General features: G+C 70.9%; 52 protein-coding genes and 1 tRNA gene (2 of these 53 only partly in view). 25 read left to right on the top strand and 28 right to left on the bottom strand.

The window, feature by feature from the left end; genetic code table 11:
* Positions 1-493, bottom strand: partial view of an FhaA domain-containing protein gene (locus tag AMK10_RS26915; protein ID WP_073750628.1) — the 5' portion only. Its footprint begins 368 nt before the window's first position; only the first 493 of its 861 coding nucleotides appear in the window; it begins with the start codon at positions 491-493; its stop codon lies beyond the left edge, outside the window.
* A gap of 315 nt (positions 494-808) precedes the next feature.
* Between AMK10_RS26915 and AMK10_RS26910 the strand changes: the two genes are divergently transcribed.
* Positions 809-891, top strand: a tRNA-Leu gene (locus AMK10_RS26910).
* Between the two features lie 257 nt (positions 892-1,148).
* On the opposite strand, the gene AMK10_RS26905 is transcribed toward AMK10_RS26910, so the two are convergent.
* Positions 1,149-1,760, bottom strand: coding sequence for an FMN-dependent NADH-azoreductase (locus AMK10_RS26905; RefSeq protein WP_073750626.1), 612 nt, complete (start codon positions 1,758-1,760; stop codon positions 1,149-1,151).
* Between the two features lie 157 nt (positions 1,761-1,917).
* On the opposite strand from AMK10_RS26905, the gene AMK10_RS26900 reads away from it, so the two are divergent.
* The gene (locus AMK10_RS26900; protein ID WP_073750624.1) at positions 1,918-2,262 is read left to right on the top strand and encodes a winged helix-turn-helix transcriptional regulator; all 345 of its coding nucleotides are present in this window, start codon (positions 1,918-1,920) and stop codon (positions 2,260-2,262) included.
* A gap of 33 nt (positions 2,263-2,295) precedes the next feature.
* Here AMK10_RS26900 and AMK10_RS26895 read toward each other — a convergent pair whose 3' ends face one another.
* Positions 2,296-2,748, bottom strand: a complete 453-nt coding sequence (locus tag AMK10_RS26895) for a MarR family winged helix-turn-helix transcriptional regulator (protein ID WP_073750622.1) — start codon at positions 2,746-2,748, stop codon at positions 2,296-2,298.
* 82 nt (positions 2,749-2,830) lie between these two features.
* Here AMK10_RS26895 and AMK10_RS26890 point away from each other — a divergent pair, with 82 nt between their 5' ends.
* The 4 genes from AMK10_RS26890 to AMK10_RS26875 all read left to right on the top strand — a co-directional run bounded on the left by AMK10_RS26890 (position 2,831) and on the right by AMK10_RS26875 (position 7,069).
* Positions 2,831-3,907: a hypothetical protein gene (locus AMK10_RS26890; protein ID WP_073750620.1), complete on the top strand. Its 1,077-nt coding sequence runs from the start codon at positions 2,831-2,833 to the stop codon at positions 3,905-3,907.
* Between the two features lie 224 nt (positions 3,908-4,131).
* Positions 4,132-5,589 carry a DUF2252 domain-containing protein gene (locus AMK10_RS26885; protein ID WP_073750619.1) on the top strand — a complete coding sequence of 486 codons (1,458 nt, stop codon included), beginning with the start codon at positions 4,132-4,134 and terminating at the stop codon, positions 5,587-5,589.
* 59 nt (positions 5,590-5,648) lie between these two features.
* Positions 5,649-6,677, top strand: a complete 1,029-nt coding sequence (locus tag AMK10_RS26880; protein WP_073750617.1) for a J domain-containing protein — start codon at positions 5,649-5,651, stop codon at positions 6,675-6,677.
* Positions 6,678-6,724: 47 nt separating this feature from the next.
* Positions 6,725-7,069 (top strand): rhodanese-like domain-containing protein, encoded by a 345-nt coding sequence (locus AMK10_RS26875; protein ID WP_073750615.1) that lies wholly within the window; start codon positions 6,725-6,727, stop codon positions 7,067-7,069.
* Positions 7,070-7,495: 426 nt separating this feature from the next.
* Here AMK10_RS26875 and AMK10_RS26870 read toward each other — a convergent pair whose 3' ends face one another.
* From AMK10_RS26870 to paaA, 5 genes are read right to left on the bottom strand one after another with little or no spacing between them, the layout of a single operon-like run.
* Entirely contained in the window at positions 7,496-8,557 is a 1,062-nt protein-coding gene (locus tag AMK10_RS26870) for a 2Fe-2S iron-sulfur cluster-binding protein (protein ID WP_073750613.1), read from the bottom strand.
* Positions 8,558-9,055, bottom strand: a complete 498-nt coding sequence (paaD, locus tag AMK10_RS26865; protein WP_073750611.1) for a 1,2-phenylacetyl-CoA epoxidase subunit PaaD — start codon at positions 9,053-9,055, stop codon at positions 8,558-8,560.
* Positions 9,049-9,750 (bottom strand): 1,2-phenylacetyl-CoA epoxidase subunit PaaC, encoded by a 702-nt coding sequence (gene paaC, locus AMK10_RS26860; RefSeq protein ID WP_073750609.1) that lies wholly within the window; start codon positions 9,748-9,750, stop codon positions 9,049-9,051. The genes paaD and paaC overlap by 7 nt, the downstream gene beginning before the upstream one ends.
* Positions 9,747-10,037 (bottom strand): 1,2-phenylacetyl-CoA epoxidase subunit PaaB, encoded by a 291-nt coding sequence (gene paaB / locus AMK10_RS26855; protein WP_030972485.1) that lies wholly within the window; start codon positions 10,035-10,037, stop codon positions 9,747-9,749. Before paaB ends, paaC begins: the two co-directional genes overlap by 4 nt.
* Positions 10,034-11,062, bottom strand: a complete 1,029-nt coding sequence (gene paaA, locus AMK10_RS26850; protein ID WP_073750607.1) for a 1,2-phenylacetyl-CoA epoxidase subunit PaaA — start codon at positions 11,060-11,062, stop codon at positions 10,034-10,036. The genes paaB and paaA overlap by 4 nt, the downstream gene beginning before the upstream one ends.
* A 115-nt stretch (positions 11,063-11,177) precedes the next feature.
* Here paaA and AMK10_RS26845 point away from each other — a divergent pair, with 115 nt between their 5' ends.
* The 3 genes from AMK10_RS26845 to AMK10_RS26835 are packed head-to-tail and all read left to right on the top strand — an operon-like array spanning position 11,178 to position 14,028.
* Positions 11,178-12,056, top strand: coding sequence for a DUF5819 family protein (locus AMK10_RS26845; RefSeq protein ID WP_073751041.1), 879 nt, complete (start codon positions 11,178-11,180; stop codon positions 12,054-12,056).
* Positions 12,053-13,321, top strand: coding sequence for an HTTM domain-containing protein (locus AMK10_RS26840; RefSeq protein WP_073750605.1), 1,269 nt, complete (start codon positions 12,053-12,055; stop codon positions 13,319-13,321). Before AMK10_RS26845 ends, AMK10_RS26840 begins: the two co-directional genes overlap by 4 nt.
* Positions 13,318-14,028 (top strand): TrmH family RNA methyltransferase, encoded by a 711-nt coding sequence (locus tag AMK10_RS26835; RefSeq protein ID WP_073750603.1) that lies wholly within the window; start codon positions 13,318-13,320, stop codon positions 14,026-14,028. Before AMK10_RS26840 ends, AMK10_RS26835 begins: the two co-directional genes overlap by 4 nt.
* A gap of 73 nt (positions 14,029-14,101) precedes the next feature.
* Here the strand turns inward: AMK10_RS26835 and paaN are convergent, their stop codons facing one another.
* Positions 14,102-15,802 carry a phenylacetic acid degradation protein PaaN gene (gene paaN / locus AMK10_RS26830; RefSeq protein WP_073750601.1) on the bottom strand — a complete coding sequence of 567 codons (1,701 nt, stop codon included), beginning with the start codon at positions 15,800-15,802 and terminating at the stop codon, positions 14,102-14,104.
* 123 nt (positions 15,803-15,925) lie between these two features.
* Between paaN and AMK10_RS26825 the strand changes: the two genes are divergently transcribed.
* Positions 15,926-16,516, top strand: coding sequence for a TetR/AcrR family transcriptional regulator (locus AMK10_RS26825; protein WP_073750599.1), 591 nt, complete (start codon positions 15,926-15,928; stop codon positions 16,514-16,516).
* A 10-nt stretch (positions 16,517-16,526) separates the two neighbouring features.
* Here AMK10_RS26825 and AMK10_RS26820 read toward each other — a convergent pair whose 3' ends face one another.
* Positions 16,527-17,048 carry an Lrp/AsnC family transcriptional regulator gene (locus AMK10_RS26820; protein ID WP_107428509.1) on the bottom strand — a complete coding sequence of 174 codons (522 nt, stop codon included), beginning with the start codon at positions 17,046-17,048 and terminating at the stop codon, positions 16,527-16,529.
* Between the two features lie 210 nt (positions 17,049-17,258).
* Here AMK10_RS26820 and pdhA (AMK10_RS26815) point away from each other — a divergent pair, with 210 nt between their 5' ends.
* From pdhA (AMK10_RS26815) to AMK10_RS26785, 7 genes are all read left to right on the top strand, one after another.
* Positions 17,259-18,422 carry a pyruvate dehydrogenase (acetyl-transferring) E1 component subunit alpha gene (gene pdhA / locus AMK10_RS26815; RefSeq protein WP_073750595.1) on the top strand — a complete coding sequence of 388 codons (1,164 nt, stop codon included), beginning with the start codon at positions 17,259-17,261 and terminating at the stop codon, positions 18,420-18,422.
* Positions 18,419-19,450 carry an alpha-ketoacid dehydrogenase subunit beta gene (locus AMK10_RS26810; protein ID WP_073750593.1) on the top strand — a complete coding sequence of 344 codons (1,032 nt, stop codon included), beginning with the start codon at positions 18,419-18,421 and terminating at the stop codon, positions 19,448-19,450. The genes pdhA (AMK10_RS26815) and AMK10_RS26810 overlap by 4 nt, the downstream gene beginning before the upstream one ends.
* A complete protein-coding gene (locus AMK10_RS26805) occupies positions 19,450-20,898 on the top strand; it encodes a dihydrolipoamide acetyltransferase family protein (protein WP_073750591.1) in 1,449 nt (482 codons plus the stop codon). Before AMK10_RS26810 ends, AMK10_RS26805 begins: the two co-directional genes overlap by 1 nt.
* A gap of 144 nt (positions 20,899-21,042) precedes the next feature.
* Positions 21,043-21,918 (top strand): NTP transferase domain-containing protein, encoded by an 876-nt coding sequence (locus tag AMK10_RS26800; protein ID WP_073750589.1) that lies wholly within the window; start codon positions 21,043-21,045, stop codon positions 21,916-21,918.
* A 263-nt stretch (positions 21,919-22,181) separates the two neighbouring features.
* Positions 22,182-23,804: a molybdopterin molybdotransferase MoeA gene (locus tag AMK10_RS26795; RefSeq protein ID WP_158070907.1), complete on the top strand. Its 1,623-nt coding sequence runs from the start codon at positions 22,182-22,184 to the stop codon at positions 23,802-23,804.
* Positions 23,762-24,904 (top strand): potassium channel family protein, encoded by a 1,143-nt coding sequence (locus tag AMK10_RS26790; RefSeq protein ID WP_073750587.1) that lies wholly within the window; start codon positions 23,762-23,764, stop codon positions 24,902-24,904. Before AMK10_RS26795 ends, AMK10_RS26790 begins: the two co-directional genes overlap by 43 nt.
* A gap of 69 nt (positions 24,905-24,973) precedes the next feature.
* Positions 24,974-25,960, top strand: a complete 987-nt coding sequence (locus AMK10_RS26785) for an NAD(P)H-quinone oxidoreductase (RefSeq protein WP_073750585.1) — start codon at positions 24,974-24,976, stop codon at positions 25,958-25,960.
* Positions 25,961-26,159: 199 nt separating this feature from the next.
* Here AMK10_RS26785 and AMK10_RS26780 read toward each other — a convergent pair whose 3' ends face one another.
* The 6 genes from AMK10_RS26780 to AMK10_RS26755 all read right to left on the bottom strand — a co-directional run bounded on the left by AMK10_RS26780 (position 26,160) and on the right by AMK10_RS26755 (position 33,602).
* Positions 26,160-26,708 carry a bacterial proteasome activator family protein gene (locus AMK10_RS26780; protein ID WP_073750583.1) on the bottom strand — a complete coding sequence of 183 codons (549 nt, stop codon included), beginning with the start codon at positions 26,706-26,708 and terminating at the stop codon, positions 26,160-26,162.
* 161 nt (positions 26,709-26,869) lie between these two features.
* Positions 26,870-29,728, bottom strand: a complete 2,859-nt coding sequence (locus AMK10_RS26775) for an FtsX-like permease family protein (protein ID WP_073750580.1) — start codon at positions 29,726-29,728, stop codon at positions 26,870-26,872.
* Positions 29,725-30,492, bottom strand: coding sequence for an ABC transporter ATP-binding protein (locus AMK10_RS26770; protein ID WP_073750578.1), 768 nt, complete (start codon positions 30,490-30,492; stop codon positions 29,725-29,727). The genes AMK10_RS26775 and AMK10_RS26770 overlap by 4 nt, the downstream gene beginning before the upstream one ends.
* 73 nt (positions 30,493-30,565) lie before the next feature.
* Positions 30,566-31,189, bottom strand: coding sequence for a PadR family transcriptional regulator (locus tag AMK10_RS26765; protein ID WP_073750576.1), 624 nt, complete (start codon positions 31,187-31,189; stop codon positions 30,566-30,568).
* A gap of 82 nt (positions 31,190-31,271) precedes the next feature.
* Positions 31,272-31,775 carry a hypothetical protein gene (locus tag AMK10_RS38265; protein WP_241839689.1) on the bottom strand — a complete coding sequence of 168 codons (504 nt, stop codon included), beginning with the start codon at positions 31,773-31,775 and terminating at the stop codon, positions 31,272-31,274.
* Between the two features lie 213 nt (positions 31,776-31,988).
* On the bottom strand, positions 31,989-33,602 hold the full coding sequence (locus AMK10_RS26755; protein ID WP_073750573.1) for a protein kinase domain-containing protein: 1,614 nt from the start codon (positions 33,600-33,602) through the stop codon (positions 31,989-31,991).
* A gap of 294 nt (positions 33,603-33,896) precedes the next feature.
* Between AMK10_RS26755 and AMK10_RS26750 the strand changes: the two genes are divergently transcribed.
* Positions 33,897-35,474 (top strand): protein kinase domain-containing protein, encoded by a 1,578-nt coding sequence (locus tag AMK10_RS26750; RefSeq protein ID WP_073750571.1) that lies wholly within the window; start codon positions 33,897-33,899, stop codon positions 35,472-35,474.
* 44 nt (positions 35,475-35,518) lie between these two features.
* On the opposite strand, the gene AMK10_RS26745 is transcribed toward AMK10_RS26750, so the two are convergent.
* The 3 genes from AMK10_RS26745 to AMK10_RS26735 form a co-directional block, all read right to left on the bottom strand.
* On the bottom strand, positions 35,519-36,580 hold the full coding sequence (locus AMK10_RS26745) for a phosphotransferase (protein ID WP_073750569.1): 1,062 nt from the start codon (positions 36,578-36,580) through the stop codon (positions 35,519-35,521).
* 25 nt (positions 36,581-36,605) lie between these two features.
* On the bottom strand, positions 36,606-37,115 hold the full coding sequence (locus tag AMK10_RS26740) for a pyridoxamine 5'-phosphate oxidase family protein (RefSeq protein WP_079180882.1): 510 nt from the start codon (positions 37,113-37,115) through the stop codon (positions 36,606-36,608).
* 171 nt (positions 37,116-37,286) lie between these two features.
* Entirely contained in the window at positions 37,287-37,946 is a 660-nt protein-coding gene (locus tag AMK10_RS26735; RefSeq protein WP_073750567.1) for a response regulator, read from the bottom strand.
* Positions 37,947-38,292: 346 nt separating this feature from the next.
* Here AMK10_RS26735 and pdhA (AMK10_RS26730) point away from each other — a divergent pair, with 346 nt between their 5' ends.
* Genes pdhA (AMK10_RS26730) through AMK10_RS26720 form a run of 3 tightly spaced genes read left to right on the top strand, consistent with a single transcriptional unit; the run spans position 38,293 to position 41,850 of the window.
* Positions 38,293-39,450, top strand: a complete 1,158-nt coding sequence (gene pdhA / locus AMK10_RS26730) for a pyruvate dehydrogenase (acetyl-transferring) E1 component subunit alpha (protein ID WP_073750565.1) — start codon at positions 38,293-38,295, stop codon at positions 39,448-39,450.
* 2 nt (positions 39,451-39,452) lie between these two features.
* Positions 39,453-40,433: an alpha-ketoacid dehydrogenase subunit beta gene (locus tag AMK10_RS26725; RefSeq protein ID WP_073750563.1), complete on the top strand. Its 981-nt coding sequence runs from the start codon at positions 39,453-39,455 to the stop codon at positions 40,431-40,433.
* A 10-nt stretch (positions 40,434-40,443) separates the two neighbouring features.
* On the top strand, positions 40,444-41,850 hold the full coding sequence (locus AMK10_RS26720) for a dihydrolipoamide acetyltransferase family protein (protein ID WP_073750561.1): 1,407 nt from the start codon (positions 40,444-40,446) through the stop codon (positions 41,848-41,850).
* A 162-nt stretch (positions 41,851-42,012) separates the two neighbouring features.
* Here AMK10_RS26720 and AMK10_RS26715 read toward each other — a convergent pair whose 3' ends face one another.
* The 3 genes from AMK10_RS26715 to AMK10_RS26705 form a co-directional block, all read right to left on the bottom strand.
* The gene (locus tag AMK10_RS26715; protein WP_073750559.1) at positions 42,013-42,747 is read right to left on the bottom strand and encodes a hypothetical protein; all 735 of its coding nucleotides are present in this window, start codon (positions 42,745-42,747) and stop codon (positions 42,013-42,015) included.
* Positions 42,748-42,927: 180 nt separating this feature from the next.
* Positions 42,928-43,803 carry a D-alanyl-D-alanine carboxypeptidase family protein gene (locus tag AMK10_RS26710; RefSeq protein ID WP_073751033.1) on the bottom strand — a complete coding sequence of 292 codons (876 nt, stop codon included), beginning with the start codon at positions 43,801-43,803 and terminating at the stop codon, positions 42,928-42,930.
* A gap of 284 nt (positions 43,804-44,087) precedes the next feature.
* Positions 44,088-44,987 (bottom strand): D-alanyl-D-alanine carboxypeptidase family protein, encoded by a 900-nt coding sequence (locus AMK10_RS26705; RefSeq protein ID WP_073750557.1) that lies wholly within the window; start codon positions 44,985-44,987, stop codon positions 44,088-44,090.
* A gap of 189 nt (positions 44,988-45,176) precedes the next feature.
* Between AMK10_RS26705 and AMK10_RS26700 the strand changes: the two genes are divergently transcribed.
* Together AMK10_RS26700 and AMK10_RS26695 are read left to right on the top strand one after the other, a co-directional pair.
* On the top strand, positions 45,177-45,860 hold the full coding sequence (locus AMK10_RS26700) for a GntR family transcriptional regulator (RefSeq protein ID WP_073751031.1): 684 nt from the start codon (positions 45,177-45,179) through the stop codon (positions 45,858-45,860).
* Entirely contained in the window at positions 45,857-47,164 is a 1,308-nt protein-coding gene (locus AMK10_RS26695) for an MFS transporter (protein WP_073750555.1), read from the top strand. The genes AMK10_RS26700 and AMK10_RS26695 overlap by 4 nt, the downstream gene beginning before the upstream one ends.
* Before the next feature lie 69 nt (positions 47,165-47,233).
* Here the strand turns inward: AMK10_RS26695 and AMK10_RS26690 are convergent, their stop codons facing one another.
* Positions 47,234-48,058 (bottom strand): maleylpyruvate isomerase family mycothiol-dependent enzyme, encoded by an 825-nt coding sequence (locus AMK10_RS26690; protein WP_073750553.1) that lies wholly within the window; start codon positions 48,056-48,058, stop codon positions 47,234-47,236.
* Between the two features lie 198 nt (positions 48,059-48,256).
* Here AMK10_RS26690 and AMK10_RS26685 point away from each other — a divergent pair, with 198 nt between their 5' ends.
* Positions 48,257-49,048: a carbon-nitrogen family hydrolase gene (locus tag AMK10_RS26685; RefSeq protein WP_073750551.1), complete on the top strand. Its 792-nt coding sequence runs from the start codon at positions 48,257-48,259 to the stop codon at positions 49,046-49,048.
* A gap of 84 nt (positions 49,049-49,132) precedes the next feature.
* Here AMK10_RS26685 and AMK10_RS26680 read toward each other — a convergent pair whose 3' ends face one another.
* Positions 49,133-49,639: an LURP-one-related/scramblase family protein gene (locus AMK10_RS26680; protein ID WP_073750549.1), complete on the bottom strand. Its 507-nt coding sequence runs from the start codon at positions 49,637-49,639 to the stop codon at positions 49,133-49,135.
* 64 nt (positions 49,640-49,703) lie between these two features.
* Between AMK10_RS26680 and AMK10_RS26675 the strand changes: the two genes are divergently transcribed.
* Positions 49,704-51,515 (top strand): NHL domain-containing thioredoxin family protein, encoded by a 1,812-nt coding sequence (locus AMK10_RS26675; protein ID WP_073750547.1) that lies wholly within the window; start codon positions 49,704-49,706, stop codon positions 51,513-51,515.
* Between the two features lie 44 nt (positions 51,516-51,559).
* Here the strand turns inward: AMK10_RS26675 and AMK10_RS26670 are convergent, their stop codons facing one another.
* The 4 genes from AMK10_RS26670 to AMK10_RS26655 form a co-directional block, all read right to left on the bottom strand.
* On the bottom strand, positions 51,560-51,781 hold the full coding sequence (locus AMK10_RS26670; RefSeq protein ID WP_073750545.1) for a DUF6458 family protein: 222 nt from the start codon (positions 51,779-51,781) through the stop codon (positions 51,560-51,562).
* A 103-nt stretch (positions 51,782-51,884) separates the two neighbouring features.
* A complete protein-coding gene (locus tag AMK10_RS26665; RefSeq protein ID WP_073751029.1) occupies positions 51,885-53,183 on the bottom strand; it encodes a M18 family aminopeptidase in 1,299 nt (432 codons plus the stop codon).
* A 106-nt stretch (positions 53,184-53,289) separates the two neighbouring features.
* On the bottom strand, positions 53,290-53,931 hold the full coding sequence (locus tag AMK10_RS26660; protein ID WP_073750543.1) for a hypothetical protein: 642 nt from the start codon (positions 53,929-53,931) through the stop codon (positions 53,290-53,292).
* Between the two features lie 100 nt (positions 53,932-54,031).
* Positions 54,032-55,125, bottom strand: partial view of an acyl-CoA dehydrogenase gene (locus AMK10_RS26655; RefSeq protein WP_073750541.1) — the 3' portion only. 733 nt of this gene lie beyond the right edge of the window; the window shows 1,094 of its 1,827 coding nt (coding positions 734-1,827); its start codon lies off the right edge, out of view — the gene reads right to left on this strand; it ends in the stop codon at positions 54,032-54,034.

Here is a 55,125-nt window from a genome sequence, read left to right as displayed (position 1 = left end):
CGGGCATGGGCGGAGCGGAGGACGGCGGGTAGCCGTAACCGCCCTGTCCCTGCGGGGCGGGCCGGTTCGGCTGGGCGTGGGGAGCAGGGCCGCCCTGCGGGCCCTGCTGCTGTGACGAACTCGACGCCAAGGTCCGGCTGCGTACGCGGTAGAGACCCGTGTCGAGGTCGTCGGCCTTCTCCAGGTGGACCTTGATCGGCCCCATGAAGGTGTACCGCTGCTGCTTGGCGTAGTCGCGCACGAGACCGGCCAGCTCGTCACCGAGCTGTCCGGAGTACGGGCTGAGGCGCTCGTAGTCGGGGGTGCTGAGTTCGACGATGAAGTCGTTCGGCACCACGGTCCGCTCGCGGTTCCAGATCGTCGCGTTGTTGTCGCACTCGCGCTGGAGGGCGCCCGCGATCTCGACCGGCTGCACCTCGGACTTGAAGACTTTGGCGAAGGTGCCGTTGACCAGACCTTCGAGACGCTGCTCGAAACGCTTCATGACTCCCATGGGGCACCTCCTCCGGTGTCGTCATCCCTGTACTGCTTACTGATCGTATCCACGCGTCGGGAAATCGGCTGGTTCCCCTTGTCTGCACTGTGGATGAGTGTCACCCCTCACACGGATCGTAGAGGTGGCCTCCTGACAGTGTCCCGCACTCCGGGTGCACTCAGGAGGAGTGGGGCCGGGCTTCCCGCGTTCCCGGTTCCCCTCGTGGGTCCCGCGAAACAACGGATGTGAATCCACCCTGTCCAGCGTGCTAATCTTCCGGATGTCGCCAGGCGCTCGCACCACACGGTGAGAGAGTCTGAAAACACCACTCATGCGCGAGTGGCGGAACGGCAGACGCGCTGGCTTCAGGTGCCAGTGTCCTTAGGGACGTGGGGGTTCAAATCCCCCCTCGCGCACAACAGGCAGTCGCTTGCGATTGTCGGGTTGGTTCGACAGAACCCCCGCACCGGAGAGATCCGGTGCGGGGGTTCTTCGTTGTGCGGGCCCGATGGTCCTGTGAGTGGCTGTGAATCTCGGGAGGCCGTCCCGCCGCTGCTGGGCGAGGGTGGCTTCTGTTTCACGTGAAACGTCGGATGCGTACCAATCAGGGTGTTTGGTGACCGGGCGCCTTGTGGGGCGCCCGGCGGGACATCCGGGTGCGTGTCTCCGGCCTTCAGGCCGCGAAGCGGGCCGCCAGGGCCTTGGCCTTCTCTGTGGCGTCGGTGAACGCCTGGGCGCGGGACGCGTCGGCGAGCGGGATGAGTTCGGCCATCGAGGGCTGTGAATGGGCCAGCGTCAGCTCCGGGACGATGAAATCGACCTCCGCGCCCAGCATGCCCGTGAGCACCTTCTCCAGGTAGTTCTGGACGAACTCGAAGTCCTCCCGGGGGGTTCCGGGGGCGTACGAACCGCCTCGGCTCGCCACGATCGTGACGGGCTTGCCGGCGACAGGGCCGTCGGGGCCGGAGTTGTGGCCGACGATGATCACCTGGTCCAGCCAGGCCTTGAGGGTGGACGGGATCGAGAAGTTGTACATCGGTGCGCCGATGAGCACGGCGTCCGCGTCGGCCAGCTCGGCGGCCAGCTCCCCGCGCAGTGCGTCCTCGGCGCCGGCGGCCGCGGATGAGGCGTTCAGGTGGGGAAGGGGTTCCGCGGCGAGGTCGCGGTACACGACACGGCCCTCAGGGTGCTGCTCGCGCCAGGCCGTGACGAACGCTGCGGTGACATCGCGGGACGTGGAGCCCTGGGGAAAGACGGCGGAGTCGAGGTGGAGGAGCGTGGTCATGGGGGTCTCCGGGGGGCTCGGGCGGGCAGATCTGCGCGTATGTCATGGGGAGGTGACGTGCACGGCAGGACCAGCCCTGAATTTCAGTACGTACCTATTATTAACACAGTCCCTTACTTTTAATAAGTCCCGCACGGTGGCGCAGTACTCTGGGGGCATGGCGGAACACAGCGAGCAGTCCTGTCGGCAGGTCGATGTGGGGATCACCCGCGTCTTCGAGCTGTTCGGGAAGCGCTGGACCGGTCCGATCGTCTCGGTGCTGATGCGGCAGCCCGTGCACTTCGCGGAACTGCGCCGAGCGGTTCCGGGTATCAGCGAGCGCATGCTCTCGGACCGGCTCACCGAGCTGGGGGCGGCAGGTCTCGTGGTGCGCGAGGTGGACGAAGGGCCCCCGCTGCGGGTTTCCTACCGCCTCACGGAGGCCGGTACCGCCATGGGGCCCGCGCTGGACGAGCTGGGTAAGTGGGCGAACGTGTATCTCGGGGAGTCCGGGGGCTGCTGACCGCAGCCGGCCCGCGGTCGCGCGGGCGGGTGTCTAGCGGGCGGTGGTGTCCTCGCCCGTCGAGTTGTAGCGCAGCAGGTACTCCGCGAACTGCGCGAGGTCGTCCGACGACCATGCGCCGAGGCGGTCCCGATAGGCGGCCCGGCGGCTGGCGTGGGTCGAGGCGAGAGCCTCGGTCCCGGCGGCCGTGGGGTGCAGCACCTGGATGCGCTGGTCGTCCGGGTCCGGGTGGCGTTCGACCAGGCCGAGCTTCTCCAGGGCGGCCACCTGCCGGCTGACCGTGGACTTGTCCAGCATGTAGTGCGCCGCCAGATCGGTCGCGCGGCATCCGTGCTGGTGTTCGATGTGGGCGAGCAGCGTGTACGAGACCAGCGGCAGATCCGGGTGGAGCCGCGCCGCTGCGGCGCGAGCGCGGCGTGCGAAGGCCGTCAGCTCGCGCTGGATGACATCCAGCGATTCCTCGCGCTCCTGGGGGGCGTCTGCCATGTGAATCACCTTCCCGGACTTTAGTTGTATGCTACAACAAGTGTAGGAGTTGTAAAAGCCAACCATTGGAGGAGTCGTCGAAATGTCCGCAGGACCGAGTGCCGCCTCCGGCTCGACCGCCGGTGCGCTGCGTCATGTTCTCAGTCACCTCGTCACGCCGCTGCTGATGTGCATCGGCATGGGGCTCGCCTACCTGGGGGCCTTCCACGCCCCGGAGCCGCACGAACTGAGGGTGGACGTGGTCGGCTCGGGGGCGAGTGCCCAGGTGCTCGCGCAGACCTTGCAGGACAAGGGCGACGGTGGGTTGAGCGTGCGTACCGTGGCCGACCGTGCCGGTGCGGTGGACCACCTGAGGACGCAGCAGAGTTACGGCGCCTACGTGCCGGGCGGCAGCCCCGAGCTGATCGTGGCGGGCGCGTCGTCGGACACCACGGCCACCGTGGTCCAGAAGGTGTTCACCGAGGTCGCGGCCGGACAGGGAGAGCCTCTCCGGGTCACGGACGTCGCGCCCACGGCGGACGGCGATCCGACGGGGCAGGGCATCTTCTTCCTGCTGGTGGCGGTCAGCATCGGTTCGTACGCCTCGGTCGCCGTGATCGGCGGCGCGGGCGCGGTGCTGGCTCTGCGGATCAGGGCGGCTCTGGCCCTCGGCACCTCGCTCGTGGTGAGCCTGATCGGTGTGGCCTTCGCGGGGCCGGTGTTCGGCCTGGTGGACCACGGACTCGGCGGGCTCTGGGCGATGGCATGGCTGTACTCGGCGGGAATCCTGCTCATCGGCGTCGGGCTGCACACCTTCCTCAAGCGGTGGACGACGCTCGGAGTGATGTTCCTCTTCGTGATGCTCAACTTCACGAGTTCCGGCGGCATCTTCCGGCCCGAGCTCCAGCCCGGCTTCTTCGGGTCGCTGCACGCCTTCTGGAACGGTGCGGGCTTCGTCGAAGGAGTGCGCAGCCACGTGTACTTCGGCGGCTACGCGCTGGGCGGCCATGTGCTGGTGCTGGCCCTGTGGTTCGTGGCCGGACTGGTCGTCGTGGGGGTGGCGGGCCTGGCCGAGGCGAGGAGGCGCCGCGAGGCCGCTGCGCGGGCGCACGCGGTGGAGGCCGCCGCCCGGTCGGCCGCCGGCGCCGAGGAGGAGATGGAGGAAGCGGTCGGGGTGTGACGGGCGCACGGACAGCCCTGGCTGTGGGGCGTGGTCCCGCGGTGTGGCCGGCCCGGGTGGTGCGGGCCGGCCTGAGGGCTCTGCTGGTTCAGAGGTTGTCCACAGGCCGACCGCCGGAGTTGTCCACAGGGGCAGACGGCTCTGGCGGGACAGTTGTACGGTCGTCCGCAGTTGATGTTGGTCGGACGGAACGGCCGGCACGAGGGCGGGGGAGGCGACGCTCCATGGGCGAAGTCGAGGCGACGGTGCCGGCGCAGCGGACGGCGGGAGACGGGCGCATTCCGGTGGTTCCCGGCTTCGCGCCCCGCGTTCCGGCGGGGGTGCGGACGCTCGGGCCCGCTGCGGTGTCTCCGAAGGAGGCCGGTAAGGCGTTGAGGCTCAAGGTCCCCAGGTCCTCGCACAGTTCACTCGCCCTGCCCGCGGACAGGCCGGACGCGGTGCGGGCGGTGGAGGAGTCGAACCGGGGCCGGGTCCCGGGCCTGACGCCCATAAGGGTGGGGCGGATGGCCGCGACGCCCTTCGCCTTTCTGCGCGGTTCGGCCGGACTCATGGCACATGACCTGACGGGCACGCCGGTCACCGGCATAGGCGCCCAGCTCTGCGGCGACGCGCACGCGGCCAATTTCGGTCTGTACGGCGATGCGCGCGGCAGCCTGGTCATCGATCTCAACGACTTCGACGAGACCGTCTTCGGCCCCTGGGAGTGGGATCTGAAGCGGCTCGCCACCTCGTTGGTCCTCGCGGGACGCGTCGCGGGAGCGGACGAGGACACCTGCCGGCAGGGCGCGTACGACACGGTCGGCGCGTATCGGCGCACGATGCGTCTGCTGGCCGGTCTGCCCGCACTCGACGCGTGGAACGCCATCGCCGACGAGGAGCTCGTCTCCCACACGGATGCGCGGGACCTGCTGGGGACGCTGGAGCGGGTCTCCGCCAAGGCACGCAACAACACGAGCGCCCGTTTCGCCGCCAGGTCCACCGAGGACTGCGAGGACGGTGGCCGCCGCTTCGTCGACGCACCGCCCGTGCTGCGCAGGGTGCCGGACGCGGAGGCCGCGGCGGTCGCGGCCGGGCTCGAGGGGTACCTCGGGACGGTCTCGGAGGACAGGGTCCCGCTGCTTGCCCGCTACGCGATACACGATGTGGCGTTCCGGGTGGTCGGCACGGGCAGCGTGGGGACCCGGTCGTACGTGGTGCTGCTGCTCGACCATCGCGGTGAGCCGCTGGTCCTCCAGGTGAAGGAGGCCCGCCCCTCCGCGCTGGCCCCGTATCTCCCGCAGGCGGGCTTCGAGGTGCCCGACGTGGTGCACGAAGGGCGCAGGGTGGTGCTCGGGCAGAAGCGGATGCAGGTCGTCAGCGACATACTGCTCGGCTGGGCCGAGGTCGACGGCAGGCCGTACCAGGTGCGCCAGTTCAGGAACCGCAAGGGCAGCGTGGATCCGGCCGCCCTCGCCGCGGACCAGGTGGACGACTACGGGCGGATGACCGGCGCGCTGCTGGCCAGGGCCCACGCGCACAGTGCCGACCCCAGGCTGCTCGCCGGCTACTGCGGGAAGAACACCGAGCTGGACGCGGCGGTGGCCGATTTCGCCGTGACGTACGCGGACAGGACGGAAGCGGACCACGCCGAGCTCCTCAAGGCGGTCCGGGCCGGGCGAATAGCCGCCGAGCTCGGAGTCTGAGCGGGTCTTGGGGGCACCGTGTGTCTTCATGCCTCTGGGCATGGCCATACGCTGGACGGGTGACCCACGAAGCCGCCGGGGTGCCGACCACCCGGAACGACGAAGACCGGCAGGACCAGGACCGGCAGGAAGAGCCGCAGCACGCCCGGGAGACGTCCCGGGACGACCTGCGGACGGCTCCGGACGATGTGCCGCAGCCCGGCGCCGTCACGGGCGATGCCAGCCCCGCCGTCGGTGGCGCGGAGGGCGGTACTTCCGGTGACACGACTTCCAGTGACACGCCTGGTGGTGCGGCGGCGGGTGAGTCCGCCAAGCCCAGGCCCGAGGAGCGGCTCGCGAAGGCCGTGCGGGTGGCCGAGCAGGCGCTGATCGAATTCGAGATCGCGGTGGAGACCTTCCGGGTCGAGGTGGAGAACTTCTCCCGGCTGCACCACCAGAAGCTCGGCCCGATGTACGCGCGACTCGACGAGCTGGATGCCCAGATCGCGGAGGCACGGGCCGCGAAGACCGGCGATCCGGAGGATCTGCGCAAGGCGCAGGAGGCGCGGGCGATCGTCATGCCGATGCCCGGCGTCGACGAGCTCTTCCACGACTGGATGGACTCCGACGGGCTCTCGCCGGAGGCCTCGGCGATGCTCACCGAGCAGCCTGTCCGGCCGCCGAAGAGGGTCAGGCCGAGCGAGGAGGCGCGCAAGCTCTACCGGGAGCTGGCCCGCCAGGCACATCCGGATCTCGCGCCGGACGAGAAGGAGCGGACCCGCCGGGACGAGTTCATCGCCCGTGTGAACGCCGCCTACGGACGTGGCGACGTGGCGCTGCTCAAGGAGCTGGCTGCCGAGTGGGCCGCGGGCCCGGTGGCGCCGGAACTACGGCTGAGCGAGAGCGACGAGCTCTACGCACGGCTGGAGTGGCTGAGCCGTCGCAAGGAACTGCTCACCGTCCTGGCGCAGGAGCTGGAGGAGAGCGCGATCGGCTCGATGCTGAGGATGGCGCCGGACGACCCCGACCGGCTGCTCGACGACATCGGCGAGAAGCTTCTGGCCGATGTGGCCCAGCGTGAGAACGAGCTGGCGAGCCTGGTGCAGTAGCGTTTCGGAAGACCCTTGGCGCGTACGTACGAGAGAAGGCATGACCCATGAATTTCGCTCCGCTGCCCTCGGTGGACGTCGCGGCGGTTCCGTCCGACGGTTTCGTGCTGGACGTCCGGGAGGCCGACGAGTGGGCGGCCGGTCACGTCGAGGGCGCGCTGCACATTCCCATGAGCGACTTCGTGAGCCGCTTCGGTGAGCTGACCGAGGCGGCCGACGACGGGCGGCGTGTGCATGTGATGTGCCGGGTCGGGGGCCGGTCTGCCCAGGTCACGCAGTACCTCGTGCAGCACGGCATTGACGCCGTGAACATCGACGGCGGCATGCTCGCCTGGGACGGCGCCGGACGCCCGATGGTCACGGACAGCGGGAGCTCGGCCTTCGTCCTCTGACGGACCGATCCGCCCGGCAGCCGCGCACCCGTTACTTCTGCCTGTCTGCCTGTCTGCCTGTCTGCCTGGCACCTGCGCCCATTGCCTCGGCCTGGCGTCCGCGCCCCTGGCTGGGCGGGGCACTCGCCGCCCCCGGCTTCGGCTTCGGCCTGAGCACCCGCGCCCTGGGAAACCGGCACGGATGCTCAGGCCTGCTTCCTCTCCGGTTTCTCCGGCCTGCTCCGAGGGCCCCGCACTTCCGGATTCAGGCCGGGTTTCCTCATCCAGGCTGCTCCCGGGCAACACGGCTCCCGGCACCTGGCTCCCGGCGTTCCGCGATCCTGCGGGGGCGATCCGTCGGCCGCTGCCGGTGTGCGCGGAGGGGCGCAGCCCGACGTGGAGTACCCGCGTGCCCGGGAGGGTCCGGGGGGAATGTCGGTGCGTGTCTCAGCGGTCGAAGTCGATCTCCACTTCGGGAGTGACCGGATGCGACTGGCAGGCGAGCACGAAGCCGGCCCCGGTCTCCTCCGGTTCCAGAGCGAAGTTGCGGTCCATACGCACCTCGCCGGAAACCAGGAACGCCCGGCAGGTCCCGCACACTCCCCCCTTGCAGGCGTAGGGAGCGTCCGAGCGGCTCCGCAGCACCGTGTCCAGCAGTGATTCACCGCCCTGGACCGGCCAGCTGCCCGACCGGCCGTCCAGGGTCGCCGTGAGCGTGCTTTCCGCCGGCTCCTCCACCCGGGCGGCCGTGGTCCGGGCCGTCCCCTCGTCGGCGACGTGGAAGATCTCCTGGTGGATGCGCGAGCGGTCGGCGCCGAGTGCGCGCAGCGCGCCTTCGGCTCCCTCGACCAGGCCGAGCGGCCCGCACAGGAACCAGCCGTCCACGTCGGACACCGGCAGCAGCGCGGGCAGCAGTCCGGTGAGCCGCTCACGGTCCAGCCGGCCGGAGGGAAGCCCGGCCGCCTGCTCCTCCCGGGACAGCGCGGTCACCAGCTGGAAGCGGTCCGGATAGCGGTCCTTGAGCTCGGCCACCTCGTCGAGGAACATCGTCGACGCCGCCGTACGGTCGCTGCGGATCAGGCAGAAGCGCGCCCCCGGCTGCCGTGCCAGAAGTGTCGAGGCGATCGACAGCACCGGTGTGATGCCGCTGCCGCCGACGATCGCCGCGAAGTGTCCTGGGCGCGGGTCGAGGATGAAACGCCCCATCGGGGGCATCGCCTCCACCTGGTCACCGACGGCCAGCTCCTTGAGCGCAAAGGTGGAGAACGCGCCCCCGTCGACCCTGCGGATGCCCACCCGGAGCGTGGGCTCGGCCGGCTCCTCGGTGGCCGGTGCGCAGATCGAGTACGACCGGCGGATCTCCTCGCCGTCGATCCAGTAGCGCACATTCAGGTGCTGGCCGGGCCTGTGGCGGAAGGTCTCGCGCAGCTCGGCCGGCACGGCGAAGGTGACGGCCACCGCGTCGTCCGTGATCCGTTCGATCGCGCTGACCCGGAGCGGATGGAACATCTACAACTCCTTGAAGTGGTCGAACGGTTCGCGGCACGCCACGCATCGGCGCAGCGCCTTGCACGCCGTGGAGGAGAACCGGCTCAGCAACTCCGTGTCCGTGGAGCCGCAGTGCGGGCAGCGCACCGACAGGATCAGCGGCACCGGCCCGCCCGCCACTCGGCCGGGCCGTGGCGGCGCTATGCCGAACTCCGCGAGTTTGCGGCGGCCTTCGTCACTGATGTCGTCCGTCGACCAGGCCGGGGCGAGCACCGTGACCACGGAGACCTCCGCGACGCCGTGGTCGTGCAGGACACGCTGGATGTCGGTGGACATGGTCTCGATGGCAGGACAGCCGGTGTAGGTCGGGGTGAGCCGCACGGTGACCTTGTCCGGCCCGTCCGCCCGCACACCGCGGAGCACGCCGAGCTCCTCCAGGGTGAGCACCGGGAGTTCGGGATCGGGCACGGAGCCCGCCAGCCGGTGGAGTTCCGCTTCGAGAGGGGTCTCGGTCACCATGACGCCCCCGGGTGGCTGCGGTGCAGGTGCTGCATCTCGGCGAGCATGCGGCCGAACGGCTCCGTGTGCACGCCCTGCCTGCCTGCTCCAGCCGTCCAGGCACCTGACTGCGGGCCCGACGGAAGGGTGAGGGTGGCGCGCTCCACCACGGAGGCCACCGCGGTCAGCCAGCTGTCGCGCAGAGACTGCTGATCGACGTCGAGGCCTTCGACGGGCTCGGACAGCTCGCCGGTGAACCGCCACAGAGCGTCCAGCGCCCGCTGCATGCGCTCGTGGCTCTCCGCGGTACCGTCGCCGAGGCGCAGGACCCACTGCTCCGCGTGGTCGCGGTGGTAGGCGACTTCCTTGACGGCCTTCGCCGCGAGGTCCGCGAACTCGCTCTCACCGGCGGCCAGCTGCTCGTACAGCAGGTGCTGGTGCACGGAGAAGTAGAGCTGGCGGGCGATGGTGTGGGCGAAGTCGCCGTTCGGCTGCTCCACCAGCTGGACGTTGCGGAAGGCGCGCTCCTCGCGGAGGTAGGCCAGCTGGTCCTCGTCGCCCACGAACGAGAGCAGCATCCGGGCCTGCCCCAGCAGGTCCAGGGCGATGTTCGCCAGTGCCACCTCCTCCTCCAGGACGGGGGCGTGGCCGGCCCACTCCCCCAGACGGTGCGAGAGCACCAGGGCGTCGTCACCGAGGGCGAGGGCCGCGGTCACAGGTGCTTCACCCCTTCCGGGATCTCGTAGAACGTGGGATGGCGGTAGGGCTTGTCCCCGGCGGGCTCGAAGAACGAGTCCTTCTCGTCCGGTGAGGAGGCAGTGATCTCCGTCGAGGGGACCACCCAGATGGAGACGCCTTCGGAGCGTCGTGTGTACAGATCGCGTGCGTTGCGCAGGGCCATCTCGGCGTCCGGCGCGTGCAGGCTGCCCGCGTGGGTGTGGGACAGTCCGCGCCGTGACCGCACGAACACCTCCCACAGAGGCCAGTCGGTCGAGCTGCTCATGCGGTGGCCTCCACTGGCTGGGCGGTCGTTCCGGCTGTTCCGGTCCGTGCCGCGTGCTTGTCCGCGTACGCGGCTGCCGCCTCGCGGACCCAGGCGCCCTCCTCGTGGGCCGTGCGCCGCTGGTCGAGCCGCTGTTCGTTGCAGGGGCCGTTGCCCTTGAGGACCTCCTGGAACTCCGTCCAGTCGATCGCCCCGTAGTCGTGCTGCCCCAGCTCCTCGTTCCACCGGATGTCGGGGTCGGGAAGGGTGAGTCCGAGGGCCTCCGCCTGCGGAACACAGATGTCGACGAAGCGCCGGCGCAGCTCGTCGTTGGAGTGCCGCTTGATCTTCCAGGCCATCGACTGCGCCGAATGGGCCGAGGCGTCGTCGGGCGGGCCGAACATCATCAGGGAGGGCCACCACCAGCGGTTCACCGCGTCCTGCGCCATCTCGTTCTGGGCGGGCGTGCCCCGGCTGAGGGCGAGCAGCAGCTCATATCCCTGGCGCTGGTGGAAGGACTCCTCCTTGCAGATACGGACCATCGCCCGGGCGTACGGGCCGTAGGAGCAGCGGCAGAGCGGCACCTGGTTGGTGATCGCGGCGCCGTCCACCAGCCAGCCGATCGCGCCGACGTCCGCCCAGGTCAGGGTCGGGTAGTTGAAGATCGAGGAATAGCGCTGCCGGCCCGCGTGCAGTTTGTCGAGCATCTCCTCGCGGCTGGTCCCCAGCGTCTCCGCCGCGCTGTACAGATACAGCCCGTGTCCCGCCTCGTCCTGGACCTTCGCCATCAGGATCGCCTTGCGGCGCAGCGAGGGTGCCCGTGTGATCCAGTTGGCTTCGGGCTGCATGCCGATGATCTCGGAATGGGCGTGCTGGGCCATCTGGCGGATCAGCGTGGCCCGGTACGCGTCGGGCATCCAGTCCCGGGGCTCGATCCGGTCGTCGGCCGCCACCGCGGCGTCGAAGGCCGCCGTACGCGCCGCGTCCACCGAATCCGCCGTGCCTGCCGTCCTCTGCGTCGTCTGGTCCGCAGTCACTGCCGCCATCCCGGGCTCCCTACCGACCGATCGTTCGGTTCCTTGACTTCAATGGTGGGTCGGAGGCCCGTAGGGTGTCAACCCTGTGGATAACTGAGCGGTGATCGACGGCGATCGGGGCGGGATGGATGCGGACCGCGGTGGGCGCACCGGGAACGAGAAGAAACGCGCCTGGCCCGACCTGACGAGCCGCCCGCCCGCCGGTCAGGACGAGGACGCCGTACCTGCGGGGATACCGGACGGGTCGTACTCGCAGGAGCCGTTCACCGCGGCGGCGCCGCCCCCGCCTGCCGCCGAAGTGACCGGTCCTCCCGGACCGCGTCCGGGCGGCGGAATAGCCGCGCTCTCGCTCCCGTACCAGGTCGTCGCCGCGCTCGCGCTGTCCGTCATAGGGCTGGTGGCCTGTGGACATCTGGCCATGATCTTTCTGCACGTCGCGCCGTCCAACACGCTGACGAAGCAGCACGGCGAGGTGGTGGACGACTGGGTCTACCCCGAGTTCGAGCAGAACTGGAAGCTCTTCGCTCCCAATCCGCTCCAGCAGAACATCTCCGTGCAGGTACGGGCCGAGGTCTTCGGCGCCGACGGCCGCGACACCACGCGCTGGATCAACCTCTCGCGGCAGGACGGCGACGAGATACGGGGCAACCTCCTCCCCAGCCACGTCGACCAGAACGAACTGCGGCGTGCCTGGGACTTCTACACCGGGTCCCACGACAGCGAGAACCGTCCCAACGGCCTGCGCGGGGAGCTCTCCGAGACGTACATCCGCCGCATCGTCATGCTGCGCCTCGCCGAACGTGACTACGGCGGCACGGTCCAGCGCATTCAGGTGCGGTCCGCCACACGGTCGGTCGGTGCTCCCCCGTGGAGCGACGAGAAGATCAGCACCCGGCCGGACTACCGGGTCCTGCCGTGGTGGACCATCACCCCGTCCGATCTTCCGGAGACGGCCGGAGCGGACGGGTCCTCGGAGTCACCGGGCGGGGAGGCGGAGAAGTGAGCACACCCGCGCAGTTCCGGCACGGGGGACGGCCGGTCGAGCGTTCGCTCGCCGGCGCCATCCAGCGCGTCACCGCATCGCCCCTCGGCACCCATCAGAGCGCCGTCGTCCGGATCGGTGTCGCTGCCACGTATCTGCTGTTCCTCCTGCGCGAGCTGCCGCACCGGCACGAGCTCTACGGCCCCGACGGCCCGTGGCGCTGGGACATGGCGCGCCGTCTCATCAGCAACAACGACTCCTTCACCGCCCTGATGTGGTCGGACGGCGCTTTCTGGTTCGAGTGCGTGTACGCGCTGACGCTGGTCTCGGCCGCGCTGCTGATGGTCGGCTGGCGCACCCGCGCCACCTCCGTGCTGTTCATGGCGGGGGTGCTCTCCCTGCAGAACCGCAGCATCTTCATGGGCGACGGCGGCGACAACGTCATCCATCTGATGGCCGTCTATCTGATGCTGACGCGCTGCGCGCGGGTCTGGTCCCTGGACGCGCGCCGTGCGCGCCGCGACGCCCTGCGGTTCGCGGAGGGCGGGTCGCCGGCCCGTGACGTCGCGGGCCCGGTCCTCTGGGTTGTGCTGGGGTCCGTCCTGCTTCCGGCCACGCTGATGGGCGGCCTCGGCGGCACATGGTGGCTTCCGTCCCTGCTGTGGGCGCTGTGGCTGGGGAACGGTGCCTGGTGGGCGCTGAACCGCTACGCCCCGGACCGCGAGCCGCTCGCCCTCCTCGACGTCGTGGCCAACCTCGCCCACAACGCCGCGCTCCTCGTGATCATGGCCGAGGTCTGTCTCATCTACGCGACCGCCGGCTGGTACAAGATCCAGGGCTCCCGCTGGCAGGACGGCACCGCGCTCTACTACCCGCTCAAGCTGGACTACTTCACGCCGTGGCCCGGGCTGTCCGGCCTCGTCGCCTCCAGCGCCCTCGCGGTCATGGTGCTGACGTACGCCACGGTCATCGTGCAGGTCGCCTTCCCCTTCACGCTGTTCAACCGGCGGGTCAAGAACGTCCTGCTCGTCCTCATGATCGGTGAGCACCTCGGGATCGCCGTCCTGCTGGGGCTGCCCTTCTTCTCGATGGCGATGATCGCCGCGGACGCCGTCTTCCTGCCGACGGTTTTCCTGGTGTGGCTGGGACGCAGGACGACGCTCGCCCGGCAACGCCTGTTCCGGCGGGTGGCAGACAGGCCGCGGGTACCCGGACAGCGGGCGGGGTCGGACGAGGAGGAGGCCCCGCGCGGCGACGGTGGCGGTGGCCATACGCTCGTCGGGTGACCAGCGAGACCGGCAGTACAGAAGAGCCCCCGGCGGCAGCGGTGCCCGATCCGTCCGCGGAACCCGTCCAGTACGACGAGGGGTACGGCGAACCGATCGGCGTCGGGCCGCACCCGCTGCCCTGGCCCGAAGGCGAGCGCTACGACCCCGAGCTCCTCGCCGGGGGCGACCGGCGCAATGTGGGCGACGCCTACCGCTACTGGACGCGCGAGGCCATCGTCGCCGACCTCGATCTCCGGCGCCACGACTTCCATGTGGCGGTGGAGAACTGGGGCCACGACTTCAACATCGGCTCGGTGGTGCGGACGGCCAACGCCTTCCTCGCCAAGGAGATCCACATCGTCGGGCGGCGCCGCTGGAACCGGCGGGGGGCCATGGTCACCGACCGCTACCAGCATGTCCGGCACCACCCCGACACGGCGGACCTGACGGCCTGGGCGGAAGCCGAGGGGCTGCCGATCATCGGTATCGACAACCTTCCGGGCGCCGTTCCGCTGGAGCGCACGGAGCTGCCGCGCCGCTGCGTCCTGCTGTTCGGGCAGGAGGGCCCCGGACTGACGGAGGAGGCCCGTGAGCACGCGTCGATGGTCTGCTCGATCGCGCAGTTCGGCTCGACGCGGTCGATCAACGCGGGTGCGGCAGCCGCCATCGCCATGCACGCCTGGGTGCAGCGGTACGCGGACATCCCGGATCCCCGGGGCGGATGACGGGGGACCCGTGCCCGGTGGAGCGGATCCCGCTCCACCGGGCGCCGTGGCGGGTCACCGCCCGGATCCCTGCTCAGGCCTGGCGCCGCACCTCCACCACACGGAAGCGGTTGGACACGAAGGCCCCGTCGCAGAGTGCCGCGTTGGCCGCGGGGTTGCCGCCCGAGCCGTGGAAGTCGGAGAAGGCCGCCGTCTGGTTGACGTACACGCCGCCGGTGAGATTCAGCGAGAGCTGAGCCGATTCGTCGAAGCAGACGTCCTCCACCGCGCGCTCCACATCGGGTGAGGTGGTGTACGCGCCGACGGTCATCGCGCCCTTCTCCCGGATCGTGCGGCGGAGCAGGTCCAGGGCATCGGCGGTCGAGTCGACGGCGACCGCGAACGCGACCGGGCCGAAGCACTCCGAGAGGTAGGCCGCCCCCTCGTCGGGCTTGGCGCCGTCCAGCTTGACGAGGAGAGGCGTACGAACGACGGCGTCGGGGAAGTCGGGGTTGGTCACCGGACGTGAGGCGAGGGCGACGTCTCCCAGGGCCGCGGCTCCTTCCAGACGGGCCTTCACATCAGGGTTCACCAGGGCGCCGAGCAGTCCGTTGGCCCGGGCGTCGTCCCCGAGCAGCCCGTTCACCGCGTCGGCGATGTCGGCCGCCACCTCCTCGTAGGACCTGGGGCCCGCGTCGGTCGTGATGCCGTCACGCGGGATCAGAAGATTCTGCGGGGTGGTGCACATCTGGCCGCTGTAGAGGGAGAGTGAGAAGGCCAGGTTGGAGAGCATGCCCCGGTAGTCGTCGGTGGAGTCGAGGACGATCGTGTTGACGCCGGCCTTCTCCGTGTAGACCTGGGCCTGGCGGGCGTTGGCCTCCAGCCAGTCGCCGAAGGCGGTGGAGCCGGTGTAGTCGATGATCTTGATCTCGGGCCGCACCGCGAGGGTCTTGGCGATGCCCTCGCCGGGCCGCTCGGCCGCGAGCGCGATCAGATTCGGGTCGAAGCCCGCCTCGGCCAGCACCTCGCGCGCCAGCTGAACGGTGAGAGCCAGCGGCAGGATCGCCCGCGGGTGCGGCTTGACCAGGACCGGGTTGCCGGTGGCCAGGGAGGCGAAGAGCCCCGGATAGCCGTTCCACGTGGGGAAGGTGTTGCAGCCGATCAGCAGCGAGATGCCGCGCCCGGCCGCCGTGTACGACTTGTGCAGCTGGAGCGGATCGCGCTTGCCCTGGGGCTTGGACCAGTCGGCGGTACGAGGTGTGCGCGTCTGCTCCTCGTACGCGTACGCCACCGCTTCCAGGCCGCGGTCCTGGGCGTGCGGGCCGCCCGCCTGGAACGCCATCACGAACGCCTGCCCGCTCGTGTGCATCACCGCGTGGGCCAGCTCGTGCGTACGGGCGCTGATCCGGGCGAGGATCTCCAGACAGACCAGGGCCCTCGTCTCCGGCCCCGCCGCACGCCAGGAGCCCATGCCCGCACTCATCGCGGGGAGCAGGACGTCCGGGTCGGCGTGGGGATACTCGACGCCGAGCTCCGGCCCGTACGGCGAGACCTCGCCGCCGGTCCAGCCGTCGGTGCCGGGCTGACCGAGATCCAGCCGGGTGCCGAGCACGGCGTCGAAGGCGGCCTTGCCCTCCGCCGCACCGAGGCTGCCGGGCAGGCCGCCCTCGCCGTAGGCCTTCGGGTGCTCGGGGTGCGGGGACCAGTAGGCGCGCGTGCGGATCGCGTCGAGGGCCTGGTCGAGCGTCGTGCGGTGGGTCTGAGACAGCTTCTCGGCGGAAAGCTCGGCGGCCATGACGGACCAACTCCTCGTTGAGCCGGGCAGGGATGTGCGGACGGAGTTAGAGTAACCGAACGATCGGTCGGGACAAGGGGCCCCAAAGAACCTGTGGACAACTCATGGGGGAGGATCGCGGTCATGACCACGGCCAAGCGGGACACGTACACCCCGGAGACACTGCTCACCGTTGCCGTCCGTGTCTTCAACGAGCGCGGCTACGACGGCACCTCCATGGAGCATCTCTCCAAGGCGGCGGGCATTTCCAAGTCCTCCATCTACCACCATGTGGCGGGCAAGGAGGAGCTGCTCGAGCGTGCCGTGAGCCGGGCGATCGAGGGACTGTTCGGCATCCTCGACGAGACGGGGGCGATACAGGGACGGGCGATCGCCCGGGTCGAGTACGTCACGCGCCGCACGGTCGAGGTGCTGATGGAGGAGCTTCCGTACGTCACGCTGCTTCTGCGCGTGCGCGGCAACACGAAGACGGAGCGCTGGGCGCTGGAGCGGCGGCGTGAGTTCGACCAGCGGGTGTCCGACCTGCTCAAGGCCGCCGTGGCGGAGGGGGACCTGCGCGCCGACGTGGACATACGGCTGGCCACCCGGCTGCTCTTCGGCATGGTGAATTCGCTGGTCGAGTGGTACCGCCCGCAGCCGGACGGGTCGCCGGAGGCCGATCAGCTGGCGGACACGGTCGTCCAGCTCGCCTTCGAGGGGATGCGGGCCGGCTGATCCGGAGGCCCTAGGCGAGCTCGGCCGGGCGGTCCGGGCGAGGGCCGAGATCGGTTTCCTCGAACACCAGCAGGGTGCGGGTGGAGAGCACCTCCGGTATGGCCTGGATCCGGGTCAGGACCAGCTCGCGCAGCGCCTGGTTGTCGGGGGTGTGCACGAGGAGCAGTACGTCGAAGTCACCGCTGACCAGCGCGATGTGGGTGGCTCCCGGCAGGGCCTGGAGCTCCTCGCGCACGGTGCGCCAGGAGTTCTGGACGATTTTCAGGGTGATGTAGGCGGAGGCCGCCTCTCCCGCGCGCTCGTGGTTCACGCGGGCGCTGAAGCCGCGGATGACGCCGTCCTCGACGAGCCGGTTGATCCGGGCGTACGCGTTGGCCCGTGACACATGGACCCGTTCGGCGACGGACCGTATCGAGGCGCGGCCGTCCGTCTGGAGGATGCGCAGGATGGCGCGGTCGGTGGAGTCCAGCGGGCGGGCGGGCGGGGTGCGGCCGGGGTCCCCGCCCCGGTCGGCCATTTGTTCAGCTGCCATCTGCCCGCGCCTCCCTGTTGTGGACGACCTGCCTCTATCCCAGGCTGTGGAGAACCGTTTGTCCACAGGCTGAAGGTGCCTGTAGCCAAATTGCGCTCGCGACCGAACAATCGGTAGGTGAGGCACACCACACCGGTGCCCGCTCACGCCCGGACATCCACACAGATTTCGACACCCCTCGATCTATCCCGATGCCAGGAGGTGCTTGTCATGACGGTCCAAGAGCTGCCCGGCGCAGCCGCCTACCGGCCCACGCCGCCCCCGGCCTGGAAGCCGCTCACCGACCCCGCGCCGCTGCTCCCGGACCCCGAGCCGTACCGAGTGCTCGGTACGGACGCCGCGGCCGGCGCCGATCCCGAGCTGCTGCTGCGGCTCCATGCCGAGCTGGTGCGCGGCCGCAGGTACAACGCGCAGGCCACCGCACTCACCAAGCAGGGCAGGCTCGCGGTGTATCCGTCGAGCACCGGCCAGGAGGCCTGCGAGATCGCGGCCGCCATGGTGCTGGAGGAGCGTGACTGGCTCTTCCCGAGCTACAGGGACACCCTCGCGGCGGTGGCCCGCGGCCTGGACCCGGTCGAGGCGCTGACCCTGCTGCGCGGGGACCGGCACACCGGTTACGACCCGCGTGAGCACCGCATCGCCCCGCTCTGCACCCCGCTGGCCACCCAGCTGCCGCACGCCGTGGGGCTGGCCCACGCGGCGCGGCTGAAGGGCGACGACGTGGTGGCGCTCGCGATGGTCGGCGACGGCGGGACGAGCGAGGGCGATTTCCACGAGGCCCTGAATTTCGCGGCCGTGTGGAAGGCCCCGGTCGTCTTCCTCGTGCAGAACAACGGCTTCGCGATCTCCGTACCCCTGGCCAAGCAGACGGCGGCGCCCTCCCTCGCCCACAAGGCCGTGGGTTACGGGATGCCTGGTCGGCTGGTCGACGGCAATGACGCCGCCGCGATGCACCAGGTCCTGGGAGAAGCGGTGGCACGGGCCAGGCGGGGTCAGGGGCCGACGCTGGTCGAGGCGGTCACGTATCGCATGGACGCCCATACGAACGCCGACGACGCCACCCGGTACCGCGGCGACAGCGAGGTGGAGGCGTGGCGCGCGCACGACCCGATCGTGCTTCTCGAACGAGAGCTGACCGGGCGCGGGCTGCTGGACGAGGACGGCATCGAGAGAGTGCGGGAGGCGGCGGAGCGGATGGCCGCGGGCCTGCGCGAGCAGATGAACGCAGATCCGGTGCTCGACCCGATGGATCTGTTCACCCATGTCTACGGGGAGCAGACCGGGCAGCTGCGTGAGCAGGCCGCGCGGCTGCGCGCCGAGCTGGACGCCGAGCACGGCACACACGACGAGAGCGGCGCGGAGGGCGGGCGATGACCACCGTTGCGGCGACGGCGGGCGAGCAGACCGGCCGGGCGAAACCGGCCACGATGGCGCAGGCCCTCGGGCGGGCGATGCGCGACGCCATGGCGGAGGACCCTGCGGTGCACGTCCTCGGTGAGGACGTAGGAACCCTCGGCGGGGTCTTCCGGGTCACCGACGGCCTGGCGAAGGAGTTCGGCGACGAGCGCTGCACGGACACTCCCCTGGCCGAGGCGGGAATCCTGGGCGCGGCCGTGGGCATGGCGATGTACGGGCTGCGGCCGGTGGTGGAGATGCAGTTCGACGCCTTCGCGTATCCGGCGTTCGAACAGCTGGTCAGCCATGTCGCCAAGATGCGCAACCGGACGGGCGGCGCCATGCCGCTGCCGATCACGGTGCGGGTGCCGTACGGCGGCGGGATCGGCGGGGTCGAGCACCACAGCGACTCCTCCGAGGCGTACTACATGGCGACGCCCGGCCTGCACGTCGTCATGCCGGCCACCGTCGAGGACGCCTACGGGCTGCTGAGGGAGTCGATCGCCTCCGACGATCCGGTGGTCTTCCTGGAGCCGAAGAGGCTCTACTGGTCGAAGGCGGCCTGGTCGCCGGACGCGCCGGCCGCGGTCGAGCCGATCGGGCGGGCCGTCGTCCGGCGCCCCGGGCGCAGCGCGACCCTGATCACCTACGGCCCTTCTCTCCCGGTCTGTCTGGAAGCCGCGGAGGCGGCGACCGCCGAGGGCTGGGACCTCGAGGTGGTCGATCTGCGGTCGCTGGTGCCCTTCGACGACGAGACCGTCGCCGCGTCCGTCCGGCGGACGGGACGCGCGGTGGTCGTCCATGAGTCGTCCGGCTTCGGAGGTCCGGGCGGCGAGATCGCGGCGAGGGTCACCGAGCGGTGCTTCCATCATCTGGAGGCGCCGGTCCTGCGCGTCGCCGGGTTCGACATCCCCTATCCGCCGCCGATGCAGGAGCGGCACCATCTGCCGGGTGTGGACCGGGTGCTCGACGCGGTCGCCCGTCTTCAGTGGGAGGCCGAGAGCTGATGGCGCAGGTGCTCGAATTCAAGCTGCCCGACCTGGGCGAGGGACTGACCGAGGCCGAGATCGTGCGCTGGCTGGTGGAGGTCGGCGACGTCGTCGCCATCGACCAGCCGGTCGTCGAGGTCGAGACGGCCAAGGCCATGGTGGAGGTGCCATGCCCGTACGGGGGCGTGGTGACGGCCAGATTCGGTGAAGAGGGCGCGGAACTGCCGGTCGGGGCACCGCTGCTGACGGTGGCGGTGGGCTCGGAATCGACCGGGTCGGGGTCGGCCGGTCCGGGGAAGCCGGCGTCGGGGCACACGGCTTCCCGAGAGCCCTCGGGCGGCGCTCGCTCCGGCTCGGACCCGGGCACCGGCTCGGGCGCGGGCTCCGGCTCGGACCCGGGCACCGGATCGGGCTCCGGCTCGGGCGCGGGTGACGAGAGCGAGGCGTCCGGCAATGTGCTGGTCGGCTATGGAACAGGTGCACCGGCCGTGCGGCGCCGGCGGGTCAGGCCTGCCTCGACGCAGTCCCCCGCCACGGCTCCGGTCGCCGTTCCGGCTCCCGGTGCGGTGCGGGCGCCGGGTCCCGTGGCCGTCATCTCCCCACTGGTACGGAAGCTGGCGCGTCGGCACGGCCTCGATCTCCAGCAGATCGCGGGCACGGGGCGGGACGGGCTCATCCTGCGTACGGACGTGGAGTCCGCGATCAGGGTCACGGAGGAGGAGCGCACCGACGCCGCGGCAGGGGCCCGGCAGGTGCCGGACACGGCGGACGAGCGCATCCCGCTGCGCGGGGTGCGGGGGGCTGTCGCCGAGAAGCTGGCGCGCAGCCGACGGGAGATTCCCGAGGCCACGTGCTGGGTCGACGCCGATGCCACCGAGCTGATGGCGGCGCGGGCCGCGATGAACGGCGCCGACGGTTCGGCCGCAGGGCCGAAGGTGTCGGTGCTCGCCCTGCTGGCCCGCATCTGCACGGCGGCGCTGGCCCGGTTCCCCGAGCTCAACTCGCGGGTCGACTCCGAGGCGCGGGAGATCGTGCGGTTGTCCGGGGTGCATCTGGGCTTCGCCGCCCAGACGGACCGAGGGCTGGTCGTCCCGGTCGTGCGGGACGCGCATACGAGGAACGCCGAGTCGATCGGCGCGGAGATCGCCCTGCTGACCGAGGCGGCCCGGGACGGGAGGCTGACGCCTGCGCAGCTGACCGGAGGGACGTTCACGCTCAACAACTACGGTGTGTTCGGTGTCGACGGCTCGACCCCGATCATCAACCACCCGGAAGCCGCGATGCTCGGGGTGGGGCGGATCGTGCCCAAGCCCTGGGTGCACGGAGGTGAGCTGGCGGTCCGCCAGGTCGTGCAGCTCTCGCTGACCTTCGATCACCGGGTCTGTGACGGCGGCACCGCGGGTGGCTTCCTGCGCTACGTCGCCGACTGCGTGGAACAGCCCGCCGTGCTGTTGCGCACCCTGTAGCGAAGGACTTCTGTCGCGGCGACGGGCCGGGGGCGCCCCGGCCCGGTGGGCTGCTGTGAGTGCCGGGGCGGCCTCGGCCCGGTGGCTTCTGTGAGTTCGGTCCCGAGGGGGCCGTCGTGAACGGGCGGCCCGCATACTCGGGGCATGACCGCCTATGACGCCATCGTTCTTGCCGGCGGGGCCGCGAAGCGCCTCGGGGGAGCCGACAAGCCGGGGCTCCGTGTGGGCGGCCGCGCGCTGCTCGACCGGGTGCTCGCCGTATGTGCCGACGCCTCGTCCACCGTCGTGGTGGGCGGGCGCAGGCCCACCACGCGTCCGGTCACCTGGACACGGGAAGTGCCGGAAGGCGGCGGTCCGTTGGCCGCGCTCGGTGCGGGGGTCCGGCACTCGTCCGAGGACAGCGTTCTGGTGCTGTCCGCGGATCTGCCGTTCCTGGGGGAGCCGACCGTCCGCTCGTTGCTGGAAGCCGCGGGAACACCGGGCCGTGAAGGCGCCCTGTGCACGGACCCGGACGGCCGGGACCAGCCGTTGGTCGCGGTCTACCGGGCCGAGCCGCTGCGCCGTGAGCTCGCCCTTCTCGCCACCGAGCACGGCGGCCTGGCCGGACTCCCGCTGCGACTGCTCACGGCCGAGCTGGACCTGGCGCGGGTGGAGGCCGGTCCGCTGGCTTCGTTCGACTGCGACACCTGGGAAGACATTGGTGCCGCCAGGGCGAGGATCAGGGAGCATGGGACCGTGCTGGACGAATGGATCACCACAGTCAAGACCGAACTGGGCATCGAACTCGACGTCGACACCGGCGTCCTGCTCGATCTGGCCCGTGATGCCGCCCACGGCGTCGCCCGGCCCGCCGCCCCGCTGACCACCTTCCTGGTGGGGTACGCGGCGGGGTTGGCGAGCAGCGGCAAGAGCCCGGAGGCCGCAGCCGAAGCGGTGGCGGAGGCATCCCGCAAGGCCACCGCCCTTGCGCTCCGGTGGGAGGAGGAGACGGGCGCGGAAAACGGGCCCGGCACGCCATGACGGGGCACGGCGGCGAGGCCCGGGCGGCGGAGGCTGCCAGGGCGGCGGAAGCGGCCAGGGCTGCCGAGGCCGAACGTGCGGCAGAGGAGGAGCGGGCGGTCCAGCAGGCGCTGGCGCTGGTCGGGCGTCAGCCACGTGCGGCCCGTCCGGCCCCGGACCGTCCCGGCCACGCGGGACCGGGGGAACGTCCCGGCGACGTGGGGCCGGTGGAACGTCCCGGCGACGTGGGGCCGGGGCCTTCGCCGACATCCTCGGAACCGGGCATGCACCTGGGGCGGGTCCCGAGCGCCTCGCATGCCCCGCTCGCCTCGGCCGCCTCGGGGCCCCCGGTTGGTTCGGCCGCCTCCACCGGAGCCGGCCCGGCCCCCGGTACCCCGAACCGAGACGCCGCGTCCTCCGGCGTCCCGAACCGAAGCAGCTCGGCAACCGGTGCCCCGTCCGCCGGCACCCCGAACCGAAGCGGCCCGGCGTCCGGCGCCCTTTCCGCCGACACACCGTCCTCCGGCGTCCCGGGCCTCCCGCCCGCAGGTGCCCCCGGCGTCCCGGGCCTCCCGTCCGCAGGCGCCCCCGGCGCCGGTACGGCCTCGTCGGCTCACCAGGAGTTGCCGTCCGCGGCCGCCCACCGATCCGCGCCCGTCAACCATCCGACCCGATCCGCGCACGCCCACCGGTCCGAGGCCACTCCCTGGGACCGCGCGCGAGCTCTCGCGGAGCGTCTCGGCCGTGCTGCCCCCCTGGCCGCGCACCGGCTCCCCCTGGACCGGGCCCTCGGGCATGTCCTGGCCGAGGCGGTTGTCGCGCTCACCGATCTGCCGTCCTTCGACACCTCGGCCATGGACGGCTGGGTCGTCGCGGGGCCGGGTCCCTGGACCGTGAGGGAAGTCGAAGGGCTGCTCGCCGGTCGCGCGGCCACCGAACCGCTCCCGGACGGGGAAGCGCTGCGGATCGCCACAGGCGCACGCATTCCGGCGGACGCGACCGCCGTGATCCGTAGCGAGCACGCGCGATTCGACGAGGCCAAAGGACTGCTGCACGCGACGCGCGACGTCGTACCGGGGCAGGACATCCGGCCCCGGGGCCAGGAATGCCGTTCCGGCGACGAGCTCCTGCCGGTGGGGACGGTGGTGACCCCGCCTGTCCTCGGTCTGGCAGCCGCCGCCGGGTACGACGCCCTTGTCGCCGTACCCCGTCCGCGCGTGGACATCTTCGTACTCGGTGATGAGCTGCTCACCGCAGGCCTGCCGAGCGAAGGGCTGATCCGGGACGCGCTCGGCCCCATGCTGGGGCCCTGGCTCCGCGCCCTCGGCGCGGACGTCGCCGAGCCCCAGCGCCTCGGTGACGATGCAGGCGCTCTCCGCCGCGCCCTCACCTCCTCCGACGCCGACCTGATCCTCACCACGGGCGGGACCGCCGCCGGACCGGTCGACCATGTCCACCCGGTCCTGGCCGAGATCGGGGCCGAACTACTGGTGGACGGAGTGGCCGTGCGCCCCGGTCACCCGATGCTTCTCGCAAGGCTCGCCGAGGGCGGCCCCTGCCTGGTGGGACTGCCCGGCAACCCGCTCGCCGCGGTGTCCGGGCTGCTCACGTTGGCGGAGCCCCTGCTCCGGGGGATCGCGGGCCGGTCCGCCCAGGATCCGTATCGTGCGCCCGTCGACGACGAGGTGCACGGACACCCGCACGACACCCGACTCGTCCCTGTGGTCCACCGTGACGACAGGGTCGTGCCCTTGCATTACAACGGGCCTGCCATGCTCCGCGGGATCGCTGCCGCTGACGGGCTGGCCGTGGTGCCGCCCGGCGGGGTACGGTCCGGCACCGAGGTGGAGATCCTCGATCTACCGTGGGCCTCGGCGACGCCGTGGACGGAAGGGTGTTTCACGTGAAACTTCCCGGCCACGATGCGATGGCCAGGCGTGCGGACGAACATGTCGTTCCCACGCGGGTGCTGCTGCCTCGCAGGGTCGTCGACAGACCGCTGCGGCAGGTGGCCAAGCGGCTGGCGATGGCTCTCACTGTCCTGGCCACGACGGTCTTCATCGTCTGGGCCGACCGGGGCGGGTACCACGACAACGCCGACGGAAAGGTCGACTTCCTCGACGCCGTCTACTACGCGACCGTGACGCTGTCGACGACGGGTTACGGCGACATCGTCCCGTACAGCGACCCGGCGCGGCTCGTCAACGTGGTGCTGGTGACGCCGCTGCGTGTGCTCTTCCTGATCATCCTGGTCGGCACCACCCTCGAAGTCCTTACGGAACGGACTCGTGAGGACTTCCGGCTGAACCGTTGGAGAACCAACTTGCGTGAACACACCGTTGTCGTCGGCTTCGGCACGAAGGGCCGTTCGGCGATCCAGACGCTCTGTGCCACCGGTCTGAAGAAGGAACAGATCGTCATCGTCGACCCGGCGGGCAAGGTGATCGAGGCGGCCAACGCCGAAGGCTTCGTGGGTGTACTGGGCGATGCGACGCGCAGTGATGTGCTGTTGAGGGCCGAGGTCCAGAAGGCCCGTCAGATCATCATCGCCACCCAGCGCGACGACACCGCCGTGCTGGTCGCCCTGACCGCGCGTCAGCTCAACCGAGGCGCGAAGATCGTGGCAGCGGTACGCGAGGAGGAGAACGCGCCTCTGCTGCGGCAGTCCGGCGCCGACGCCGTGATCACCAGCGCGAGCGCGGCCGGGCGTCTGCTGGGCCTCTCCGTCCTCAGCCCCAGCGCGGGTACGGTGATGGAGGACCTCATCCAGCAGGGCAGCGGGCTCGACCTCGTCGAACGGCCGGTGATAAAGGCCGAGGTGGGCAAGAACGTCCGGGAGACCGACGACCTGGTGGTCAGTGTTCTGCGCGGTCACCGGCTGCTCGGTTACGACGATCCGGCGGCCAGCCCCTTGCAGCTGACGGACCGGGTGATCACGATCGTGCGTGCCTCACCGCTGCATACGTCTCCGCTGCCTCCTCATCAGCATCCCAACCAGCGCCCATAGGTTCAGGCGGTACGCGGCGCAGGCAGGTCAGTCCTCTTCCGGGAGCCCGCACGGAGTAGCCTCGCCGCCATGTATGCGATCACGATCCCCGAACCAGGCGGCCCCGAAGCGCTCGTATGGGCCGAGGTCCCCGATCCCGTACCAGGCGAGGGCGAAGTCCTCGTCGAGGTCGTGTCCAGCGCGGTCAACCGTGCCGACGTCCTTCAGCGGCAGGGCTTCTACAACCCTCCGGCCGGCGCCTCCCCCTACCCGGGGCTGGAGTGCGCGGGCCGGATCGCCGCGCTCGGTCCGGGGGTGACCGGGTGGTCCGTGGGCGACGAGGTGTGCGGACTGCTCGCGGGTGGCGGATACGCGGAGAAGGTCGCCGTGCCGGCCGGGCAGCTGCTCCCCGTGCCCGACGGAGTGGACCTGCCGGACGCCGCCGCACTGCCCGAGGTGGCCGCGACGGTCTGGTCGAACGTCTTCATGGTCGCCCATCTGCGCCCTGGCGAGACCGTGCTGATCCACGGCGGTTCCAGCGGGATCGGCACGATGGCGATTCAGCTGGCCAAGGCCGTCGGCGCGCGCGTCGCCGTGACGGCGGGCGGCCCCGAGAAGCTGGCGCGCTGTCAGGAGCTCGGAGCCGACATCCTCATCGACTACCGCGAGCAGGACTTCGTCGAGGAGCTGCGCCAGGCGACGGACGGCGCCGGGGCGGACGTCATCCTCGACATCGTCGGGGCGAAGTATCTGGACCGGAACGTGCGGGCGCTGGCCGTGAACGGCCGTCTGGCGATCATCGGTCTCCAGGGCGGGGCGAAGGGCGAGCTGAATCTGAGCGCCCTGCTGAGCAAGCGGGCCGCGGTCACGGCCACCTCGCTGCGCGCCCGCCCGCTCGCGGAGAAGGCCGCGATCATCGCGGCGGTGCGTGAGCACGTCTGGCCGCTGATCGCCGAGGGCGTCGTCCGGCCGATCGTGGACCGCACGATGCCGATGGCGGAGGCGTCGGAGGCCCACCGGGTGATGGAGTCCAGCAGCCACATCGGCAAGATCCTCCTCATCGCGCCGAAGGCCTGAGGCCCGGCCGGGTCGCACAAAGCCCCGGCCGGACCGCACCAGGCCCGACGCCACCACCGCGGACACGGCGCCTCAAGGACACCGGGCCTCAAGGACACCGGGGCCCGGCACACGCGATGTGTGCCGGGCCCCGTGGTGTGACTGCGGTGGACGTCCCAGGTCGGCTCGGACCCACGGAGGGGCGCAGGCCGGCTCGGTCCTACAGATACGGGCCGGAGCGCGCCGGTCCGTGCGGATCGACGGCGCCTTCCTCGTCCTCATGGCCGACGCCAGGAGGCAGGGCGCGGCGCATCTGCTCCAGCTGTGCACGGGCCGCCATCTGCTGGGCGAAGAGTGCCGTCTGAATGCCGTGGAAGAGTCCTTCGAGCCAGCCGACCAGCTGAGCCTGCGCGATCCGCAACTCGGCCTCGGAGGGAACGGATTCCTCGGTGAAGGGCAGGGACAGCCGCTCCAGCTCCTCCACGAGCTCCGGCGCCAGGCCGTCCTCCAGCTCCTTGACCGAGCTCGCGTGGATCTCCTTCAGCCTGACCCGGCTCGCCTCGTCGAGAGGAGCCGCCCTGACCTCCTCCAGAAGCTGCTTGATCATGCTGCCGATCCGCATGACCTTCGCGGGCTGCTCGACCATTTCCGTCACCGGGACCTCGCGCGACTCGTCGTCACCGCCACCGCCGCCGATGGCCATTCCGTCCTGCCCCACTACGAGGACTTGGGGGTGCTCCTGCGACCGTTCATTCCTCGGCATCTCCATGACGCCATTGTCTCGCACACCGGCCTCACTCCATGGTGTGCCCCCGGAAAGGGTTGATCACCCGTTTCCGGGGGCACCGAGCGCGCCGGACGGCGCCATGGACCGGTCGGTGGCGGGCATCCGTCACCCGGCGCGCCGCCTCAGGGCCGGGCCGGCGTCCGTCACCCGGCCCGCCGCGTCAGCGCCGACCGGGACCCGGCGAACGCGGCGGCCAGCAGCCCGGCCATCACCGGTACGACCAGAGCCAGCAGCCCGATGGTTCCCCACGGCAGCATGATCGGCGTGTACGCGGAGTCCATGGGCTGCTCCCGCATGGAGGCCATGGCCTCACGCAGGTCGACCAGGCGCAGGGCCACCGCGGGCACGATCCCGGTTGCCGTGCCGAGCAGCACGCCGGTGAGCGCGACGACCAGGCACTGGAACCCGGAGAGCGAGCGCCGCACCCCGGGAGGTGCCCCCACCGCGCTGAGCGTGGTGAGGTCGGCCTCCGCGTCGGCCTTGGCGAGACCGGTGGTGATGGCCGCGGCGCCCAGGGTGACGACACCCGCGAACAGGGCGAGGATCAGCAGGATCACCTCCTCGTCGCGCCGCTCGGCCGGGCTCTCCGCCTGGAGGTAGACCCCGTTCCCCGCCTGGGTGAACGCGGCAGACACCGCCTGCTGCTCGGCATCCGTCGGCGTGTGCGCGACGGTGTAGACCGTCCCGTACGGCGCGGTGCGGAGTCCGAGCCGGTCCGCCGTCCGCTGCGGCAGGATCATGCGGATCCCGGGCGTGGACGCGTACTCCGCGGGCGCGACGTAGACCTTCAGCCGGTCGGTGGTGGTCTCGGCAGCGCCCGGATGGAGCGCGCGGTTCTCCTTGTCGCGCTCGTTGTACGTGTGCACGGCCTTGAGCGTGACCTCGCCGTCCTTCGCGTACGCGGAGTTGAGCAGGACGGGAGTTCCGGCCTCCAGGGCCTCGGCCGCCGCCGGGTCGTCGAGCTTCACGTACGACCTGAGGAGTGCGGCATCCCCCACGGCGATGTTGCTGTCACCGGTGGTGAGTGCCTGGGCGGTCACGTACTCGTCGACGCAGGCGGGGGAGTGCATCAGCTTCTTGTGCTCCTCGGCGGAGAGGCTCTCGGCGAGCTTTCCGGCACCCGCCCCCTGGAGCGGGCAGCTGTGGCCCTTGCCGGTGGGCTTGACCAGTTCGAGGGTGCCGCAGCCGTTCTCCTCCTCGTAGTAGACCGCGCAGTCGGATCCCGCCCAGACCCGCCCGATGTCCGCGCGACCGCCCGTGACGGCGAGATTCCGTTCCGCGGCGACCCTGGCGAGGGGGAGCTGGTCGACGCCGGCCGGCTCGGAGGTCACGAGGGCCACCGTGCCCGGAGTGAGCGGCTGCAGATGGTCGTAGACGTGCTCGGCCTCGACGCTGGCCGTGTACGTGGAGATGGCGATGGTGCCCGCCACGGCCGCCATGACGGCGGCGACCGCGGGCGCCGTACGCCCTCGGTTCCGTGCGGCGTCGCGCAGTGCCATGCGCGGGGAGAGCGGCAGCCGGGCACCCAGCCGTCCGAGGAAGCCGATGATCACGGGGATGCAGGCGAGCACCCCGAGCTCGGCGACGATGGAGCCACCGGCGATCAGCGCCGTGTCACCGTTGGTGCCGCCGAACACGGCGACCGCCACGCCGCCCGTGAGGGCCACGCAGCCCACGACGGGCAGGACGCGCGAGCTCCGGCGGGTGCCACGGCGGCCCGTGAGCGATTCGAGCACCGACTGCCGGCCGGCCACGATCGCCGGTGCCAGAGCGGCCAGGACGCCGGTGACGAGGCCGATGACGGCGATGCCCAGCAGTTCCCGGGGGCGGATGTCGAGCGTCCCGAAGCGGCTGCCGGTCCACCCCTCGATCATCGGACGGAACAGGACGGTGAGGCCGATGCCCGCGACGACACCGGTCACGGCTCCGACAGTGCCGAGGACCAGGCCCCCCGACAGCACGACGGCCCGTACCTGGCTCCTGTCGCCGCCACAGGTGCCGACGAGGCCGAGCTGCCTGCGCGAGCGGCGCGCGCCGACCGCGAACGCGGGACCGGCCAGCAGGACGATCTCCAGGACGGCCATGGCGACGACGGTCACCACCCCCGCGCTCAACCCCGCCGAGTCCTCACGCAGGGACATGTCCTGGTGCGCGAGCAGCGGGACCTCGGAGTCCGGCGGCGGGTCGAGAGCGACCTGGCGGGAGAGCACCAGGACGCCCTTCTCGTTGGCCCGGAGCACGTCGGGCCAGGAGATGCCGGCACCGGCGGGGCTCCGGACGAGCCAGATCATGTCGCCGGGGTAGGGAGGGACGACCTTCTCGTCACGGTCGGCCGCGGCCTTCCACGGGGCGAGTACCGCGCCCGGATCGGCGTACAGCGCACTCCTGTCCAGGTCCCCGGGCAGCTCGACGCTGCCGGTGATCGTGTACGTCTGCTCGGGGCCGCGCAGCGTCGTGCGGGAGCCCACCTCGAGTCCCGCGGACTTCAGGAAGTGCTCGGTCGCGACGACCTCGCCCTCACCGTGCGGGTACGCCCCGTCGACCAGTTCGATCCTGCCCCGGAGCGCCGGATCGGAGGTGCGCAGCTCGACGATCTCGGTGCTGGCGACCCCGTGCCGGGTGGTGACCAGGGCGGGAACTGACTGCTCGGTGAGGTGGCGCGAGCCCTTCGGGAACGTGGCCGGTACGTCCACGGGGGTGCGCTCGTCCTCGGCCGGGACCGCCGCCCGGTCGGGCGTGTCCCAGGTGCTGGCGTCGGGCATCTGCTCCAGGGGGACGTCCCCGATGCCCGCCGGACTGAACACGGCGTCCGCCGACCCCATCCGGGCCGTCAGGTTCTCCGCGACGGTGGGTGTGGAGCTGCGGTACGTCACATCGGCGGCCGTCACACCGAGGACCGGCAGAGCGATCATCGAGACGACGAGCGCGCTGCGGCCCTTGGCCCGCAGGGCGTCGCGCCGGGCGATCCGGAGCGCGGCGCGCCATCCGGTGAGAACGCTCACTCGGCACCTTCAGCGGCGAGCAGCGACTCGGCGGCGGTGGACACCGTCTCGTCCACGACCGCACCGTCCCGGAGGAAGACCACCCGGTCCGCCCAGGCCGCGTACCGGGGCTCGTGCGTCACCATCACCCCGGCAGCGCCCTGGTCGCAGCGGTTGCGGAGCAGGGCGAGCACGAGCTCGCCGGTCTCCGAGTCGAGCGCTCCGGTCGGCTCGTCGGCGAGCACGAGGCGCCGGTCGCCCACAAGGGCGCGGGCGATGGCGACGCGCTGCTGCTGGCCGCCGGACATCTCGTCGGGGAAGCGGTCGGCGACCTCCGCCAGGTGTATCTCCTCGAGCGACTCCATGGCCTCCTTGCGCGCCTTGCGTACGGAGACGCCGTCGAGTTCGCGCGGCAGGGCGATGTTCTCCACGGCGGTGAGGGCGGGGATCAGGTTGTAGTCCTGGAAGACATAACCGACGCTGCGCCGGCGCAGGCGTGCCATGCCCTTGGGACCGAGCGTGGAGAGGTCCTGGCCCTCGATGACGACCTGGCCGCTGGTCGCGGTGTCGAGGCCGCCCGCCAGGCTCAGCAGCGTGGACTTGCCGGAGCCCGAGGGGCCCATCACGGCGACGAGCTCACCGGTGCGGACGGACAGGTCGATGCCGCGCAGTGCGTGCACCTCGGCGATGCCGGAGCCGTGCGTGCGGGTGAGGGCCCTCAGCCGCAGGACGGGAGCGTCCACGGAGGGACCGGCGGACGACGGAGCGGGGACGGACGGTGACATGGTGAGCTGTTCCCCCCTGAGAACGGTGTACGGAAAGAGGCCGCGGGCACGGAGCGGCCCGCGTCGCCGGTGGTCAGCGGCGGCCGGAAGGGCGCGAGGCGGTGGACCGCGAGGCGCCACGGCCCGTGGCTGTGGCGGGTCGGGCGGCGGGTTCGGTCGCCGCGGCCTCCGCGAGGCGGACGAGGCGGGACTCGCAGTGGTCCAGCCAGCGGGCCTCCGCCTCGGCCTGGAAGATCAGCTGCTCCACCACGAGCAGCCAGGCGACCTCGTCACGGTCGGCGGGTACGGCGGCGAGGGCCTGGGCCTTGAGCCGGGTGTAGTCCTGCATCGCCTTGAGGGTGTGGCTCCGCTGGGACTGGATGACGGCACGGATGTCCACCCCGGGTGCCCCCACCGCCATCGCGAGCTTGATCGCCAGTTCGTCGCGGGGCGGGCTGTCGCGGTCGACCGGGGTCTCGAACCAGCTCCGCAGCTCGGTGCGGCCGTCGTCGGTGATCGCGTAGAGAGCGTGGCCCGCGTCGTCCTCGCCGTCCTGGGCGACCATCCCGTCGCGTTCGAGGCGGCTGAGCGTCGTGTAGACCTGGCCGACGTTCAGCGGCCAGGTGGAACCGGTGCGGGACTCGAATTCGGTACGGAGCTGGGAGCCGTACCGAGGCCCCCGTTCCAGGAGGGCAAGCAGCCCGTGGCGGATCGACATACTGAGTATGTATACCCAGTATGCTGTTCCAGGCAAGCGCACACGTCCCGGGCGGAATGAGGGGCGGTGGGGGGAGACCCGGTCAGTCGGTGCGCCGCATGCGGAACGCCAGGAAGGCCAGGCCCAGCCCGACCAGGGTGATTCCGCTGCCCAGTGACACGTCCCGGACCTGCCGTACGACGGGCTCGTCCAGCGCCTGCCGCTGCCGCCCGGTCTCGCCCGGCTCGGGGAAGGCGCCCGGCGGAGGCGTGAACGGGGGCACCTCGTGGGGATCCGCCTCGGGAGGCACCTCGTCGGCCGCGGCCTCGGACTGTGCGAGCTCCAGCGGTGACAGCGACCGCCCCGGCCGCGCCCGGCCCTCGCCCGCCTGCCGGCCGGCCAGAGGGGACTCGGACGTGCCTACGGAGGTGCTCGTGCCGGGAGAGGGCGGTCCGGGGGACTTCGCTGACGCCATGTACGCCGGAGGGGCGGAGAGGGCGGCGCCGTCCCCTTGGGCCCAGGCGACGGGCCCGAGCGCCAGCCCGGCCGTCATCACCAGGCAGACCACACACCGTGACGACCGCGAGGCGGGGAGTCCTGGAGGCATGAGATCAGGGTCACATGCCCCGATTTGTCCAGCATCCCGGACGCGGCCGACCGCCGGACCTCACCGACCCCCGGACCTCACCGATCCCCGGACGCGGCCGACCGCCAAACCTCACCGACCCCGGACCCGGAGGCACTGGACCCCGGCGCCCTCGGACCTGACCGACCGCGACCCCTCAGGCGGCAGGAAGGGCACCGCCCGGTGAGGTGCCGGTCAGGCAGGGTCGCCGGTCGCGATCCGCAGTTCGAAGTGGGCGCCCCGCTCGGCCACGGCCGTGCCCGCGGTCGGGAACTGGTCGATGACCTGGTCCTCGGCGTAGGTGTTGCCTTCCACCTCGATGACCTTGACCGTCCAGCCGGCCGCGGCGGCGCAGGACTTCGCCGAGATGATGTCCTTGTAGACGAAGTTGGGCGCCTGGACCTTGGCCGGGTCGTCCGTGTCCTCGGTGGCGTCCGTGCACTTCTCCTCGTCCATCGTGCGGTTCCGCTCCGGGGGCTTGTGCTCGCCGGCGACGGCGGACTCGCTGGTGCCCGGGTCGTTCTTGCCGTTCTCCGAGTCGCCGTCCATGTTCAGGAAGGCGACCAGGCCGCCGATGGCCACCAGGGCGACGACGATCGCACCCACCAGGACCGGCATGTTCCGCTTCGAGCCGCCACCGCCCTGTCCGCCCGAGGTCTGCGGGGACATCGTGTACGGAGGCGGGGTCTGGTGGGCCAGGGGCTGGGCCCCGTACGGCTGGGCCTGCGGGTAGCCGTAGCCCGGGGTGGGGGCCGGGGTCGGGACGCCGTAGGGGCCGGGCTGCTGGTGAGGGTGCGGCTGGTACGGCGTCTGCACGCTGTGCGGGGCGGGAGTGCCCTGGTCGACCGGCGGGAAGACCGCCGAGCCGACGCCCGAACCGCTGTTGGCCGGGCTGCCGCCGCCGACGATCACCGGGGCGCCCGCGGGACCGCTCGCGTTCAGCACGCGGGCGATTTCGTCCTGCATGGCCGCGGCGCTGGGAAAGCGCTCGTTCGGGTTCTTCTTGAGCGCGCGGGCGACGAGGGCGTCCATCGCGGGAGTGATCGAGCGGTTGATGCTGGACGGGGCGACCGGCTCCTCCTGCACATGCGCGTACGCGATGGCGAGGGGCGAGTCCGCGTCGAACGGGATGCGGCCCGTGAGCAGCTGGAAGAGCATGATGCCGACCGAGTACAGGTCGGAGCGCGCGTCGACGCCGCGGCCGAGCGCCTGCTCGGGGGAGAGGTACTGCGGGGTGCCGACGACCATGCCGGTCTGGGTCATCGAGGTGACGCCGGACTGCATGGCGCGGGCGATGCCGAAGTCCATGACCTTGACGACTCCGCGCCTGGTCATCATCACGTTGCCGGGCTTGATGTCGCGGTGGACGAGGCCCATCTCGTGGCTGGTCTCCAGGGCGGCCAGCACGTCGGCCGTCACCTTGAGCGCCTTGTCGGCCGGCATCGCGCCGTACTGCTGGATGTCCGACTGGAGCACGGAGCCGAGGGGCTGCCCCTCGACGTACTCCATGACGATGTACGGCATCAGCGCGCCGCCGAGCTCGTCCTCGCCCGTGTCGAACACCGAGACGATGTTGGTGTGCTGCAGCTTGGCGACGGCCTGCGCCTCGCGCCGGAAGCGCTCGCGGAAGGACTGCTCGCGCCCCAGCTCCGTGTGCAGCGTCTTGATGGCGACCTGCCGGTCCAGGGCCGTGTCGTACGCGAGGTAGACGGACGCCATCCCGCCCTCGCCGAGCAGGTCGCGCAGCTGGTAGCGGCCGCCGGCCACGGAACCGCCCGCGTAGCGCCCCTGTGCGCCGTCGTGGCTCATGACTTGCATCCCCCTCGGCGCCCGCCGGACGCGATCATCCCTGTTACGGGCCAAGTCTGCCCGAGGGGTACGACACGTCAAGCCGGGTGCCCGTTCCGTGACCCTACGCACAAGAAGCGTCTCGGAAGCGTTACAGGAAGCGCATGGAATTTGCGCGAGCGGCGCGCGAGCCGGTTGGATGGCCCGTCACTCTCAAAACCGGTGTGTCGCACTGAGGCTGTAGCGTGACGTGGCAATGCAGCAAGGCACCGTGAGAACCCGCGGACGCGCGGACAGATACGACGGCGAGGACTGATGGCACCCGATTCCGAAGCAAACGGCGGCGGAGTTTCGGATGGCACCGACTCCTGGGGCGTCGGGGGTGTGGTCGGAGACGGCCGGTACCGCATGACGCACCGGCTGGGCCGCGGCGGCATGGCCGAGGTCTACGCGGCGGAGGACGTCCGTCTGGGGCGCACGGTGGCGGTGAAGCTGCTGCGCTCCGACCTCGCGGAGGACCCGGTCTCCAAGGCCCGGTTCACGCGCGAGGCACAGTCGGTCGCGGGGCTCAACCACCACGCGATCGTCGCCGTGTACGACTCCGGTGAGGACGTCGTGGGCGGGGCGACCGTGCCCTACATCGTGATGGAGCTCGTCGAGGGCAACACCATCCGCGACCTGCTGCTCGAGGCGGAGGCACCGCCTCCCGAGCAGGCCCTGATCATCGTCTCGGGCGTCCTGGAGGCCCTGGCGTACTCCCACCAGCACGGCATCGTGCACCGTGACATCAAGCCGGCGAACGTGATCATCACGCACTCCGGCGCGGTCAAGGTCATGGACTTCGGCATCGCCCGTGCGCTCCACGGCGCCCAGTCGACGATGACCCAGACCGGCATGGTCATGGGTACGCCCCAGTACCTCTCCCCCGAACAGGCGCTCGGCAAGGCGGTCGACCACCGGTCCGACCTGTACGCCACCGGCTGCCTGCTCTACGAACTCCTGGCCCTGCGGCCCCCGTTCACCGGAGAGACCCCGCTCTCCGTCGTGTACCAGCACGTCCAGGACATCCCCGTCCCGCCCTCCGAGGTGGCCGGGGCCGTTCCGCCGGAGCTGGACGGCCTGGTCATGCGCTCCCTCGCGAAGGACCCGGACGACCGGTTCCAGAGCGCCGAGGAGATGCGCGGCCTCGTCCAGTACAGCCTGCAGATGCTGCAGGTCCAGGGCGGGCACACCGGCACGTGGAACACCGGCCCGGTCGACGCGCACGGCGCCGACCGCACCGCGGCGATGAACATCGGCGGCGGTACGGCGGCCATGGGGCGCCCGATGCACGGGGACACCTCGCAGGGCCCGATCCTGCCGCCCATGAACCCCGACGACGGGGCGTACGCCGGTGGCCATCACAACGGCGGCGGGCGCGGCAAGATGTGGCTGTTCGTGCTGCTCGCGCTGATCGCGATCGGTGCCGGTGTGGCGTTCGCCGTGCAGGCGGCGAACGACGACAACGGCGGCAAGAAGTCCCCGACCGCGCCCACCACCTCGGTCTCGCCCTCGCCGACGCCTTCCTCGGCGGAGCCGACGGACGACGAGACGGAGGAGACGGAGGAGCCGGACGATTCCTCGGGCGGTCAGACCTGGCCCACCGAGCAGCCGACCCGCACTCCGACGGACGACCCGACGCAGCCGACGGTGGAGCCGACGGAGCAGACCACGGCGCCCGCTCCCGACACGGGCGGCACGTCCGAGGGCACGAGCGAGGGCAGCGACGAGGGCTCCACCGGAGAGCCGACCGACGAGCCGACCGATCCCGAGACGTCCACCGGCGCCACCGCGGGCGAAGCGGCAGGCGCGGCCGCGGGCGCCGCGGGCACCGCGGGAACGACCGCCGGGTGATCCGGGGCCTCACCCGGTGAGGTCCCGGGCAGAGGCCCTGGCCCTCACCCCGTGAAGGCTTCGCCGACCGCCTCGTACTCGCGCGTCCACCACACCGCCAGGGCCGACACCGCAGGGAACTGCGGGTCGGCCCTGCGGTCGTGGAAGCGGTAGCGCCAGCGCAGTATCCAGAAGTCGTTGAGGCGCTCCCACCAGACCCGGTGCACAGCCGCCGCCATCTCGGCCGCGCCCGCGCCGGCCGAGCGCCGGTAGGCGCGGGCGTACGCCCGGACCTTCTCCAGGGCCAGTTCCCCGTCCGGCCGGACGAAGAAGATGGCCGCTGCGCGCACCGCCTCCTCCGCGCGCGGCTGCACGTCGAGCCGGTCCCAGTCCACGATCGCGACGGGGTCGGCGCCCCGGTAGAGCAGGTTCAGCGGATGGAAGTCGCCGTGCACCCATCCCCTCGCCGAACCGCCGGGGGTGGGCGGGCGGCGGTGCGCGTGCTGCTCCAGCAGGGCACGGCGCTCGACGAGCCGGTGCACCGCGAGCTCGTCGAAGGCGTCCCGGGGGCCCATCCCCCGCGCCGCGGCCAGCAGATCGTCGATCAGCGTGAACGTGTCGGCGGGATCCGGGCTGGGGCTCTCCCCCCGTGCGGGAGGCGGCGGGTCCGCCTCCATGACCTGCTCCAGACCCATGTGTACGGCGCCGAGGAGCGACCCGAGCCGTCGCGACTGGGCGGTCGTCAGCTGGGTGCCGTCCCGGTGGAGGCCGTCCACCCACCGGTGCAGGGCATAGCGCTGCCCGTCGATCACCGTGACCGTGTGACCGTGCGTGTCCGTGAGGGGCGGGGCCACGGGCACACCGAGCGAGTGCAGCTGCTGGGTGGCCCGGTGCTGCCTGACGATCGTGGCGTGGTCACCGCTGGAGTCGTCGAGGTGGTGCTTGTCGAGGTGGTGCTTGAGGAAGTACGAACCACGGGTGGTGGACACGCGGTAACCATGGTTGAGCAGCCCTTTGGTGAGGGGTTCGCAGGCCAGGGGTTCGCCGGTGTCGGGGTAGCGGCGCAGGACCTCGCCGACCGGAGGAACAGGTGGGAGGGTCACAGATGAGCGCAGCACTCGCCACATGTTAGGTGACACTGAGTGGCCGGTTTTACGGACTTGCGTCGAAGGCCTGAGTGTGCATATGGGTGACGCGCGGGTCGAGCCGGAGATACACCGGATCGAAGCACTCCCCGTTCACGTCGGCGGGGCCGGTTCCGAAGCGTTCGCGCTGGTCGGAGGCGGGGTGGACGATCTCGGCGGGCCCGGTGAACTGCACCGACCAGAGGTCCTTCGCGCCGCCGGGCGCCGGGGAGTTGAAGTTGTCCGCCCCGTAGGCGATGACGCTTCCGTCGCAGGACTCGTGAAAGCCGAGCCCTCTGTGCATCCGCAGGACGACACGGTCCTCGATCACCAGGTGCCGGGCCACCGCCAGGAACGGCAGGGCGCGCATGCTCATGGCCAGCCGGCCGTAACGGACGCTGCCGAGCAGCTCCATGGCGAGGAGCCTGTCCGAGCCGGAGGTGGCGGAGGCGCCGGGGACGGGTCCGGTGGCCGTGGGGCCGTCGGAGAGGTCGAGGGCGGTTCCGGTTCCGGTGCCGGAGGAGCGGGAGAAGAGCATGCCCTCCACTCTCCGGGAGGTGTAGGAGCGGGGTAAGAGTCCGCCGCCCCCACGGTCAGGGACCAAAGTCCCGCCCGGCCGACGACGGGTCTGCCGCCCGCCCCTCGAGCCACCGCCGACCCGGCCCCGCCCGGGAGCCCCGGCGCCCCGGAGTACTGGCGTCCGGCCCGCTCAGCGCTTCTCGGCCTGGAGCCTCGCCACGTACGCCGCCGCCTGCGAGCGCCGTTCCATGCCCAGCTTGGACAGCAGACTCGACACGTAGTTCTTGATGGTCTTCTCGGCGAGATGCAGCCGCTCGCCGATCACCCGGTTCGTCAGCCCCTCGCCGATCAGGTCGAGGATCCTGCGCTCCTGGTCGGTCAGTCCGGCGAGCCGGTCGTCGCCCTTGCCGTCCTTGCCCTCGCGCAGCCGCTCCAGCACCCGGGCGGTGGCCGCGGGGTCCAGCAGGGACTTCCCGGCCGCCACGTCGCGTACGGCGCTGAGCAGCTCGTCGCCGCGGATGGCCTTCAGGACGTAACCCGAGGCCCCGGCCATGATCGCGTCGAAGAGGGCCTCGTCATCGGCGTACGAGGTGAGCATCAGGCACTTGATGTTCTCGTCCCTCGAGCGGACCTCGCGGCAGACCTCCACGCCGCTCCCGTCCGGCAGGCGTACGTCGAGGACGGCCACGTCGGGCCGGGTCGCGGGGATACGCGCGAGCGCGTCCGCGGCCGTGCCGGCCTCGCCCACGACCTCGATGTCCTCCTCCACGGAGAGCAGCTCGTGGACGCCGCGCCGGACGACTTCGTGATCATCGAGCAGGAATACCGTGATTTTTCCTTCTTCGTGCACCTTCGCAGTCTCACACAATCCTTTGTCCTCCGCCCTTCCCTGGGGCTGTCGGCCGGGATAACGTGCCGTTGTTCCGGCCGCCTGCCAGGCTGTTTCCAGTGCTGTGACCAGCGGGACTTCGCGCATTTTGCGATTTACTTGGAAATCCAAGCAAAATCGCAGGTCACAAGGTGTTTCGCAGTTATGCGATGCACTGGGTAACGTGCTTGTGGCAGGACGCTCGCCGGGGCACCTGTCACGCCTGTTCCCGGCCGAGCGGCACCCACCCCGTGCACGGGTCCGGACACAGGCGAGCCGCACTGGTTCCCGGCCATCCCGGGGGCCGGACCGACGGAGGAGCACGCACGTGACCGTGGAGAGCACTGCCGCGCGCAAACCGCGACGCAGCAGCAAGCGGACCAGCGCCGCCAAGACGCCCGCGAAGGCCGAGAATTCCGGCCCCGAGCTGGTGCAGCTGCTGACGCCGGAGGGTGACCGCGTCGAGCACCCGGACTACGAGATCGACCTGAGCACGGACGAGCTCCGCGGTCTCTACCGGGACATGGTCCTGACCCGCCGATTCGACGCCGAGGCCACCGCGCTGCAGCGCCAGGGCGAGCTGGGCCTGTGGGCCTCGCTGCTGGGCCAGGAAGCCGCGCAGATCGGCTCCGGCCGGGCGCTGCGCGACGACGACTACGTCTTCCCGACCTACCGTGAGCACGGCGTCGCCTGGTGCCGCGGAGTCGACCCGACCAACCTGCTCGGGATGTTCCGCGGTGTGAACCACGGCGGCTGGGACCCGAACACGAACAACTTCCACCTCTACACGATCGTCATCGGCTCGCAGACCCTGCACGCCACCGGCTACGCCATGGGCGTCGCCAAGGACGGCGCGGACTCGGCCGTGATCGCGTACTTCGGTGACGGCGCCTCCAGCCAGGGAGACGTCGCGGAGTCCTTCACCTTCTCGGCCGTCTACAACGCCCCCGTGGTGTTCTTCTGCCAGAACAACCAGTGGGCGATCTCGGAGCCGACCGAGAAGCAGACCCGCGTGCCGCTCTACCAGCGCGCGCAGGGCTTCGGCTTCCCCGGTGTCCGGGTCGACGGCAACGACGTACTGGCGTGCCTCGCCGTCACCAGGTCCGCGCTGGAGCGTGCCCGCCGGGGCGAGGGGCCGACCCTCGTCGAGGCGTTCACCTACCGGATGGGCGCCCACACCACCTCCGACGACCCGACCAAGTACCGGGCGGACGAGGAGCGGGTGGCCTGGGAGGCCAAGGACCCGATCCTCAGGCTGCGCACGTACCTGGAGAAGCAGGACCTCGCCGACGAGGCGTTCTTCGCCGCGCTGGAGGAGGAGAGCGAGGCGCTGGGCAAGCGGGTCCGCGAAGCGGTACGGGCCATGCCCGACCCGGACCGGCTGGCGATCTTCGACCACGCCTACGCCGACGGCAACCCGCTCGTCGACGAGGAGCGCGCCCAGTTCGCCGCCTACCAGGCATCGTTCGCCGAGGAGGGCAACTAGCCATGGCCGCTGAGAAGATGTCCATCGCGAAGGCGCTCAACGAGTCGCTCCGCAAGGCTCTCGAGACCGACCCCAAGGTCCTCATCATGGGTGAGGACGTCGGCAAGCTCGGCGGGGTCTTCCGCATCACGGACGGGCTCCAGAAGGACTTCGGCGAGGACCGGGTCATCGACACCCCGCTCGCCGAGTCCGGCATCGTCGGTACGGCGATCGGCCTGGCCCTGCGCGGCTACCGCCCCGTCGTCGAGATCCAGTTCGACGGCTTCGTCTTTCCCGCGTACGACCAGATCGTCACGCAGCTCGCGAAGATGCACGCCCGTGCGCTCGGCAAGATCAAGATGCCGGTCGTCATCCGCATCCCGTACGGCGGCGGCATCGGCGCGGTCGAGCACCACAGTGAGTCGCCCGAGGCCCTGTTCGCGCACGTGGCGGGCCTGAAGGTCGTCTCGCCGTCCAACGCGAGCGACGCCTACTGGATGATGCAGCAGGCCGTCCAGTCCGACGACCCGATCATCTTCTTCGAGCCCAAGCGGCGGTACTGGGACAAGGGCGAGCTCGACACCGAGTCCATCCCCCTCCCGCTCCACAAGGCGGTCGTGGCCCGTGAGGGCTCCGACCTCACGCTCGTCGCGTACGGCCCGATGGTGAAGGTCTGCCTGGAGGCGGCCGCCGCGGCGCAGGAGGAGGGCAAGTCGATCGAGGTCCTGGACCTGCGGTCGATGTCGCCGATCGACTTCGACGCCGTACAGGCCTCGGTCGAGAAGACGGGCCGTCTCGTGGTGGTCCACGAGGCACCGGTGTTCTACGGCTCCGGGGCCGAGATCGCGGCCCGGATCACCGAGCGCTGCTTCTACCATCTCGAAGCACCGGTGCTGAGGGTCGGCGGCTATCACGCCCCCTACCCGCCGGCCAGGCTCGAGGACGAGTACCTTCCGGGTCTCGACCGGGTGCTCGACGCCGTCGACCGCTCGCTGGCGTTCTGAGGAGAGGGTCGTGACGACGATGACCGAAACGTCTGCTCGTTTCCGCGAGTTCAAGATGCCCGACGTTGGCGAGGGACTGACCGAGGCGGAGATCCTCAAGTGGTTCGTCCAGCCCGGCGACACCGTCACCGACGGCCAGGTGGTCTGCGAGGTCGAGACCGCGAAGGCCGCGGTGGAGCTGCCGATCCCCTTCGACGGGGTGGTGCACGAGCTGCGCTTCCCCGAGGGCACGACCGTCGATGTCGGCCAGGTGATCATCGCGGTGGACGTGGCACCCGGCAGCGGTGACGCCCCGGCCGCGGCTCCGGAGAGCGTCCAGGAGCCCGTGGCGGAGGCCGAGCCGGAGGCGGAGGCGCCCAAGGGCCGCCAGCCCGTTCTGGTCGGCTACGGCGTGGCCGAGACCTCCACCAAGCGCCGTGCCCGCAAGAGCGTCGAGATCCCCGGCCCGGCCGCCGCCGCGGTCCAGGCCGAGCTCAACGGCCACGGCGCGGCCGTCCCGGAGGCGCGCCCGCTGGCCAAGCCGCCGGTGCGCAAGCTGGCGAAGGATCTGGGCATCGACCTCGCGACGGTCACCCCGACCGGCGAGGGCGGGATCATCACCCGCGAGGACGTCCACGCGGCGGCGGCTCCGGCCCCCGCCGAGGTGCCCGCGCAGGCCGTGGCGGCGGCAGCCGCCGTCCCCGAGCCCGCCGCCGTGCCGGTGAGCGGCGCGGACGGCCGGGAGACGCGTATCCCGGTCAAGGGCGTGCGCAAGGCCATCGCGCAGGCCATGGTCGGCAGCGCCTTCACCGCGCCGCACGTCACGGAGTTCGTGACCGTCGACGTGACGCGCACGATGAAGCTCGTGGCCGACCTCAAGGAGGACAAGGACATGGCGGGGGTCCGGGTCAACCCGCTCCTCATCATCGCCAAGGCCCTCCTGGTCGCGATCAGGCGCAACCCGGACATCAACTCCGCCTGGGACGAGGCCAACCAGGAGATCGTGCGGAAGCACTACGTCAACCTGGGCATCGCCGCCGCCACTCCGCGCGGTCTGATCGTGCCGAACATCAAGGACGCGCACGACAAGACCCTGCCCGAGCTGGGCGAGGCGCTGGGCGAGCTGGTCTCCACGGCGCGCGAGGGCAGGACGTCCCCGGCCGCGATGGCCGGCGGCACGGTGACCATCACCAATGTGGGCGTCTTCGGCGTCGACACGGGTACGCCGATCCTCAACCCGGGAGAGTCCGCGATCCTGGCGGTCGGGGCCATCAAGCTCCAGCCCTGGGTCCACAAGGGCAAGGTGAAGCCCCGCCAGGTGACCACGCTCGCGCTGTCGTTCGACCACAGGCTGGTCGACGGCGAGCTCGGTTCCAAGGTCCTCGCGGATGTCGCGGCGATCCTGGAGCAGCCGAAGCGCCTGATCACCTGGGCCTAGCCACCCCGGTCGTACGCAGGAGGACGGGTCCGCGCGAAGTGTGCGCGGGCCCGTCGCCATGTCCGGGGACGGGCGGTCACCCGCACCGATGTCCGACGGCGGTACCCCGGGTCTCTCCGCGTCACGCGCTTCTCCCGGAGCGCCCGCCGGCCGGTCGGCCGCTCAGCTGCCCACCGTCTCCGTCCACGGCCCCGGCAGCGCCTTCCGGACGTCGTCCAGAGCCTCCCGCGTCAGCGCGCGGACGTACAGCCACCCCCACTCCGCCTGCTCGTCGGAGCGGTCCTCATGCACCAGGACATCGGCGCCCGCGTACCAGCGGTCCGTGTTCTCCCGGCCGCCCGGGGAGATCAGGGGCGGTATGAGGGTGAGGGACCGCTCCAGGCGCGCGGCGTCGGTGGGCAGGGCCTCCCGGTGCCACCCGCCCCAGTCGCCGCACAGCGAGGTCTGCGACATCACCGTCTCCACACACGCGGCGGAGAAGCTGTCGGAGAACGGCTCCCAGTCGTCGTACGCCTGCGAACTCCCGTCGATCAGCACGGGTGGGTCGGTCTCCGCGACCCGGTCGAGCGGAACGGCGATCCGGTACTGCCAGAAGTTCTCCACCTGCCAGATCAGAGCGGAGTCCTCCGTCTCCCAGTCCTCGGGGGGCACGAGCGATCTCGCCCCGTGCAGGAGGTCGTGACGGCGTCCGAACCTGCCGTACAACTCCCGCATCGCCTGGGGCAGTCGCAGCCCGAGCCGCTGCTCGGCGGCGGCGAGGCCGGACTCCGGGTACCCGTCGTCCGGCCCGACCGGCGCGCCGAGACGCGCTGCGAACCGTTCGATGAACCACCAGGCCGCTGCGGGACCCGCGAGGGCTGCGGGGAGCTCGACGCGGAGATCGAAAGTCTCAGGCATCCGCACACCCTAGGGGCCGGACCGGGCCGGGACTCCTGGGACGGTGTCCACCTTCGCAGCCCTGGCCGTCGAGGCGAGCCTCTCGCTGACGTCCTGCCAGAGCGACAAAGGGGGTGCGGTCACCGATCGGTGGCCGCACCCCTCTCTGCTCGTGTCCAGCTGTCCGTGTCCGGTGCCGGATCAGTCGCGCTGTGCGCCCGGGGGCAGCGTACGCAGCTTCATGGTCGTCGCGGTGGCGGAACCGAAGCCGTAGTCCAGCAGCTTGGCCGCGTCGTTGTAGCGGTCGGTGCCGTTCAGGATGACGCCGACGTACGTCTTGTCGCCCCGTGTGGCGGCGAAGATGAGGCAGGGGCCCGCCGCGGTGCCGGTGCCGGTCTTGATGCCGACGGCGCCGCTGTAGGAACCGAGCAGCTTGTTGGTGTTGTACCAGGTGTACGTGCGCAGCGCGCCGGTGCTGGTCGTCACGGGGGCCACGTACTTGGTGGTGCTCATGATGCCGCGCAGGGTGGAGCCCCGCATCGCGTAGCTGGCGAGCTGCGCGAGGTCGCGCGGGGTCGAGTAGTTGTTCCCGGTCGACGAGATGCCGTCGAACGAGTCGAAGCGGGTGTTCGTCATCCCGAGCGAGGCGGCCTTCGCGTTCATCTGACCGATGAACTGCTTCGTCCGGGCCGCCCGGGTGGTGCCCACGCCGTAGGTGTCGGCCAGGGCGTAGGCCGCGTCGCAGCCGGACGGGAGCATCAGGGCGTGGAGCAGCTGACGGACCGTGGCCTTGTCACCGGTCTTCAGGTCCGCCGTGCTGGCGCCCTGGGCCGTGACGTAGTCGCGGTAGGTCTGCGAGATCGTCACCTTGCGCGACAGATCGACGCCGGGCGTGTTGAGCACCACGGCGGCGGTCATGACCTTGGTGGTGCTGGCCATCTGCCGCTTGATGTCGGCGTTCTTGCCGTATTTCTTGGCGCCCGTGGCCCTGTCCTGCAGGAACGCGCCCTTGGCGCTGAGCGTCGGCAGGGGGACGGCGGCCTCGGCGGAGGACATGAGGGGCGTGACCGCCAGCATCACGCCACCGGACACGACCGCTGCGACGACGGCGTTGCGCAGGCGCTTGCTGCGGGCCTTGTGGCCTGCCGTGGGACGGGTCTTGCGGCTCGATATCAATGAATGCTCCGAGTTCGCGAATGCGTAGAGGGGCCGGGACATGGAGAGACCCCGATACGAGACTCATGAGCGGCCGGCATGGATGTACGCCTGTATGGCAAAGAAACGTTCGGTGAACGTGTGACGCGTGGGCCCGCGCGACGACCGCGCGGGCCCACCGGCCCCTATGCCCCCGTGGTCGGGGGCTACTTCTTGAAGCCGTAGTCCAGGAGCTTCTTGGCGTCGGCGGTCCGGGTGGTCGCGGACGTCGAGGTCAGGACGGTCCCGATGACCGTCTTGCCGTTGCGGGTCGCTGCGAAGACCAGGCAGTACTTGGCCGTCGGGCCCGAGCCGGTCTTCACACCGATCATGCCGGTGTAGCTGCCCAGCATGGCGTTGGTGTTGGACCACGACATGTAGCGGTAGCCGCCGCTCTTGGTCGTGACCTTCTGCTTCGTCGACCTGGTCTTCACGATCGCGCGGAACGTGGAGTTCTTCATCGCGCTGCTGGCGATCTTCGTCAGGTCGCGCGGCGTCGAGTAGTTGGACCCGCTGCCGATGCCGTCGAAGGAGTCGAAGTGGGTGTTCTTCAGGCCCAGGCTCTTCGCGTCGGCGTTCATCTTGCCGATGAAGGACTTCACCCGGGCGGCGCGCGTGGAGCCCGTGCCGAACTTGTCGGCCAGCGCGTACGCGGCGTCGCAGCCCGAAGGCAGCATCAGGCCGTAGAGCAGCTGGCGGACGGTGACCTTGTCGCCGACGATGAGCCGGGCCGACGAGGCGCTCTTCGAGACGATGTAGTCGCTGTACGCCTTCTGGACCGTGACCTTGGCGTCCAGGTTCAGGTTCTTCTGCGCCAGCACCACCTTGGCGGTCATTATCTTCGTCGTGGAACCGGTGGAGCGGCGGGTGTCCGCGGACTTGCCGTAGAGCGACTTCGCCGTGCCGTTGTTCATCACGAAGCCGCCCTTGGCGGTGATCGTGGGAGTCGGCAGGGTCGCGGCCTGAGCCGTGGAGCCGAACGCGCTGCCCGCGAGGAGTGCGCCTGCCGTGAGACTCACGGTGGCGGCAACACGTGCGCGGTTTATGCCCTTAAGACCGATTTTCAAGTCAAACGCTCCAAATACGCCTGCATTGCGGCCACATGAGGGTGCCGCTCGATGGTGAGACGCATGAGGCGGCCGGATGGATGTGTGCGCGTAGGGGTGATTTCGGAACGGGTGGCCTGAACGCATGGCTGCGTGTCCCGCATCGTGGACCGTGCTGCCATGCGTGCATCTTGTATCTATGCTGTGTGCATGCCTGCAGCACCTTCCGTGTCCCCTCTCGCCCGCAAGACCGACCCCAAGCCGCCACCCGCAGCCGAGCGCGTCTACACCCACATCAAGGAAGCGGTGCTGGACCGCCGCTACGAGGGCGGCACGCTCCTCACCGAAGGTGACCTGGCCGAGGCCGTCGGAGTGTCCCGGACCCCGGTGCGGGAGGCGCTGCTCCGCCTGGAGGTCGAGGGGCTGATCAAGCTCTACCCGAAGAAGGGCGCCCTGGTGCTCGCCGTCTCCGCGCAGGAGATCTCGGACGTGGTGGAGACCCGGCTGCTCGTCGAGGAGTTCGCGGCCCGCAAAGCCGTGCCCGCACCGCCCCGGCTGATCGCCCGGCTCGAACAGCTCCTGGAGGAGCAGCGGGAGCTCGCCGAGGCGGGGGATCTGGCCGCCGTGTCGGTCAAGGACCGCTGCTTCCACGCGGAGATCGTGAAGAACGCGGGCAACGAGATCCTCTCGCGCCTCTACGACCAGCTCCGCGACCGGCAGCTGCGGATGGGCGTCGCCGTGATGGAGGCGCATCCCGGCCGGATCGCCGCCAACATCACCGAGCACGGTGAACTGCTGGACGCCATCAGGGCGGGCGATGCCGAGGGCGCCGCCCAGGTCGTACGGCGCCATGTCAGCCGGGTCAAGGTGCTGGTCAGGGGTGACGACCGATGAGCTCAGCGGCTCCCACCCTCTCCCTGCCCGGCGATCCGCCCGGCGGCCGTCGCGCCGTCCGGATCTGGGGCATCGGCGTCGCCGTCTACTTCGTCGCGATCATCTTCCGCACCAGTCTGGGTGTCGCGGGACTCGACGCGGCCGACCGCTTCGACGTCAACGCCTCGGCCCTGTCGACGTTCTCCATCCTCCAACTGCTGGTCTACGCGGGCATGCAGATACCGGTCGGCCTGATGGTCGACCGGCTCGGGACCAAGAGGGTCCTCAGCATCGGGGCGGTGCTGTTCACGCTCGGACAGCTCGGCTTCGCGCTCTCGCCCTCGTACGGCATGGCGCTCGCCTCCCGCGCGCTGCTCGGCTGCGGCGACGCGATGACCTTCATCAGCGTCCTGCGGCTCGGCACCCGGTGGTTCCCGGCCCGGCGGGGTCCGATGATCGGGCAGGTCGCCGCGCTCTTCGGGATGGCCGGCAACCTCGTCTCGACCCTCTTCATCGCCCGCGCGCTGCACGGGTTCGGCTGGACCACGACCTTCGTCGGCAGCTCGCTGGCGGGCGTGGTGGTGCTCGTCATGACGCTGCTCTTCCTCAAGGACCACCCCGAGGGCCACGAACCGCCCCCCGCCGAGCACGCCGGAGCGGCGTACGTCCGGAAGCAGATCGCCGCCTCCTGGCGGGAGCCGGGCACCCGGCTCGGCATGTGGGTGCACTTCACCACGCAGTTCCCCGGCATGGTCTTCCTGCTGCTCTGGGGCATGCCGTTCCTGGTGGAGGCGCAGGGGCTCAGCAGGGGCACCGCGGGTGAGCTGCTCACCCTGGTGGTGCTCTCGAACATGGTGGTGGGGCTCGTCTACGGGCAGATCATCGCCCGGCACCACGCGGCGCGCGCACCGCTCGCGCTCGGCACGGTCGCGATGACCGCGCTCGTCTGGGCGTCCGCGATCTTCTGTCCCGGCGACCACGCGCCGATGTGGCTGCTGGTGACCCTCTGCCTGGTCCTCGGCGCCTGCGGTCCGGCCTCGATGATCGGATTCGACTTCGGCAGGCCCGCCAACCCGCCGGAGCGCCAGGGCACCGCCTCGGGCATCGTCAACATGGGCGGTTTCATCGCCTCGATGACCACGCTGTTCGCGGTGGGCGTCCTGCTGGACGCGACCGGCGACAACTACCGCATCGCGTTCGCCTCGATCTTCGTCCTGGAGGCGATCGGCGTCGTACAGATCCTGCGGCTGTACGCCCGCGCCACGCACAGGGAACGCGACCACCACGTCGTCAGCCGGGTGGAAGCCGTCCACGTGCCCGTGTGAGACATTCCGGCGGTGCGCCCGCTCCGGTCCGCCGGAGGACGGGCGCACCGCCGGTCGCAGTGAGCGGTGCTACGGGGTGACGGCGAAGTGCCGCAGGATTTCGGCCCCCAGCTCCTGGTCGCCCTCGATCTTGATCCGGTCCTCCACGGCCCCCGCCCGGACCCGGCCGCACGCCAGCCGGTAGTACGTCTCCCAGTCCATCGCCAGCGTCACCGCGGGGCCCAGCGACGGCGCGCCGTCGACCGAACCGCGGCCGTCGGCGTCGACCCTGACGGTGCGCAGGAACTCCAGCGGGCCGTGCACATCGAAGACCACGGCCGAATTGGGCGGTGCGCCCGCGTCCTTGGCGACCACCTTCGGCAGGGCGAGCAGCAGCGTGTCCCGGACGATCAGGGCGCCGGGCGAGTCCAGGTTGCCGGGCCGGCCGAGCGTGGTGCGCAGGTCCTGCTCGTGCACCCAGACGTCGAAGGCCCGCATCCGCAGCGCCAGTTCCAGCGTCTGCTCGGCGCCGAGAGGGGCCCGCACCATGGTCTCGGGGGCGCGCGACTCGTTGCGCAGCTGACGGTTGCGCCGGATGAGCGTGTACTCCAGCTCGGAGGTCATCTCCGGCGCCGTGTGGTGGCGCCGTACGTCGACCTGCATCTCCATGTAGCGCTGGTGGTCGTTCTGCACGTGGTAGAGATCGCGCGGAAGCGTGTGGATCGGGCGGGGATCGCCGAGCTGCTCGCACTCCATGCCGATGACGTGCGAGACGATGTCGCGTATCGACCAGCCCGGGCAGGGCGTCCGGCCGTTCCACTCCCCCTCGGCGAGTGGCGCGACCAGCTCGGCTATCGACTCGACGGAGTGGGTCCAGGCATCGGCATAGGTCTGGAGGCTGGGATGGACGGTCACGGGACCCCTCGTGCGGTTCTGCGGTGCATGGGCTGGAGAGCAGGGAGTACCGGCGGGCGGCCGGCACCGACGGTGCTGTCTGCGGGCTGCGTGGGAGGTTCGCTCGCTAAGTTACGCTGCGAGCAGGCACCCCGGCAGTGCTTTCGTGTGACGATCGTAGGCCCGTGTTGACGGCTCTCATGCCAGGACGGTGGTAGTGTGCACGCCTCCCTCATCCAGATCGCAGTAAACCCGGATGAATCGGTCAATTCCCGTAGAGAGCGCGCGGCTTCACTGGTCGTGGCCCAGCGGGGAGCGGACCTGGTCGTCCTTCCCGAGCTCTGGCCTGTCGGAGCCTTCGCCTACACCGCGTTCGCCGAAGAGGCGGAACCCCTGCACGGACCCACGCACGACGTCATGGCGAAGGCGGCCGCCGATGCCGGTGTCTGGCTGCACGCCGGCTCCTTCGTCGAGCGCGCCGAGGACGGCACCCTCTACAACACCACGCTGGTGTTCTCGCCCCAGGGCGAGCGGGTCGCCGCGTACCGCAAGATCCACCGCTTCGGCTTCGACAAGGGCGAGGCCGTGATGATGGGGGCAGGCGAGGAACTCGTCACGGTCGCCCTGCCGGAGACCACCCTCGGCCTCGCCACCTGCTACGACCTCCGCTTCCCCGAGCAGTTCCGGGGGCTCGTCGACGCGGGGGCCGAGACCCTGGTGGTCTCGGCCGGCTGGCCGGAGCGCCGCCGCTCGCACTGGACGCTGCTCGCCCAGGCCCGCGCTGTGGAGAACCAGGCGTTCGTCCTGGCCGTCGGGTCCGCCGGTACCCACGGCGGGGTCGAGCAGGCGGGCCACAGCGTCGTCGTCGATCCCTGGGGCGAGGTGCTCGCCGAGGCGGGAGCGGGCGAGGAGGTGCTCACCGTGGAGTTCGATCCGGCGAGGACCGCCACCACGCGTGCGCAGTTCCCCGCGCTGAAGGACCGCCGGCTGGGCCTCGCCGCCCCGCGCTGAGCCCGGCGTCACGCGCGTACGTGCCCGGATGGCCCTGTTTCACGTGAAACCGTGGAACAGGGCCATCCGGCGTCTTCGCCGCGCTCAGTCCTCGCCCCGTTCCTTGTCGTGCTCCTTGTCGGCGAGGACGATCACGCACACGGCCACCGCGAGCAGCAGCGGCGCGTCGGCGTCCTCCCGCACGATGTCGACCCCGTACGTGTCGCGGACGGTCAGCCAGCGCCGGGAGATCTGGGCGAGCAGCTCACCGTCGTAGTCGATGGCGAACTCGCGGTCCAGGATTTTGCCGCTGACGTCGAGCTCGGTGCCGTCCACCAGCGTCACCCGGTAGTGGTTGCGCAGCAGCGAGAGCCGCTTGCGCTTGACCTTGGCGAGCTCCTCGCCGTCGCGCTCGATGAGCATGGTGTCGCGCAGGCTGATCAGCTTCTGGCGGATCTCCACCAGCACCCGGCCGCTCGTGTCCTTGAGCTCGAAGGTGTCGCGGAGCCGCATGGCCTTGCCGTCGACGAGGAAGAGCTTGTGCCCGTCCGCGTCCTCGATCCAGTAGTCGTCGCCGACGCCGAGCAGTCGCTCACGTACGAGAAGTCTCATGGATCACAGGTTCCCCGACCCCCGACCGGAATGCGTGCAGGCCGGGGTGCTGTTGACTTATGTCATGACAGCACGTGCACGCGTCCGCGCCCCCGAACTGATCGGCAAGGGCGGTTGGCTCAACACAGGTGACCGGCAGTACACCCTCGCTGATCTGCGAGGGCGCATCGTGATCCTGGATTTCTGGACCTTCTGCTGTGTGAACTGCCTGCATGTGCTCGATGAGCTCCGTGAGCTGGAGGAGAAGCACCGCGACACCGTGGTGATCATCGGTGTCCACTCGCCCAAGTTCGTGCACGAGGCGGAGCACCAGGCCGTGGTCGACGCCGTCGAGCGGTACGAGGTGCACCACCCGGTCCTCGACGACCCCGAGCTCGCCACCTGGAAGCAGTACGCCGTGCGTGCCTGGCCGACGCTCGTCGTGGTCGACCCCGAGGGCTATGTCGTCGCCCAGCACGCCGGCGAGGGGCACGCGCACGCCATCGAGAAGCTGGTCGAGGAGCTGGAGGCCGAGCACGCCGCCAAGGGCACCCTGCGTCGCGGGGACGGCCCGTACGTGGCCCCCGAGCCGGTCGCCACGCATCTGCGCTTCCCCGGCAAGGCCCTCGCCCTCCCGGACGGCGGTTTCCTGGTCTCCGACACCACCCGCCACCGTCTGGTCGAGCTGGATGCGGACGGCGAGACCGTGCGCCGCCACATCGGCACCGGTGAGCGCGGACTCGCGGACGGCGGTGCCGGCGGGGCCCGGTTCAGCGAACCGCAGGGTCTGGCCTTCCTGCCCGACGGCCGTGTCGCCGTCGCCGACACCGTCAACCACGCGATCAGGGCCCTCGACCTCGCCACCGGCGTGACGACCACCCTCGCCGGGACCGGCCGCCAGTGGTGGCAGGGCTCGGCGACCAGCGGCCCGGCCACCGAGGTGGACCTGTCGTCGCCGTGGGACATCGCGTGGTTCGGCGACCGGCTGTGGATCGCCATGGCCGGGGTGCACCAGCTGTGGACGTACGACCCCGAGCGGGGCACGGTGGCCGTCGCCGCGGGGACGACCAACGAGGGCCTGGTCGACGGGCCGGGGGCCGAGGCGTGGTTCGCGCAGCCCTCGGGTCTCTCCGCGGCCGGGGACCGGCTGTGGGTCGCCGACTCGGAGACCTCGGCGCTGCGCTACGTCGACCTGGAAGGCGCCGTCCACACCGCGGTCGGGACAGGTCTCTTCGACTTCGGCCACCGTGACGGCCCCGCCGGCCAGGCGCTCCTCCAGCACCCGCTGGGTGTCACCGCGCTCCCGGACGGCTCTGTCGCCGTCAGCGACACCTACAACCACGCCCTGCGGAGGTACGACCCCGAGAGCGGTGAGGTCACCACGCTGGCCACCGATCTGCGGGAGCCGAGCGACGCGGTGCTGGTCGAGGGCGATCTGGTCGTCGTCGAGTCCGCGCGGCACCGGCTGACCCGGCTGAGGCTCCCCGAGGAGGCGGTGCGCGTCGCCGACCAGGCCCACCGCACCCAGCGCGCGGCCACGGAGATCGCGCCCGGCACGCTGCGGCTGGATGTGGTCTTCCAGGCCCCCGCCGGGCAGAAGCTGGACACACGCTACGGCCCCTCGACCCGGCTGCTGGTCTCCTCGACCCCGCCGGAACTGCTGGCCGGGGGATCGGGGCAGGGTACGGATCTGACCCGCGACCTGGTCCTCGCGGACGGCGTCACCGAGGGCGTCCTGCATGTGTCCGCGATGGCCGCGTCCTGCGACGACGACCCGGCGAACGAGTACCCGGCCTGCCATGTGCACCAGCAGGACTGGGGCGTGCCCGTCGTCGTCGGTGCCGGGGGCACGTCCAGGCTGCCGCTGGTGCTGGCCGGGATGGACGAGCAGGTCTGAGCCCGCGTGGCCGGTCCGGGGCGGCGGTGCCGCCCCGGGGCCGGTCAGTGGTAGCGGCGCTCGTCCTCCGACACGACCGTGGTGGTCGGCGGGACGACCATGCGGCGGCGCCGCGCGATGCTGACGTAGACGAAGACCCCGACGAGGCCGACGAGCATCATGATCCAGCCGACCAGGTCGACGTTCACGGTGTCCATCTCCCAGTCGGTGGCGAACGCCAGGATCGCGCCCGCACCGATCAGGAGAATGCATCCTCCGAGTCCCATGATTTCCGCCTCCTCGACGGCCCGGTGACTCCGGGCCGGTGTACCGGTCGGGTACCCGGCCCGGTGGCAACCATGTCCCCCGGGGCGGTAGGGGCCTGCCGGTTCAGCCCGCCAGGAACGCGGTGAGGGCGTTGGCCAGGAGATACGGGTCGTCGGCGCCGCAGAGCTCGCGCGCGCTGTGCATCGACAGGATCGCCACACCGACGTCGACGGTCAGGATGCCGTGCCGGGCCGCGGTGATCGGGCCGATCGTGGTGCCGCACGGCATCGAGTTGTTGGAGACGAACGTCTGCCAGGGCACGCCCGCCTTCTCGCAGGCCGCCGCGAACAGGGCCCGGCCGCTGCCGTCGGTGGCGTACCGCATGTTGACGTTGACCTTGAGGATCGGTCCGCCGTTGGCCACCGGGTGGTGCGTCGGGTCGTGCTTCTCGGCGTAGTTGGGGTGCACCGCGTGGCCGGTGTCCGAGGAGAGGCAGACGGTCCCCGCGAAGGCGCGGGCGCGGTCCTCGTAGGAGCCGCCGCGGGCGAACACGGAGCGCTCCAGGACCGTGCCGAGCAGCGGGCCGTCCGCGCCCGTGTCGGACTGGGAGCCGTTCTCCTCGTGGTCGAAGGCGGCGAGCACCGGGATGTACGGGATCTCCGCGTCCGGCTGCCCGGCCACGGCGGCCAGTGCGGCCGTGGCGGCGTGCACGGAGAGGAGGTTGTCCATGCGGGGTCCGGCGAGCAGCTCACGGTCGCGGCCGAGGTAGGCCGGCGGCTCCACGGCGTGCGGCATGAGGTCCCAGCCGGTCACCTCGGCGGGGTCGACGCCCGCCTCCTCGGCGACGAAGCGGATGAGGTCGCCCTCCTCGACCTCACCGAGTCCCCAGATCGGCTGCATGTGCCGCTGGCGGTCGAGCTTGAGGCCCTCGGGGTTGGCGGACCGGTCCAGGTGCACGGCCAGCTGGGGCACCCGCAGCAGCGGCCGGTCGATGTTGACCAGCCGGTGCGTGCCGTCGCGCAGCGAGATCCGGCCGGCCAGGCCCAGGTCCCGGTCGAGCCAGGTGTTGAGGAGCGTCCCGCCGTAGATCTCGACGGCGACCTGGCGCCAGCCGTACGCCCCCGTGTCGGGCAGCGGCTTGACCCGCAGGTTGGGGGAGTCGGTGTGCGCTCCGACGATCCGGAACGGCGTGTGGGCCGAGGCGCCCTCGGGCACGTACCAGGCGACGATCGCCCCGCCGCGCAGCACGTACTTCCCGCCCGTGGAGCCGTCCCACGCGTCCGTCTCCTCGACCCGCCGGAAACCGGCCTTCTCCAGCCGCGCGGCGGCGGTGGCCACCGCGTGGTAGGGGGAGGGGGATGCCATCAGGAAGGTCATCAGATCGTCGGTGTGCCCGCGGTCGAAGCGGAGGGGAGAGCTCATGTTCTTCACTTTAACGACGGTCGGCGGGGACGCCTCATGGTGTTCGGCGGCCACCCACGGCCCGTGTCCGGAAAGCGTCGCCGACGCCCTTCCCTCCGTACGGCCCTCAGAGCTTCGCGGACGGGTCGTCGCCGTTCTGCGCCTGCTGAGCGCGGTCGGAGAAGAGGGCCGCGAGGTCCTTGACCAGATCCTTGTCGAGAGCCTTCTCGCTCCGGGCGTCCGAGGCAACCCAGAGCAGTGCCGTGCCCACCCGGATCTGGCCGGTGACGCCGTACGCTCCGTCGTAGCCCACAGGGCCGGCCACGGCGTCGCTCCGAGCGCCCACGGAGCCCAGGTCCGCCTCGTCCCTGCCGGCCGTGCGCGCCGTGTTCTTCCACAGCACGTCGTACGCGGCCTCGGCGGCCTTCTCGTCCTTGTACGCGACCATCCAGAAGCGGGCGCGCGCGTTCTCGTCGTCCCGCTGGAAGGAGACGGAGCCGAAGAACGAGGAGTCCTCGCAGCCCTCGCCCTCCGTGGACGGGCAGAAGTTCTTCCGGGCGGCCTCGCTCATGGGGGCGGCAGACGGATCCTCGGAGAACTTCCAGTCGGGGAGTGCTCCTTCGTCCGGCAGCACCGAGGTGACCTGCGCCTTGTCCAGGGCCGTCGCCTTGTCGTCGCCACCGCCACCGCCGCAGCCCGTCAGCAGCAGCACCGCGGCTCCGGCCGCCGCCCACCGTATGCCCGCGGCCTTCACCGACGTCGTACCCATGACCTCAACCCCCTCGGTAGTCACCGGAATCATAGGTCCGGCCCGCCCCCTGGGAGGGGACGGGCCGGACCTGTGACTGTGCGGAACGCGTACGGAAGGACTAGAACGCGGCCTCGTCCAGCTCCATCAGCGCGTTGTCGACGGTCTCGGCGAGCGCGCGCTCGGCGGAGACGCCCGGCAGGATGTTCGTCGCGAAGAACTTCGCGGCGGCGATCTTGCCCTGGTAGAACGCCGCGTCCTTCGCGGAGGCGTTGCGCAGCTTCTCCGAGGCGACGGTCGCGCCCTTGAGGAGCAGGTAGCCCACGACGACGTCGCCGGAGGCCATCAGCAGGCGGGTGGTGTTGAGGCCCACCTTGTAGATGTTCTTGACGTCCTCGCCGGTCGCGGTGAGGTCGGTGATCATCGTGCCGACGATCGCCTCCAGGTCCACGGCGGCCTTGGCGAGGTTGTCCAGCGCGCCGGAGAGCTCCTCGTTGCCCTGGGCACCCGCGAGGAACTTCTTGATCTCCTCGGAGAGGGTGTTGAGCGAGGCACCCTGGTCGCGGACGATCTTCCGGAAGAAGAAGTCCTGGCCCTGGATCGCCGTCGTGCCCTCGTACAGGGTGTCGATCTTGGCGTCGCGGATGTACTGCTCGACCGGGTACTCCTGGAGGTATCCGGAGCCGCCGAAGGTCTGGAGGGACTGCGCGAGCTGCTCGTAGGACTTCTCGGAGCCGTAGCCCTTCACGATCGGGAGCAGCAGGTCGTTGAGGCCGTTGAGCGCCTTGGCGTCCTCGCCCGCGGCCTCCTTGACCTGGATCGCGTCCTGGACGGAGGCGGTGTACAGCACGAGGGAGCGCATGCCCTCGGCGTACGCCTTCTGCGTCATGAGGGAGCGGCGCACGTCGGGGTGGTGCGTGATGGTGACCTTGGGGGCCGTCTTGTCCATGAACTGCGACAGGTCGGTGCCCTGGACGCGCTCCTTGGCGTACTCCAGCGCGTTGAGGTAGCCCGTCGACAGCGTCGCGATGGCTTTCGTGCCGACCATCATGCGGGCGAACTCGATGATGCGGAACATCTGGCGGATGCCGTCGTGCTTGTCGCCGATCAGCCAGCCCTTGGCGGGGTGCTGGTCGCCGAAGGTCATCTCGCAGGTGTTGGACGCCTTGAGGCCCATCTTGTGCTCGACGTTCGTCGCGTACACGCCGTTGCGCG

The organism is Streptomyces sp. CB02058, from assembly GCF_001905505.1.
In the GTDB taxonomy this organism is placed as follows: domain Bacteria; phylum Actinomycetota; class Actinomycetes; order Streptomycetales; family Streptomycetaceae; genus Streptomyces.
This window is presented reverse-complemented; position numbering and strand designations above follow the sequence as displayed.

Bases quoted from the DNA above. Each gene is read 5' to 3' on its own strand.
- AMK10_RS26890 (WP_073750620.1), top strand. From the start codon at position 2,831: ATGTCCGCAGGACCGAGTGCCGCCTCCGGCTCGACCGCCGGTGCGCTG.
- AMK10_RS26725 (WP_073750563.1), top strand. From the start codon at position 39,453: ATGGCCGCTGAGAAGATGTCCATCGCGAAGGCGCTCAACGAGTCGCTC.
- AMK10_RS26715 (WP_073750559.1), bottom strand. From the start codon at position 42,747: ATGCCTGAGACTTTCGATCTCCGCGTCGAGCTCCCCGCAGCCCTCGCG.
- AMK10_RS26695 (WP_073750555.1), top strand. From the start codon at position 45,857: ATGAGCTCAGCGGCTCCCACCCTCTCCCTGCCCGGCGATCCGCCCGGC.
- AMK10_RS26885 (WP_073750619.1), top strand. From the start codon at position 4,132: ATGGGCGAAGTCGAGGCGACGGTGCCGGCGCAGCGGACGGCGGGAGAC.
- paaA (WP_073750607.1), bottom strand. From the start codon at position 11,062: ATGGCGGCAGTGACTGCGGACCAGACGACGCAGAGGACGGCAGGCACG.
- AMK10_RS26700 (WP_073751031.1), top strand. From the start codon at position 45,177: ATGCCTGCAGCACCTTCCGTGTCCCCTCTCGCCCGCAAGACCGACCCC.
- AMK10_RS26825 (WP_073750599.1), top strand. From the start codon at position 15,926: ATGACCACGGCCAAGCGGGACACGTACACCCCGGAGACACTGCTCACC.
- AMK10_RS26895 (WP_073750622.1), bottom strand. From the start codon at position 2,748: ATGGCAGACGCCCCCCAGGAGCGCGAGGAATCGCTGGATGTCATCCAG.
- pdhA (WP_073750595.1), top strand. From the start codon at position 17,259: ATGACGGTCCAAGAGCTGCCCGGCGCAGCCGCCTACCGGCCCACGCCG.
- AMK10_RS26780 (WP_073750583.1), bottom strand. From the start codon at position 26,708: ATGGAGATGCCGAGGAATGAACGGTCGCAGGAGCACCCCCAAGTCCTC.
- AMK10_RS26755 (WP_073750573.1), bottom strand. From the start codon at position 33,602: ATGAGCCACGACGGCGCACAGGGGCGCTACGCGGGCGGTTCCGTGGCC.
- AMK10_RS26680 (WP_073750549.1), bottom strand. From the start codon at position 49,639: ATGAGACTTCTCGTACGTGAGCGACTGCTCGGCGTCGGCGACGACTAC.
- AMK10_RS26905 (WP_073750626.1), bottom strand. From the start codon at position 1,760: ATGACCACGCTCCTCCACCTCGACTCCGCCGTCTTTCCCCAGGGCTCC.
- AMK10_RS26845 (WP_073751041.1), top strand. From the start codon at position 11,178: ATGGATGCGGACCGCGGTGGGCGCACCGGGAACGAGAAGAAACGCGCC.
- AMK10_RS26675 (WP_073750547.1), top strand. From the start codon at position 49,704: ATGACAGCACGTGCACGCGTCCGCGCCCCCGAACTGATCGGCAAGGGC.
- AMK10_RS26660 (WP_073750543.1), bottom strand. From the start codon at position 53,931: ATGGGTACGACGTCGGTGAAGGCCGCGGGCATACGGTGGGCGGCGGCC.
- AMK10_RS26710 (WP_073751033.1), bottom strand. From the start codon at position 43,803: ATGCTGGCGGTCACGCCCCTCATGTCCTCCGCCGAGGCCGCCGTCCCC.
- paaN (WP_073750601.1), bottom strand. From the start codon at position 15,802: ATGGCCGCCGAGCTTTCCGCCGAGAAGCTGTCTCAGACCCACCGCACG.
- AMK10_RS26770 (WP_073750578.1), bottom strand. From the start codon at position 30,492: ATGTCACCGTCCGTCCCCGCTCCGTCGTCCGCCGGTCCCTCCGTGGAC.
- paaB (WP_030972485.1), bottom strand. From the start codon at position 10,037: ATGAGCAGCTCGACCGACTGGCCTCTGTGGGAGGTGTTCGTGCGGTCA.
- AMK10_RS26875 (WP_073750615.1), top strand. From the start codon at position 6,725: ATGAATTTCGCTCCGCTGCCCTCGGTGGACGTCGCGGCGGTTCCGTCC.
- AMK10_RS26820 (WP_107428509.1), bottom strand. From the start codon at position 17,048: ATGGCAGCTGAACAAATGGCCGACCGGGGCGGGGACCCCGGCCGCACC.
- AMK10_RS26795 (WP_158070907.1), top strand. From the start codon at position 22,182: ATGCACCTGGGGCGGGTCCCGAGCGCCTCGCATGCCCCGCTCGCCTCG.
- AMK10_RS26750 (WP_073750571.1), top strand. From the start codon at position 33,897: ATGGCACCCGATTCCGAAGCAAACGGCGGCGGAGTTTCGGATGGCACC.
- AMK10_RS26800 (WP_073750589.1), top strand. From the start codon at position 21,043: ATGACCGCCTATGACGCCATCGTTCTTGCCGGCGGGGCCGCGAAGCGC.
- AMK10_RS26745 (WP_073750569.1), bottom strand. From the start codon at position 36,580: ATGTGGCGAGTGCTGCGCTCATCTGTGACCCTCCCACCTGTTCCTCCG.
- AMK10_RS26870 (WP_073750613.1), bottom strand. From the start codon at position 8,557: ATGTTCCATCCGCTCCGGGTCAGCGCGATCGAACGGATCACGGACGAC.
- AMK10_RS26765 (WP_073750576.1), bottom strand. From the start codon at position 31,189: ATGTCGATCCGCCACGGGCTGCTTGCCCTCCTGGAACGGGGGCCTCGG.
- AMK10_RS38265 (WP_241839689.1), bottom strand. From the start codon at position 31,775: ATGCCTCCAGGACTCCCCGCCTCGCGGTCGTCACGGTGTGTGGTCTGC.
- AMK10_RS26740 (WP_079180882.1), bottom strand. From the start codon at position 37,115: ATGCTCTTCTCCCGCTCCTCCGGCACCGGAACCGGAACCGCCCTCGAC.
- paaD (WP_073750611.1), bottom strand. From the start codon at position 9,055: ATGGTGACCGAGACCCCTCTCGAAGCGGAACTCCACCGGCTGGCGGGC.
- AMK10_RS26670 (WP_073750545.1), bottom strand. From the start codon at position 51,781: ATGGGACTCGGAGGATGCATTCTCCTGATCGGTGCGGGCGCGATCCTG.
- AMK10_RS26665 (WP_073751029.1), bottom strand. From the start codon at position 53,183: ATGAGCTCTCCCCTCCGCTTCGACCGCGGGCACACCGACGATCTGATG.
- AMK10_RS26900 (WP_073750624.1), top strand. From the start codon at position 1,918: ATGGCGGAACACAGCGAGCAGTCCTGTCGGCAGGTCGATGTGGGGATC.
- AMK10_RS26785 (WP_073750585.1), top strand. From the start codon at position 24,974: ATGTATGCGATCACGATCCCCGAACCAGGCGGCCCCGAAGCGCTCGTA.
- AMK10_RS26805 (WP_073750591.1), top strand. From the start codon at position 19,450: ATGGCGCAGGTGCTCGAATTCAAGCTGCCCGACCTGGGCGAGGGACTG.
- AMK10_RS26810 (WP_073750593.1), top strand. From the start codon at position 18,419: ATGACCACCGTTGCGGCGACGGCGGGCGAGCAGACCGGCCGGGCGAAA.